The organism is Chitinophaga sp. CC14 (genome assembly GCF_048957795.1).
In the GTDB taxonomy this organism is placed as follows: domain Bacteria; phylum Bacteroidota; class Bacteroidia; order Chitinophagales; family Chitinophagaceae; genus Chitinophaga; species Chitinophaga ginsengisegetis.
In genome coordinates this window covers 922,743-980,413 of record NZ_JARBFY010000003.1, presented here as the reverse complement: position 1 = coordinate 980,413, position 57,671 = coordinate 922,743, and the positions used below count along the sequence as shown (strand labels likewise).

The window sequence follows — 57,671 nt, the reverse complement described above, 5'->3', positions numbered from 1 at the left end:
TGTCTCTCAGATTACTTAAATAGGCGGTGCTTAACTAATGCATAACAATTGTGCAGGTTCTATTTTGGGTAGTATAGAATAGCTAAGATCCTAAAAATGAAAAGCCCACTTTAGCTGGCTTACTCCTGAGAAAACCGGGGATCAGGCCCGATAGGCAGCGGCGCTATTTTTTCTACGGTGATAGAAGGAAAATCAAAGGTAGCGGTCACCACTCCCATTATCAGGTAGATACCCGAGCGATAAAACGGGTAACGCTTGTATACGTCCGGGAAATGTACCGTGTCAAAATAATCACCATTCAGATCCAGAAAGGTACCGAAAGCCATAGGCTGCCCATGTTTTGTCCTGGTAGGTTTGGCTGTAACATATAAGCCCACCATCTTTACTTTCTTCCCTACCTGGCTCATTAGCTCTGCGGCAATGACCTGTCCCCGGTAGCTGGTCTGCAACATATGGAAGGGAGAAAGGGTAACGGAAAAGCCCATCAGCTCCATTTCATCAAAAAAGGTTTCATCCTCGGCCCCGGCAAAGGCAGGTAGTGTGACGGTCCGGGATGGTTCAAGTAATAACAGAGACTGAGCAGGGGAGCTTGCGGACGAATGTGTTCTTTTTGAATGCAGTAGATGGGCAGACCATAATAAAGTTTTTTTATCCAGCCCTGTAAAAGACAGCGCTCCCGCATTGACCAGTAAAAGCAATTGTTCCAGGGGGATAGCCGTCCTGGCGATGAGATCCTCCATACTATGATAATGTCCCCGGCTGCGGCCTATCAATACGGCGGTGATGGTGGCCACCTGCAGCCCCTTGATCATATTAAATCCCAGATAAACGTCCTTACCGGCGATGACCGTTTTCAGATCACTGTGATTTATGCAAGGAAGATGAATAGATCCCCCGGCCTTTCGCGCCTCTGTGACGTATAGCCACCTGGCGTAAAAGCCACCTTCGTTATTGATGACGGCGGTCATAAATTCAAGGGGATAATACGCCTTTAGATACAAGCTTTGATAACTTTCCACCGCGTAACTGGCACTATGGGCCTTGGAAAAGCTATAGCCGGCAAAGGATTCCATCTGGCGCCACACCTCCCTGGCAATGCTCTCATCGTGACCGCTGTTACGGCAGTTAAGAAAAAACTTATCCTTTATTTCTTCCAGGTGGTGACGGCCCCGGTTTTTGCCACTCATCAGCCGCCGTAACACATCGGCATCTGCCATGTCCAGGCCCCCGAAATGATGTCCGATTTTAAGAACGTCTTCCTGAAATATCATCACACCAAACGTCTCCGCCAATTGCTGCTCCATAATAGGATGCAGATAAGTGAAACTTTCCGGATTGCGGTATCTTTTTATATATTCATCCATCATCCCACTGGAACCTACACCCGGCCGGATGATGGAACTGGCGGCTACCAGCGTAAGGTAATTATCGCAGCGTAATTTTTTCAGCACCCCACGCATAGCAGGCGACTCAATGTAAAAACAACCTATACTGTCACCACTCTTTAATTGAGCATTAACCTGGCTATCCTCTTTGATGATGGCAACGTTATGTATATCCACATTTACCCCACGATTTTTCCGGATAATGTCCACCGCTTCTTTAATGTGACCTATCCCCCGCTGGGAAAGAATATCCAACTTTTCAAATCCGATATCTTCTGCCGTATACATATCAAACTGCATAGTAGCAATGCCTTTGGGGGGTAAATCAACCGCGCAATAGGTAGAAATGGGTAATTCTGAGATAATGATCCCACCTGAATGCATGGATCTTAAATTGGGAAAATCCTTTGGTAAAGACTGGTAGGTAGCCAGTACTTTTCCCACAATCTCATTATTGTTTCCCACATAAGACGGATCGTCCATTAGCCGGTCCACCTCAGTTTTTGGCAGCCCATACACTTTGGCGATTTCACGGATAATGCTGCGGTCCTTGAATGTACTCATAGCCCCGATAATGGCCGTATGCCGCTTCCCATACCTGGTGAAAAGATAGTCAAATACATCATCGCGGTCCTTCCAGGAATAGTCTATATCGAAGTCCGGAGGGGATTTTCGTTTTGGATTAAGAAACCGCTCAAAATACAAGTCCAGTTCGAGCGGACACACGTCAGTTATAGAAAGACAATAGGCCACGATGCTATTGGCGCCGGATCCACGGCCAACGTGATAAAATCCTCGGTGCTGGGTATAACGGATCAGGTCCGAAGTAATGAGAAAATAGGCAGAAAAACCCATCCTGTCAATTACTTCCAGTTCCTGACGCACCCTCTCCCTGGCTTTCAGATTACCGCTGCCATAGCGGACCTGCCAGCCCTCCAAAGCAAGTTTTTCCAGCAACACTTTATCGTCGTAGCTGCTGGTAGTATAATGCTGTTTGTTTTTTACAGTAGTAAAATCAAACTCAAAAGTGCAACCTTCCAGCAGCCGGTGCGTATTATAAATGATCTGCGGATAGGCGCTATAGGCGGCAATAAGCTGGGGGGAGGAAATAAGCAGCTCGTCACGGCCGCCCGCCTGCTCGGCTTTCAGCCTGGACAGCAGAATATTGTGGTCAATGGCCCTTAGCTTGCAATGCAGCACAAAGTCAGAAGGGTCTGAAAAGGTTACAGGAGCCCAGATGATAAGCTTTTCCATTGATGATTTGGACCACGCATACAGGCGCGTAAGCTGGGAAGGCTTCACTCCGACGTATTCATTGTCGAGAAGTTTTTCCGGCGCTGCCCCGAAAGGATAAACTATTATCACATCCTCCAACTCGGGCGCCCGGGAGGGCAACGGCCTGTCTTCCAGGTTACAGATACTGAGCATTTCATTGAGACGCTCAAAACCTTTATTATTCTTTGCGATACCGATATAAAGGAGCTTATCCTGCGCACGAAACTCGATGCCTGCCAGCCCATTAAATTTTTTGAGTTGACAATACTTTATAAACTCTAATATACCTGTGCTGTTATTAATATCGGTGAGCACTGCCGTGTCGTAACCTTCCCGTATAAGCAAATCCACCACCTGGTCAATGGGTATTGTGCCATATCTTAATGAATAGTAGCTGTGTACATTGATTAGCATTAATAATTTTTTTCCTGATCATACAATTGTCCGGAAATTCGTAGGATAAGACAAATGACGCTTTTTAAATAATGCAGGTACACACTTATTCGATGGTAATGGCCTTCACCAGGCTATCGTGTCCAAACCGCCGCCGGATACCGTCAATGGCCTGGCAAAGGCTGATAACCTCAGCATTGTCATTAAACAGATCGATCTGATAAGAGCCTGTGACAAAATCAGAGAATTTGACCCCAATGAGCCTGATGAGCATACGTCTGTCGTAGAGTTTTTCAAATAGCTGCAGGGCAGTGCTGCACAAAATGTCGTCAGTGCAGCTATAAGCAATACGAGTTTGGCGGGTATGGGTATCCCAATTGGCATAGCGGATGGTGATGGTAATACAACAGGTGAGCCTTTGCTGACTGCGCAATTCAAATGCCAGTTCATCCACAAAGCTGATAATGGTTTTTCGCAGCAGTTCCATATCAGTGGTGTCCTGTTCAAAGGTTACCGATCTGCTCATGGATTTTTGTTCATGGTAGGGAATTACCAGGGAGTTATCGATGCCATTGGCTTTATGCCATATGGTGACCCCTGGTTTGCCAAAAGCGGCCTCCAGTAACTCAGGCATCAGCAGTTGGATATTGCGGATCATTGGCGCCCCCATTTTACAAAGTTTGGTATAGGTCTCAGGACCTATACCCGGAATCTTTGAACTGGGTAGTGGCGCCAAAAATGGTTTTTCCTCTCCCTGGGCGATGACTAGTTCCCCAGTTTTCTTCTTTGCCTCGTTGGTGGCGATCTTGGAGACCGTTTTGTTAACGGACAGCCCAAATGAAATAGGTAAGCCCGTCTGGTCTGTAATGCGTCGTCTAAGCTCATGGGTCCATTTTACTGAACCAAAGAACTTATCCATACCGGAAACATCCAGATAATGCTCATCGATAGAAGCTTTCTCAAAGAGGGGAGCTGACTCTGAAATAACGTCGGTAACATCACGGGAAAGTTTGGAGTAGTAGTCAATATCACCTTTTCGAACGACGGCCATCGGACAAAGGCGCAGTGCCTCTCTGACAGGCATTGCGCTGCGGACACCGAATTTTCTGGCCTCGTAGCTACAGGAAGCTACTACCGCCCGGCTACTGCCACCACCGATGATGACTGGCTTGCCTTTTAAGGAACTATCTCTCAGGATCTCCGCTGATACAAAAAAAGTATCCAGATCCATATGTACTATCGCTGTGTCCATCTGCTCAAAAACTTTATGCGTTCCGTGGGGAAAGGTCCGCTAACCGCAATAATACTATTATTTTTAGTATTTATTACTAATTTATTTAGTTTTTATACTTGTGCGCCTATACTGCGGTCTTCCGGCACCATGCAAATTCCGCTTGCCCACTGGCAAATCTGATCCTGGTGGAAATGAGCGACTATTATTTTTCTCATGTGGGAATAGCTTACAAATCCCTTTTAGTCCGTTGGCGACTTTTACCTACGAAATAAAATAAGAAGACATGGAAATGAGTGAGCGCACCACACTGGTAATGATTCCTTCTTGCGATCTGGAATTTTTGAAAACAACAATGTCCCAGATTTTAATTTATCTACAGGATAACAAAAAACAAGCGGCTGACGGCACCCCGTCTCCTGAATATATCCTTGCAGCATCCTATATGAAAGCTGTAGGTATCAGACGAACAAAATTCTTTGGGCTGATCTCTGAAGGCAAGATAAAATCGATTAAAAAGTGCCGCAAAATATATGTTCACGCTTCGGAGATTACCCGCTTTTTTAACGATCCAAGCATTGGCTAAAAACAACTGGTGAGAGGTCTTAAATATAGCGCACACATTTGGCTGTCCCCAGTGACTATTAAATACCCACAAATGCAACAGAAAATCCCCGGCCCTCTTGAAGTAATGGCTTACTTCTTTAGAATGGGTCTTGAACACAAACATGCAGACGCCTTCCTTCTTTACTATGGCAAACATAACTGGCAGATAGCAAATGGGAAAAAAGTGAAGAACTGGAAGATCCTCGCATACAACTGGGTACGGTCTTTTTCCAAATCCAAACCGGTCAGAAACATTCCCATGCGCCCGTGTTTCAAGGGCAGGTAGCTCGTCAATCATTATCCATACCTAAATATTCTCTATGATGGATTTAAAGCTAAAACAAATAAAAGTAAATACCGACCTGTCGGCAGACTCTTATTGCTTTACCGCCCTGCTTTATGTAAATGGATATAAAACTGCCCTGGTAACAAATGGGGGCCAGGGTCAGGACACGGAAATAAACCCGTTTAATGCGAAAGCCTTAAAAAAGGTTGAAAGGGTCGAAAAATATTGCAGTACCCTTGATCCCCATATTGACGCCAGCATTAAAGTCAATGGATCTATGCTCATTATACACCGCACACTGGCGAACCTAATTTATGATTTGGTACATACCCATCTTCTGTCAGAAAAGATGAAGGGCTAAAGCTAAAGAACGCAGATACGACTAATGCAGTCTATAATTGCTCACATAAAGTAAACTAAACAATCATGGAAATAAGCTTAAAGAATATTGTAGAATACAAAAAAATGAGCGAGGAAACGGTAGCTTATTCAGCCAGCCTTTATATCCAAGGTAAAAAAGCAGGGCAGGTGTCCAATAACGGTCATGGCGGCATGACCACAATCAGGGCCGATAATGAAACAGGTGCAAAACTGATTGAGCAGGCATCAAACTTTGTTAAAAGCCAGCCCCCCGATATCACCAAAGACGGGGAAAATACGTACAAAATTGCCTGGACCATGGATTCCTATGTTGATGATATCGCAATAAAGTTCTTTGATGACCGCGACTTGAAAAAGCTATTGAAGATAACTGATCATGGTATTGTCTTTAAGATAGAAGAGGGGACTTATCAGGTAATTGAATTCACACAGCCCTTAGATAATCTCCTATCAACACCCGAAGGGAAAGCTCTAGTTACCAGATCACTTACAAAAGCAGTAAACGAGCTGGGGGCTGGGGTTGATCTGCTCAACAAAAACATTCCCGCCCAGTTGCTTCCCCCCGCCCTTCGCAGAGAAGTTTCCCGAAAATCCCAACCTAAACAGAAAGAAAAACAAGTGGAAGAAAAAAAAATAAAACGCAAAAGGTAGCTCCCTGCGTAGCCTCTTCAAAGTTACCAGATCGTAGGAAAAGCGATATCAGAAGCGCACACTATATAAGCCCCCAACCGGGGGAGGTAAAATCATAAATTAACTTCCTCACCACTTCAAGTCCAAAACCCGATGTGAAAATGAAACATGCGAGCCTGTTTACAGGAATTGGGGGGTTCGACCTTGCAGCAGCCTGGGCTGGATGGGAAAACATCTTCCAGGTGGAAATAGATCCTTTTTGCCGAAAGATACTTGCCCGGCATTTTCCAAATGTGAAAAGATACAATGATGTAAAAACCTTTAATGCCGAAAGTTATGCCAACACAATTAACGTTCTTTCCGCAGGATTTCCCTGTCAGCCATTCAGCGTTGCCGGAAAAAGAAAGGGCCAGACAGATGATCGCTTCCTCTGGCCAGCAACAATGCGAATTATTAGCAATATCCTCCCCCAGTGGATTGTTCTTGAAAACGTTACTGGACTACTCAGCATTCTGGAATCCGAGAGCCTTAATGAAATGGAAGTCAAGACGGCTGAGCTTTACAGTCAGGACCCTTCATTCCAGCCGGAAAAAACCGTCCTTCGATTACAACGAAGAATCATTGGACGAATTATTTCAGACATCCGGGCAGCAGGATATTTACTCCCCGTCCTCTCCGATGGCACACCAGTCATTGTGTGTATACCAGCTATTGCCGTTGGCGCCGTCCACAGACGGGATCGGATATGGATTATTGCCCACTCCGACCAGCATAGGAAGGAATGCAATGAGCCAGCCACTGTTTCAGACTTCAACCGGGACGATCAAATCCATGGGGAAAAATGGCCGTGGCAGCCAGGTCAGTCTGGCCAGATTAGCAAAGACAGGCCTTCTGCCCACTCCGACGACCGGTATCTGGAAGGGCAGCCGAAAACCGGAGACACTGATAAAGATGCGTCCAAATCATTTCCCCAGCCTTCTGGAATATTTGAATATGTCGATTGGGAAAACTGGCCTACTCAATCCCCTTTATGTGGGAGAAATGATGGGCTTTCCCTCAAACTGGACAACATCACCTTTTCAAAATGGAGAAATGAAAGCCTAAAGGCCTATGGTAACGCTATCGTTCCACAGGTGGCATTCGAGATTTTCAAGGCAATAGCCAGTTCCAGTACCCCGAAATGAGCGACCGCGATGAAAAAGTTTCTTGACTTGTACCTGGAAAACATCATACTGCTTAAAAGCAGGGGATTTCATGAAAGCAACCTTAATAGTCCTTTTAAAATCGGAGAATTGTTCCGGTCTCTGAAAATAAACCTGGCGCTGGCATACAAAAATGGATTCCGGGAAGGGGAAAACCAAACCTTTAGTCTAAAGGCGGTGGGATTTTTCAACGACTGCAAGGATTTGCTCATATCCACCCTCAATTATGAATTTGATTTCCAAAAGGAGGAGCTGAGGCTAAAATCCGTTTCTTTCTTTGATGGCAAATCTATGGTGACCGTAAATTTAAAGACTCCCCTTGATCCGCCTAAAGCAACTGATGGTTTTGATCTGATCAAAGAATCCAGGTTGCAGATCAAAAAATCGATGAACAGATATATTCCTGTTTACACTACCAATATCTCCAGGAAAAAAAAATAAAAAACCGTTTCATTTAACTTTTAAAAGATCAGTGAACTATGATTAATCCACAACTGGAATGGTCGATTTTTGACAATATCTTTTTCCTGATGGAAACAGGCATCATCACAACAAGAGATCGGGTGATGAAGGAAAAAATGAACGATTTAATGCGCAACAAAGTTCATGAAATATTACTAACAAACTTTAAGGATGAATCCAAAACCAATAAAAAACAGAAATCTATTGACTTCCAGATCACGGTTCCCTCACAATCCAAATTACAGCCTGCCCAGCAGATTACCCTGTTATACGCTTTTGACTATTCCGAGAGCTTAGTGCACCGGATTGGTCTGACGATAAAAAGAGACTATGGTCCCCCCGTCTACATAGACTGGACAGATAACAAGGCTTTGAGAAAATACTTTCCTCAAAAGGAGACCAGAATGGAGAAAAAAATTAAGACGGCTCCGCGTTCAAAAAAGCCTCCTTCAGGGAAGGGACCCTACAGAGGCCTACCACCATGAAGCCAGGTCTGATAGTCCAATAACCAGAACAAAGTTTATTCATTCGTTTTTTAAAATATGAGAAATGGCAAAAATTAAAGCAAACACGTTAATCCTGGCAAGCGGTCGCCAGATTAAACTGCGCGGAGGCACAATCAGTATAGCTTCATCACTGGAACTTGGTGACGGGTATACTAGCGGTGTTTTCAATTTTAATTCCGACAGCAAATACACGCCTGAAATCAACAAAATTTCAAATCCCTATAACCTGACTGCGGAAGAAATACATGAAGTGGCAGATTTGATGATCTCCTTATGGGTTGAACTAAAGAATAACATCAGGATAAAAGGCGTATGCGACCCTGCCATATTTACAAACGTTGTCTCCATATGAAACGGGATTTCTTCTAAAACCCATCTTTCCCTCCCGGGGTAAAAAGTTAGGAAAATGAAAAAAGAACACATACCCATTTCATATAAAGAGCTGTACAATCAGGCTGCCAGACTTAACAAAGGAGATCTTTTTATTCCCTATTTGCTCAAATCCGGCTATAAGGAAGTGCTTCCCAACAATTTCACCAAAGACGATCCCAAACAGGAAATTGAGCTATCGAAGGTAAAAGGACAAATCCACTTTTCAAACAAGCTAATGAAGGAAGATCAGGGTACTTTTATTCAATTTCTTCAAAACCGCCTTATCGACAGCACTGTTGTACCAGATCATCGGCAGGTGGCATTTATGGGGGCTATTTTAATTGCAGTATTTGAGGAACCCAAGTTAAGACCTCACGCCACAGACCTTCGGGTGGTGAAAAAAGCAGGAAAGCAAAAAAAATTGGATGTAGATAAGGACGTAAGTAAAAAGCGGAAATAAGGCCGTCACAATTTCGATTACAGTAATCAACAACTTACCCTAAATCAGGAATTCATGTAATTGCGAAAATAATCTGTATGAAGAACAGCAACTTTAACTGGGACCATTACAAGCTAATAGAAATGCTTACTCAAAACGGATTCCTTGACGGCACCAATACCACCCCAAGTCGCGAATTCAGAGAAAAACTACTGAGCACGATGCAGGATATAATAGCCGCTGACCTCTTGAATAAAGAGAAGAATAAGTCGTCACAGGAAAATGTGGCGTTCCAGGTTAGTTCTGAAAAAGAGTTTGATACCCACAAATTCAATTTCAGTTATAAACTGGTACACCGCCCAAAAGACAATGGTCTTTATATGAATGGTATTGACATAGCAGTTGACGGCAGGTTACCCTATAACCTAAAACTCAGCCCCTTTCAGAAATTACCTCGGGCCGAAACCGTCTGTAATAAAGTCCTCAAGGCAATATCGCAACAGCCAGTTACTAAGCTAAAGAAACAAATAGTGGCAAAGACTAAGAAAACTTCTGAAGCACAGCAGCGTAAGCCGCGTAGATAAACATTGGCTTTTATTAAAAACGAAAGTCCATACCCTGAAACGACCTACAGCGGAAAGGAGGCAGCCACAACAGCAATTTCCCCCAAAAGGCAAGATCCGCGCAAATTTCATCCATTTTCGTATGGAGAAAGTAAGCGTCAACCTAAACTATAATAAGTTTCTCAAACTGCTTACGTAGAACAGATGCTTGGATGGAGAGATATTATTTAAAGCCGTGAGTTCAGGTTACATGCAATTGGATAAAATAACGGATATACACCCAGCTCAATTAAAAGAAGAAAGGGAAAAGCCACACTTCATTTATCATATCCTGGATAAAATCTCAAAAAAAATGAATTTGACATCCAGTGATTCAATTGGATAACCGTAAATAAGCTTGCTGCTGTCTAACTGACCATTCACCCGGAACAGAAATTTCCGCGCTTTTAAGAATCAAACGTCCAGCAGCTTTTTCCAATTAAGAATAGGCAGCAACGACCTTAATTTTACGGCATTCGCATTTTTTGGGGCTTTCCAAAAATTAGCAACCCTTAAAATTTTGAAAGATGGATATAAAGCTAAGAAGACTCATTGAACATTCTGACTTAACTACAAAGACAGTAGCATATTCGGGCATCTTATATATAAATAAAAAAAAGGTAGCTATGGTATTTAATGATGGGAAAGGAGAAAAAACAGACATCACAGCTTACAGCAATGCCGACTTTAGAATGGTTCTGGAAGCGCAAAAGTTCATCGAGAAATCGGCGCCATCCCAAGAAGCTGGCAACAAGCCCTGGACAAACAATCTTTCTCAATATTTGGACAATCTGGCTGCTGACCATTTTAGGAAACTAAACGAGAAATGTGACTACACACCGGACAATCTGCCCCCACCAAGGGCAGCTATTGAAAATGGCAGGTCTCCCTTAGACGACTCAAATAAAATCAGCATTGGACCTAAAATTGAAAACATCCAAAAAAAGGGTAAGCTATCGACAAAAATGAGTCCCCCGGGTCCCTATAAAAGTAGACGGCCCTAGCTCAGTTATATCGGAGGCCAATCCCCCCAGGTTTAGCCTTCCCCCATAAACATTTCATTTGACAGAGCAATGGTTCTAAACACCAACATTAATGGGGGGCGCGGACACGATGGCGGTGTCCAGCAGCAAGATGTATTGTTGTGCACAACAATTTTGTTTGCCTCCAAAGTCGGCAAACCTGGTAAAAGCCTCCGAAGTCGGCTTGTTACACTTAAATCCATCTGAAATGGGAAGGAACAAAAGAGAGCAGCAAAAGGAATTAAGATATGACATTAAAACCCGTGTAACGGAAAAGGACTTTAACCGGTTAAAGGAACTACTTGCCAAATCCAGGCACAGGACCATGAGTGAAATGCTTAGGTATATTATCTGTGGAAAGGCAATTACCATCTATAACAAAGATGAGAGCCTGGATATAATAATGGAGGAACTCACAAGGCTACGAAGAGAACTTAACAGTATAGGAAATAATTTCAACCAGGTTACCAGGCAGATTAACAGTTTGCCATCAAATGAGGGAAAATCATTTCTCATTCTGCAGGCCTCCCAATCATTTGCTGAGACCCAGGCCCAGATATCCCGGCTTTATCCGCTTATCTCAAATCTGGCCAAAAAGTGGTTGCAAGAATAACATTTGGCACATCGGTACGGGGCATTATCAGTTACAACGAAAACAAAGTAAAAAAGAAAAATGCTACCTGCATCAGGGCCGAGGGTTTTGGTTGCCTTCCATCTGAACTAACCTTCCAGGAAAAGTTCAACAGGTTTTACAAGCTTTTTTCCCGCAACACAATAACTGAAAAGAACGCAATGCATATCTCGTTAAACTTTGATCCCAGCGAAAAATTCACCCACCACCAGTATGCCCAGATCACGCAGGCATACATGGACCGGATTGGATTTGGAGACCAGCCTTACCTTTTATACGAGCATACCGACGCGGCCCATCCCCATGTTCATATTGTGACAACGGTAATTGATAAAGAGGGAGACCATTTAGAAACTCATATGATCGGTAAGCTAAAGTCCTCCCCTGCCAGAAGAGAGGTTGAAAAATTGTTTGGCTTGGTTCCGGCCGAGAGTAAGAGTCAAAAAAACTTCTTCTTAACAAAGGCCGCCGACCTGGAAGCTGTGCAATACGGGAAAAATGAAACAAAAGCTGAAATATCAAAAATCGTAAGGACGGTCATCGACCAATATCGCTTTACCTCTTTTTCTGAATACAAAGCAGTACTTGAATCCTTTAATGTCACAGCAGACCGTGGCAGACCTGGTTCAACACAATTCACTAAAAACGGTCTTTCCTACAGCATAATAAACAAGGAAAGGGAAAAAGTCGGCGTCGCTATAAAAGCCAGCTCCATATATGATAACCCTATCTTTAAAAAGGTAGAAAGTCATTTTGAGGAAAATGAGAGGAAGCGCCAGCAATACAAAGCCGTCCTATCAGATAAAATTGAACAATTGCTTTCAATCGGAGTAGACAAATCTGAATTTATAGGTGAGCTGGCCAAAATAAACATCAGTGCAGTTTTTTACGAAAACGAAAACGGCCTTATCACCGGGATAACTTTTATTGATCACAATACACGTTGCGTATTTAAAGGAAGCGATCTAAACAAAAGATATGGCGCCCGGGCAATTTTGGCAAGACTCAACTCAGGTAATCCGGGTGACATCGGATTTAACCGAAAATTTGTCAAAGCCGTCCAATCTAATACTGTTTATACCGGGGGAATCAGTAAGGTCTGGGCAGATTGGGCAGCATGCGGGCTTACTATTTCCGGGACCACAGACCAGACAGGTACTACCCACTACCAGTTAGGCCACATTGCTACCCAACCACCCACATTCGCACCTGCCGGCAGGCTTATCAGCTCCTACCTGGCCGCAAATGGAATAAATACGGTTGTAATGGCTTACATCAACGAACAACTGGCTATGCTGGGCAGGCCGAAGAAAGAAAAACAAATCCCCTCTGATCAGGATATGCTAAATATTATCGCCTCCGAATCATCCATATATTTTAGCACCATCTTTTCCATTCTGACCGAATATACCTACTCAGCAAGCCACACTCCTATTGAGCTTTTAAGGGAAGCCAGAAAAAGAAGAAAACGCCGCAGCTAGTCAATAGCCGGATTATTATTTAGAAAAAAATCATGCCACATGGACACCGGAGAAAATCAACAAAGCCTAAGGGCTATTATCGACTTTGTGAGGATGGGTAGTATTATACTGCTTTGCCTACATTTTTATGTTTACTGTTACAATGCCTTTGAGATTTGGGGACTCACTGCAGATCTGCCCAAAAGAATCATCACAGGTTTTGCAGATACAGGGCTTTTCAGCAATTTTTATAACACCAAACTTTTCGCCCTCGGCTTACTCTTCGTTTCGTTGGTGGGCTCACGAGGTAAGAAAGAGGAAAGCATAAAGCCGGCATCAATAATAGTATTTTTACTTACTGGCACCGCGCTCTATTTTTCTTCTGCCCTACTTTTTTACCTTCACCTGTCTACCTCTATCACAGCCATGCTCTATATCCTTGCAACCACCGCAGGTTATATCCTGCTACTTACGGGCGGGGGCAGGCTTTCCAGAACCATTCAACTTAATCTTCAAAAGGACATCTTCAATGAAGACAACGAAAGCTTTCCACAAGAGGAACGTCTGCTTGTCAATGAATATAGTATTAACCTGGAAGGGGCCTATAGATTTAAAGGAAAAACCCGCAAAATGTTTGTCAATCTAATTAATCCGTTTAGAGCAACGATGATAGTCGGGGGGCCTGGATAGGAGCAGGCAAGAGCGTGGGGATCATCAGACCGGCTATCATTTCCTGTATAAAAAAGGGCTATTGCGTATTTCTATATGATTTCAAGTTTGATGATCTGACCAAGATTGCCTATAACACACTGTTAAAGTATCAAGGCAATTTTGCAATCCCACCCAAATTCTATGTAATCAATTTCGATGATCTGTCCATAACCAACAGATGCAATCCCTTAGAACCCCAGACGATGTATGACATTACAGATGCTTCGGAGGCTGCCAGGACAATACTTTTGGGGCTTAACCGCGAGTGGATAAAAAAGACCGGGGATTTCTGGGTGGAATCGAGCATTAACTTTATGACAGCGATCATCTGGTTTTTGAGAAAATATAAAAACGGAAAATACTGCACACTCCCCCATGTCATTGAACTGATGCAGGTTGACTACGATGACCTCTGGCCTGTGCTGGGCACTGAAACTGAAATTGAGGTCCTCATAAATCCATTTTTGTCCGCTTATTTGAATCAGGCCCGTGAACAACTGGAAGGACAGATAGGAAGCGCGAAAATCAGTATCGCCAGGTTGTCGAGTCCCTCCCTGTATTATGTTCTCAGCGGAGATGAGTTCAGTCTGGATATTAATAATCCGAAGGAACCCAAACTGGTGGCAGTGGGCAACAACCCTGGAAAGGTACAAATTTATGGAGCAGTATTAAGCTTATATATTAGCCGTGTAGGTCGATTGGTAGCGAGGAAGGGTATGCATAAGTGCGCCATCATCGCAGATGAGTTTTCGAGCATTTTCTGGAATGGTATCGAAAGCCTGATTGCCATCGCCCGCGGCTACCGGGTTGCCATTATACTCGCAATCCAGGACTATGCGCAGCTTAAAAAGGATTATTCCCGCGAGCAGGCAGAAGTCATTATGAACATCTGCTCCAACTTAATCTGTGGTCAGGCAGTCGGAGATACGGCCAAACTGGTTTCGGACAGAATAGGAAAAATCGTACAACAGCGCGAAAGTGTATCGATCAACAGGACCGATACCAGCATCAGCAGAAACACCCAGTTGGATCTGGCAGTCCCGCCATCGAGGATTTCCAATCTTTCTAGCGGGGAAATTGTAGGAGTTGTGGCTGACAATCCGGACATGCCTATTAAACACAAGGCATTTCATACAAAGTTAAAAATTGACTTTGATGCCATAAATGCAGAGGAAAAGGAATATAAGCCGCTTAAAAAAGTCAGAAATATCACGCCCATAGAAGTCCAAAATGTCTACATCACTATTAAAAATGATATTTTCGACTTAATAGAGTCGGAGTTAAAAAGGATAAAAAGTGATCCCAACCTCTCCCACCTGATTATAAAAAATCCAGCTAAGGAGCCAAAGGAACAAAAGCCCCAAGATGGCCACGATTAAAGATCAAAGCGGGTCGGGACAGGTCTATTTATTAAATGCTATATCTTCACCCATCATGAACAAAGAACAATATAAGGCACTACTGGTTACCGGTGAAATTTCGGTAATGCATATGCTGCATACAGCAATTAAAGATTTACTTTGGGATGCTGGTACCGACTATGTAAAATTACTATCTCCCTTAGTACCGGCCGTGACAGGAAGACTTGCCAGCCTGATAATGGCAACAGATGGTTTTTCAAGCCAGGACCCGGAACATAAATTGGTAGAAGAACTCCGGGACCGGGTAATGGCGGTAGTGAAGGAAACAGCCTGCTCATTTGTACAGGTACAATACGGCAAGCCGGGACAACTATAACCTTGAAAGGGTCGGAAAAAACCTTTCAAATTTTTTTCTACATATTATTAAAAAGGGGTATATTCATTACGGTAATTACCCCCTTTTTTTAATTTGAAAGAATTCCAACCATATCAGGATGGTCCTATGCCGGCGCTAGGGCCAACGCTTGACGCTTCCACCTTCAAAGAGATCTTTTTTGAATATTATAATTCCTTGTATGCAGCAGCTTTTGCCTATACCAAGAGTCATGAAGAATCTGAGGATATTGTTCAACAGGCATTTCTTAAATTATGGGTGAAGCGAGATACCGTGAAGCCAACAGATCTGAAAGGATATTTGTTTATAACCGCTAAAAATATCATTTTAAACCGTTTCCATCACCTAATAGTTTCAAGAAAACATCTTAAAATTATTAAGGCTAGTTTTGAGGTGGATACTTTTACGCCGGAAAACTACTCCATTAATCGGCAGCGTGGCCAATTTCTTGAAAACGCAATAAAAAACCTTTCCCCCAGACAAGAGCAGGCATATCGGTTAAGCCGGCAGCAAGGTCTTACCCATGAGCAAATTGCTACCTGCATGGGAATTTCTAAACTTACCGTGAAAAACCATATTGCAAAATCAATTGCCCATATTACAACCTATATGAAAAATACATACCTGTCCCTGCTGCCCCTGGCGCTGGTTCTCTTATCCTGAATTATCAATTTGCTCGCAGATCACCAATGAGTGCAACAGCATATTTTTCTACTTTATCTTTTTTTCACAAATCAATCATCTTGAAAATAACACCCATTCAGTTTCAGATCCTTTTGGACAAATATTTATCCAACAAAATGTCAGATGATGAGCTGAAAAGCTTTATTAAAGCGGTCCAGGACCCGGAAAATGAAGCAATACTTAGTGCGGACCTGGTAAAGGGTATTCGTGAAAAGATTTATTCGGCAAATAAGGCCCCTGAACAGATAGAGCAAGCCTACTTGAGGATAGTAAAAGCTAGTCTGAATGAGTCAGCAGGGATAACCCACCAGAAAAAGCATAAAAGGTATAGAAACATCCTATTAGCGATAGGCTGTATTGTAATAATCCTACTGATTCTGGCGTTGATCTGGGTAATTTCGGCCAAAGCGCCTGTTAGTCAAAGCCGGTAATCAGGGCAGGTAAATAGTCCATATCATTGGGTAGCTTAAATAAATCAGGGGCTGCTTTTACAGACAATAAGTTGTCCACCGCAAAATCATTATAGGTGGTACGTGACAAAGGTTTATACCATTGGATGGCAAAATTTCCATCTCACGCAAAACCTGGCCCCCTCCCATAATGCCAATGCAGCAGAGAGAATGAATATTTTAGTAAGAATAACAAGTGAAATTTGGAGACGAAACTTCTTACAGTTCCTGTGGATAGATTAAAAACAGAAGCGGACGTGCTTTTTACTTAAATAACCCAGGGCGCCACCGGGCTTTTTTGAACCCCCTATTGTCCAAAGATTTTCAAGGCGAAAGGATAATTCGTTTTCTTTGGGACTTATTTACTTTTTTAGAAAGTATCTATTTTATTAAATGCGGTTTTCCTTTAAATTAAAGTTACAACACCAAAGGAACAATAACTTTTGAGACTTCGCTTATTACTTTCGACGCATATCAGAAAAACTTTCTACACACGGCAAAGCTTGATAAGCAAAAATTACAATACCCCTTTTCGGATTTGTCTGGGGCTTTTATCGAACCGTTTTTTTACCGCCGCTGAAAAGCTGGAATAATTCTCGTAACCAAAATCCTCCGATATTTCAAGTAGGTAATAAATGGGCTGGGCCAGTCTTCTGTAGATTGCTTCAAAACGGGCCGTTTGGAAAAAATCAAACATAGTACAACCATAGGCCAGCTTGAAAATCTCTTCCAGTTTCTTCTCATTCATGCCCGCTTTTTGAGACAGTTGCTGCAGGGCAGGTAGGTACAGGTCCTGAATATGGGCCAGCAGATACGCCCTGATCTCGATAACGGCAGCTTTCTCTGCCGGCAGCAAACCCGCAAAACTATTGACATGATTTGAAAAAAGGTCGAGCCCCGAAACAATTACATCATCCAGCATTTGGCGCAATGCTTCCGGCTTAATTACCTTGCGCGGCCGTCCTAGCAAAGAGGAAAGGATCTTAAGCAGCCTGCCCTCATCCCGGATGTCGTGGTCAAGGACGGTAGGCGGCAGAGGATCGGATACAAGTCCGAGCAATCTGCCAGCAGCAGGAAAGGCTTGAAGATACAGCGCCAGCTTTGTGGGTGGGATGAACAGATGAAAAACCTGGCAATCCCCAGCGGGGAATATCAGGTCGTGATTGAGCATGGGAGCAGGAATTAAGTATACATTACCCTCATAAGCCCTGTTATGCTGAAGTTTGTCCCTGTAATCGACGAATCCTTGAATAACAAAATAAAGCATAATGCCTTCTCCCATAGATTGAAGATGAATGCTCGTGGGCTCACTGATGGAGTAACGGTTTAACCAGGCCTGGTAGGGCTGTTGGGCTACCCGGTAGAAAAGAATGTTTCCTTTTTCTGCAAGGTCATAATAATAAAGTCTGGATCCTTCCATAAAGTGGTTGTCGGCACCGTCAGGAAGCGTCGATCGCCAGCTAATAGCTTGGCCATCAGAAGTAGTAAGCAAAAATTGTTGTTGGTCGGACATTGGTGACAGTTTAGAGGTGACAAAAAAATAATATAAATATTGCAAAATTCATGTGCCTGTTATTTATTGTTAAAGCAATCTCCGGCAATATATTTTTTGACGCCGAGTAAAAAAATTGTCGGGGCTTGTAGACCTTTTGAGCTTCAGCATCATCTTTTATACTGGGAAGGAAAATCTCAGTCAAAGGGAAAAACTCCTGTGGTGTCAAAATACATAACCGGCCGTTATAGATCGCAGTCCCTTTTGCTTTCCATGAGCTTACCACTCGACAGGATGGTAATGCTGATGCGAAGGCAAATTGAAGATATGATGGCCGGTTTTTCAACCATTTGTTAAAAAAGATCCTTAACCTGTTGTATAAAACCAAAGGTTAAGATACCGAACCAAAGCATTATTTAATAAATTATTGGCTGCATTTTTACCGCAGTAAAAAGAAAGCCATTCCAAACCGACGTTTCATGCAAAGCTTTTTTGTCGAAAGCTCTATACAGCAATACGTCACATTAGCTAACCAACCATTCATCAAAATCAGAAGACACAAGTTCAATCCTTTGAATTCCATTAGTTCATAACCCCCAAAAGGTGGAGAATACCGTAGGGATTTTAAGTGGATTATCATTACGGCTCAAACATATGGTCGGTAATTTCACCGGCCATATGTTCCCACCTTCCTGCCGAAAGATTTTTTCATATATCATTCAGACTCTTACTTTTGGCCCCCCGAATAAAGTCTCCTGTTTTACTATTCGCCCTCAACCGGTAAAAAATTGCTTCTCCACTGCAAAAATATTGCGCCAAGAGGGGTCCGGTCAATTCTACCTGGGCGCCTGGCACAACCTTTAAGGAACAGGAGAAAAAATTTCCTAATTTTAAAAGTGATGAGCGCGTTCAATCCACCATATCATTCCAGCTCAATTTCATTCAGACAAGTATATATTACCCATTACGACAGCGTTTATTCCTGCGCCTATTTCTACCTTAAACAACATGAAAAATCCGAAGACCTTACCCAAAGCATTTTCCTGCATCTTTGGGAAAATTGGGAAACTTTTAAAATTGAAAACCTGAAAAGCTACCTTTTCATTACCACCAGAAATGCCGTATTCAACGAGTTAAGGAAACTCTCTGTACAGGAAAAATACCGCACCTATATAAAAGAACGCTTTAATGAATCATCAGGTAATATTGAAGAAATGGCTATTATGCGCCAGCAAAGCCAGCTTCTCGAAAAAGCCGTGCAACGCCTTCCTGCAAGACAGCAACAAGCCTGGCGACTTAGCAAAGACAAAGGATTGACATACAATGAAGTGGCTACCAGGATGGGGATATCCAAACCAACAGTGAAAGAACTGATCGCCAAATCAATTCGTTCCATTAAATCCTTCCTGGAAACTTTTAAGCTGTTTTAATCCCCTTTTTAAAATTATTTTAGCTCCCCACCCTCCCTTTCATTGTTTACAGGTGTCTTTAAATAAGGACACTAGAGAAAAAGGTAAGAAAATTCAAAAATGAGTACCAAGGACTTTAGGGACCAGTTGGAAAGATATTTAAATGGTCAGCTCTCGGATGTGGAGTTGGAAGACTTTTTACATGCCCTCTCCGCTCCTGATAGCAGGGATCAGATCTTTGAAAACATGAGCAACGGCTTTGGAAAGGCGCAGTCAGGGGCCACCAGCAAAAAGCAGGCGCAATCCAGTTTTATACGTTTTTCCAAAATGTATCTGTCCAGGGGAAAGGAAAGGACCGCCAAAACAACAATAAAATATCTCTGGTCCAGGATAACAACCAAATCCTTTCTGGCCGCTGTCGCCGTTATCATTATGATACTGGCCACTGTCTGGCTCAATAGGCCCCGCCCTGTTGTCCCCAAAGCCGCATCAATGCAGCAAATATCGATGGTAGCGCCGGCAAATAAAACAACAATCACCCTGCAGTCGGGAAAAACTTTCGTTTTGGACAGTAACGCCATAGGCATTTTAAAAAATGAGGGCCTTGCCGTAAACCTGGATGTCTCTCTTGGCGCCATTACCTATCGGCTTCAAAGCACCGCATCCACAAAACAGGAGCAGTATCATACCCTGATAACCGGTAAGGGCGCCCAATACCTGGTAGTACTTGCCGGTGGCACCAAAATCTGGTTAAGCACCAATACGGTCCTTCAATACCCGATAGGTTTTACCCATCAGACCAGCATCCTCCAACTAAATGGAGAGGCATATTTTGAGGTGGCCGCCGCCGCAAGCATCCCCTTTAAAGTGCAGACGCCAAAGGCCCTGATTACTGTTATTGGCACAAGATTTAACCTATCGGCCTATGGGTCTGAGCCATCTTTAAAAACTACGTTGCTGCAAGGAAAAATTCAGGTGTCTGACAGTAATCACTTGGCCATATTAAAGGCAGGTCAGCAGCTTTACATCCATCCTTCCGGCACCTGGCAGGTACACGCAGGCGCCGACACTGCCGCGGCCATCGCCTGGAAGGATAGTATTTTTGATTTTCGTAATACTGAACTTACCTCGCTGATGAGACAGGTAGAAAAATGGTATGACCTTCAGGCTGTATTTACAGACGGGGTGGACAAACACACATTTACGGGCCGCATTTCCAGAAAAGAAGGACTAACAGGATTACTTCAGGTATTAAAAGAAAGTAATCTGCATTTTAGAAAGGAAGGAAACAAAATTGTATTTTTCAGATGACAGATACCCTTAAAAGTCCAGTATCCCACATTCTAGCTTTATGCCGTCCCATGAAACGGGCTCTCTTTTACTAGCACATCAGATCATAGCCCACAGTATAAATAGATAAGCGGACCCTGCTTTCATCAGAATCCGCTTTAACGAAAGGCTAAACCTCATATCACGACCTTGAAGTGAATTTCTGTGGTGTAGCGCTACTCAAAGCTATGCATCCTATTTCTACCTTCAAAGTAATATTTTACTTTGGCCCCCAAAGGTTATCCAGCCGCTGGAAGCTGGCCTTCCTAAAAGTTCTGGGCGCCGTCCTGCTACCGTTTACACTGCTGTTTTCCGGCAGTGTAAACGGGCAGGTAAGGGTTTCCTTATATGGTCACCAGCAAGATCTGCAAACGCTTTTAAAAAGTATTGAAGCGCAGACAGGATACCACCCATGGTATGAGTCAAACACCTTGTCAAAAGCAAAAAAGATCGACATACAGGTTACTAAAGCGACCTTACAGCAGGCACTCACCATTTGCTTTCAGGGACAGCCGCTTTCCTATAAAATCGTTCACCACACCATCGTTATTACCTGCGACCAGACACAGAAATTGCAACGCCTTAATGGTAGGGTTCTATCCGACAATATCCCCGTAGAATCGGCATCAGTGATTTTAAAGACTGGTAAAAAAGGAACCTCTACAAATGCTGCCGGAGAATTTAATCTACTAAATGTTGCGGCAAAGGATACTTTGCTGGTCACCTCTGTTGGCTATGAGCCCGCCGAAATAGCTGTGGAAGGTCAGGCTGCAATTACCATTTCTCTTATTCCTGCCATAGCTACATTGGACCAGCCGGTAGTGATAGGTTATGGAAAAACCACCACCCGTTTGAATCCTGGTTCAGTGAGCAGAATAGATGAAAGACAGATCAGCCAGCAGCCATCTGGAAATATCCTTTCCATCCTGGAGGGAAGAATACCAGGTCTTTTTATCCAACAGAAAACCGGTCTGACAGACGGAGGCTTTAACCTGGAACTGAGAGGACAAAACAGTATTAATGCAGGCAACAACCCTTACTTTGTTATAGATCAGGTACCCATCCCTACAGAATCCTTTATTCAAACAGGTAACGCCATCCTTGGAACCGGTAACCCCCTGGCTTTTGTCAATCCTGACGATATTGAAAGCGTAGAAATACTCAAAGACGCAGATGCCACCGCTATTTATGGATCCCAGGGGGGCGCCGGCGTAATCCTGATCACAACAAAAAAGCCTAAAGCCGGAAAGCCTAAAATTTGTTATTCATCAGATGTGGGGTTTGAAAGGGCTATCTCAAAAATGAAACTGCTTTCCACCGCCCAATACCTTTTAATGAGAAGAGAAGCCTTCCAAAATGATCAATTGCTGCCTGATAGCAATACCGATTACGACCTGATTACCTGGGATAGCACCAGGTATACCGACTGGCAGAAAAAACTCTTTGGTAGCACCGCCGTGCGTTCTAACAATTACGTTTCGGTAACCGGGGGAGGAAAAGATATCACCTACCTGGTATCAGGTGGATACAGGCATCAATCTACTGTTTTTGGTAATAATTTCTCCAACAGGAAGGCTTCCATAATGGCGTCCATGAATGCCAAAACTCCCAATAGCAGGTTTACAGTATCACTAACCTCCATATTAAACCTGGATAAAAACATATTGCCTTCAATCGATCCGACTCAACTTGCCTTATTCCTTCCACCCAATGCGCCGCAGCCAACTAACCCGGATGGCTCCTTAAACTGGGCGAAAGGGTATACTAATCCTTACGTCAATTTTTGGCAGCAATATAAAACTACCGGTACCAATTATATAACCAATGCTCAGTTGGGATATACTATTGTAAAAGGGCTAAAGCTTAAAATCAGTGCCGCCATGACCACAACCAGGTTTAACGAAATATCTACTCAGCCAGTGGCCTCGGTTAACCCAGCCTATGGAATAACTACAGGGCAAAGCACCTTCTCTGGCAAAAATGTTAGCACCTGGATTGTCGAACCACAGGCAGAATACAAGATTTCCACTTCTCGCGCCAGACTCACCTTTCTTCTGGGAAGTACATTAGAGCAAAGCGCCAGTTGTTCCAATGTTATCCTTGCCTCCGGCTATGATCCGGAAAGTTCTCTGCAAACCCTGCGTGGCGCAGCCCAGATCACAAACCTTAACACCAATAAGAGCCTATACCGGTATAGTGCAGCATTTGCAAGAGTCAGATATGATCTACTGGGAAAATACACCCTGGATCTGACAGGAAGAAGGGATGGCAGCAGTCGATTTGCTGCCGGCAGGCAATTTGCCACCTTCGGCGCCATTGGTATGGCCTGGCTGATCTCAGAAGAAAACTTCTTAAAACATGCCCGAAAGACGCTCGCCTTTGCAAAGATCCGGGCAAGCTATGGCTACACGGGCAGCGACCAGATTGGAGACAACCAATTCCTTACCACCTGGTCTTCCGTACCATTTCCCTATAATAACATCACCGGCCTGGCCCCCACTCGACTTAGTAATCCCGTATATGAATGGGAAACTACCCGGAAAATGGAAACAGGCATAAATCTGGGATTTCTACAGGACCGCTTGCAATTAGCCTTTAGTTTTTACCATAGCAAATCCTATAATCAACTCATTAAATACCCCGTATCCGCGGTGACAGGATTTTCCTCCATCGAGGGCAACTACCCCATTACCGTAATCAACAGATCATTTGAGGTTGAATTTACCGGAACCATTCTCAAAACCAAGAATTTGGGATGGACGGTGGGACTCAATTTTACCATTCCAACCAACCGGCTCGCCAGTTTTCCAAATCTAAATACCACTATTTACCAGGATAGGTACAAAGTCGGAAAACCGTTATCCGTAGTTGCAGGATATCAATTTACAGGAGTGGACAAGGCATCAGGAACCTATACTTTCTTAGATATCAACGGTGACGGAAAAATAAATTATCCTGATGATCTAACGTGGCATAAATCCATTACTCGAAACCTGTATGGTGGAATCTTAAATAGTATACATTTCAGGAAGTGGAAACTGGATGTTTTCATTCAGTTTGTAAGGCAAAACGGATATAGCTATTTGTATAACAACCATATATATGGTAGGTTATACTCTCCGGGCATGGCCTCAAACCAACCCAACGTAGTAATGTCGCGTTGGACAACGGCGGCATCAGCCACCGATATTGAAAAATTTACGCAAACAACCAGCTCACAGGCCTATGACGCCTATTTAAATCTCGCCGGCAGTGATCACATTATTTGCGACGCCTCCTACCTCCGGCTTAAAAACGTATCCCTTTCCTATACTACCACTGGAAAGAAATTAAAGGACGTGGGCATAAATATTTTGTCTGTTCATTTAAGCGGCCAGAATATAGCCAAAATTTCAAAATATGTGGGCATCGATCCGGAAAACCAAAACGCCAATAACAGTATCCCCCCACTGGCCGCATTCAACTTAGGAATAGATTTAACCTTTCAAAAATGATATACCTCAAACTACCGACGATCACTTACTTTTTATCCTCTTTAGTCATCTGCTATATATCTTTGCTATGCGGGTGCAGGAAATTTGTAACTGCAGGGCAACCTCCGGATCTGGTTACCACTGTCCAGGTTTTTTCCAGTGATTCATCCGCAATAAAAGCTATTGCTGCCATATATGAAGATATGACAGCAACAAAAAATGGGTATACTTCGGGGGGATCAAGCATTACCCTATTAAATGGCCTGATCTCTGATGAATTTATTAACTATTCATCCGATGTAGACCAAACAGAATACTACAAAGGCAATATTAGGCCAGAAAACGCAATCAATAGCCGTATCTGGGCAAGCTTGTATAAGACAATTTACTACACCAACAGCGTCATTGACGGAATTGGAAAATCCCCGATAAATCCCGCGCTGGCAAACCAGTTATCCGCAGAGGCAAAATTCCTGCGTGCATTCTGCTATTTCCTGCTGGTAAATTTATATGGAGATGTCCCTGTGGCCCTGACTCCTGATTTTCTGCAAAACAATGTCCTTTACAGATCACCTACAGAAGCAGTTTACGCTCAAATTACCGAGGACTTACTTTATGCCCGAAAATATCTTCCAGGCAATTATACCAATAATGGCAATGAAAGGATCAGAGCCATATCATATGCCGCAGTCGCATTGTTAGCCAGGGTATATTTATACCGTCATGACTGGGACCGCGCTACCCAATTATCTTCTGAAATTATTAACAATACTTCTTTATTTACCCTATCACAAGACCTGCAGAAAACGTTTCTAAAAAATAGTAACGAAGCCATTTGGCAGTTGCAGTCTGCATTACCAGGATACAATACTTTTGACGCTGCCCTATTTATATTGTCCTCGGCGCCGCGGAATGTGTCTTTAAGTCCAGACCTAATACAGCTTTTTGAAAACGGGGACAAACGACTAAAATATTGGATTGGAAGATTTCAAAGTAACACGGTAACATATTACTATGCTTTTAAGTACAAATCGGTCCCAAACTCCCCAGTCACAGAATACCTGATGATACTCAGGCTTTCAGAACAATATCTTATCCGATCAGAGGCTTACGCAAGACTGGGCATGCTCGTAGAAGCGACAGCCGACATAAATGCCATCCGGTCAAGGAGCGGGCTACCCGTTTTGGAAGTTCAATCGCAGCAGACAATACTTTCTGAAATTTCTAGGGAAAGGAGAATTGAATTTTTTGCAGAATGGGGACATAGATGGTTTGATCTGAAAAGAGCGGATAATGCAGCTATGGTGATCAGCCAGATAAAAGGAGATGGGTGGAATAGATATGATACCCTCTACCCTATTCCAAAGTCCGAGATAAACATCAATCCACATTTGACTCAAAATCCGGGATACTAGTAAAAAACACATTAGCAATCAATGCTACCGATGCTAATCCTTACCCTATTGTAGCGTCTTTACCCTAGCAGACAAGGCTATATTGGACTCCTTTATTGAATTACTGCCCATCGAATAAACGGAGATATGAGATCCCTTTAAAACCACAAGTTTATCTTTCCAGATTGCCATATCGTGAAGCCCACTATGATCGTAGTCAGGTATATAAAAGCTGTAAAGATATTTAAAACTTTGTACTGAATAAACATCAATCGGGCAAGCCATATAAGAAAGCTTCCCCTTTTCATTATCGGCTCTCAGACCGCTATACACAAAAAGCCTTCCATCACTTACACAGGCAAACTTATTTACGCTTTTGGGGGGAGAGGAGAATGTTCTTTTGTGTTCTGATTTGATTTTAGAAATTTCAATCTTGGCTATTGTATTAGTATCAATGGTGAAGCCTGTCCTTACGTGTTCAAAGCCTGCGTCAAATGAAACCAGATCATTACGATAATAATACACGTATAAAAATCTGCCCACCGTACTATCATGTAGCAACATGCCATCAGTGGAAAATATTCCACCTGGCTGCTGCTTCAAAATATCGACACTGCTGTTTTCCGAGGTATTGACCTGTTGAGAGGTGATTGCGTTTTTATGATGAAAAGTGTCTAATGTGCGGCAAACAAATAAACTATCTGAAGGGACAACTAAATCAAATTGTTTCCAATTTGGCGTATTTGTCCTTGTGGCTTTACCAGTCAGTCCAAATGAGAATATTAGCGGGGTTATCCCTTCAGCAAGAATAAACTTCTTTCGTAAATAGTAAATCCTTGCGGCTCCCCAGGCAAAACGAATTGCTGGCGGAACATCCAAAACTCTTGACCAAGACCTATCCAAATTGTAGGAAAACGATCTTATGAGCCCGGAAGTATCCTGGTTGCCAAGATAAATTTCATCCGCTGATAAACCAGCGATATAATAGTGCCCAGACGCTAATTTGGCACTTATCGCCATATTCAATGTCGAATCCGATATTCGCCTGTTAAATCCATTAGCAATATTCAATTTATGCTGAGAATAAATCTGGAGTATTGCAACAATTAATACGGCTGGAAAACTGCTCCACAAAACCCGTTTTATCACCTGCATAGGTTTGCCCATAGTTAAACATTTTTTAGGGCCAGCCAAAACCAGCCCCGGGGAAAATTAAACAATGCAAGAACTGTAATTTCACGGAAAACGGTACCTAACACCCACGGTTTCATCTATGCAACCGCCAACGATATAGTAAATACCGTCATCGGAAGTATCCGCGCACAACAAGTTAACAGTGGGCGTACAAAGTGGCTGACATTGACCGCCAAACTTGCCATAAATAGTTGTTCCTTTGCCGACACCTTTGAACGCGAATGCTGCCGTTGTGGCAGCTAAAAAGGCAGCCATCATAATGACCTTTTGAATTCTCATAAAATTTGGGTTTAAATAAAAGATTAGCCAATAACATGGGGCCTATGGCTTTAGCCCGGAATTACCAAACCTTGGACAGAAGTTCGCTCAGACCGGTATTGATCCCACTCAGCGAGTACTATACCTGTTAAAGCTAAAGCGGTAAATGATATATTGAAGATTAAATGCTGCCGCCACCCCATTTCACCTAAAATCCCCCCACAGGCGCAAGGCACATAAGAGGCAAACCTAGTAATGGCGATAATGTAGGAAGTAAATAAAGTCATCAGGGAGAAACTAAAATATAATCCGAGCTTTCTGGAAGCAGGGAAGTATAACAACACTGAGATAAATAATTCCGCTAATGGAGTAAGGATTGCAACCGGCAGGACAAAATAGGTGAGTAACGGAGACTGTCCAAGTTCTACCGTAAATTTCTGAAAATCCGAAATTTTAGTAACCGCGGCATAGATAAAAAGCAACTGAAAAATAACCGACAAGAAAAACACAACATATTTCAGATTACCCTTGTCAGCGACTATTGTGAGAAAGGAACTCCGTAAAGAGAGCAAAGTTGTTTTCCTACTACTACCCATATAAACTAAAACATTAAGATTACTCCTGCAATGTTTGCAGTTAATCAAAAGTAATACTCACTGCGGTAGCTATTGTTTGGAATGATCATAATAAACTTTGGAGAAATAGTCGCGAAACTTTGGAGCCTTCGACAACAAGTGTATTAGTTACATCCATTGACATAAATTTCGATCCAGCTTCCTCCCAACAAAACTAGAAAGCATCCTCCCCAATACAAAAATGCTACTCCATTTCATTTTAACTTCCCCCAGCGAGCAATTCAGTACGTAGAATCTGGCGGGGATTTCTACCCAGTTTTTTCTTTACTGCCGCCGAAAAGCTGGAATAATCCTGGTAGTTAAACTCCCAGCAGATCTGACTTAAAGTTCTTTCACCGCGGCAGATGGCCCTGTAGATAGCTTCCATCCTTGCAGCTTGAAAGAAATCAAACATAGTCATTTGAAAATAGGACTTAAAACAGTCTTCCAGTCTTTTTTCACTCATGTTTGCTAATCTGGAAAGCTGTTCAAGGGCTGGTGGTCGGGTCAGTTCTGTTCTACTTAATAGCGCAGATCTCACAAGCCTAAGGGCAATCAACTCTTCATTGCTTATATAGATTGGATGTTTTATTTCAATTTTACTAACGCTTAAAAGATCCAAGGCAGTGATAATCAATTTTTCTATAAATCCAACGATCTTCAAATTTGCGTCCGCTCCCGAATAGTCCATCCCCAGAGCTGGCTCAATAACAGAAAGCATCTGCCCTGTATCCTTTGTCTGATATTCAAGCAACTGACCTGCCCCCCCAAGCCCAAGATTGTCAAGAAGCTTTTTTACTATTGGGAAGGTCACCTGAAACTTCTCTAATAACCCCGGAGGAATAAATAAATAGAAGATCTTACATTTTTCTCTTAAAACCACCTGCTGTTCGAATGCCTGGCAAGATACCAGGTTAAAATGACCGGCCTGCCCGCTGGCATGCTGGCTGCCAAAACTATATTCCAGCAAACCATCCAGAATACAATAAAGAATAAACCCCTCTTTGCTGGCCTTCAAATTAAAATGTACCGGCTTCCGCGCTAAATAGTGCGTCACCCAGGCCATACTGCTCTGTGGAAATAATCCTTGGGCGATAAACTGTGTAGATCCCTTGTATTGATGATAAAAAGTAGCAGCCGCAGGTATTCTTATACATTCCAGTTTTGGGGGCAAGGCTGCGGACCAGCAGGCACAGGCTTTTTTAGAAATGCGGATTTCAAATGGTATCGTGACAGGCATAGTCGTTGTGAATTTTCCGATAAAAACAAATGATCCAAATATTGAATATTTTTAATTATTCATTTGGTCAATTCTCTCAAAAGGACTTACCTGAAATATTACCGACAGCTATATCAAAGTAACAAAATTGTTTTGAAAAAAGTTACCTTTATCATGCTGCGAATTTTCTCCTTTGTTATTTTTTCCATGAATGCCCCCTACTTAATTATCCTTTTTTAGTCCAGTGAACATTTTGCATATCCGTTACTACAATAGGGTCAAACTGTTTTTTCTATGCTAGTAAACCAGGCAGCTAATAATCGAAAAACTTGGGAAAACGAATTTTCAGAAACTTTCACCAAATACTATTCCCGCCTTTGCTTTTTTGCCAGCGGCATCCTTTTAGACAAAGCAAGTGCAGAGGATACTGTAGCCGAAGTTTTTGAAAAAATATGGCTAAAGGGAAGTTGGGGAGACGTCGAATTTTGTGGTCCTTATCTATATAAGGCAGTGCTCAACGGTTGCATGAATAAAAAGAAGAGAACCAGCATTTACGACCAGCATACCTACCAGGCCGGAAAGTCCGCACCCAAAGATGAAAATGCAATACTTGAGCACATCTATCAGGCCGAGGCGTTCCATGAACTCTATAACGCCATCGAAAAACTCCCACCACAATGTAAAACTGTGATTAATTTGTCCTACCGGCAAGGTTTGAAAATCAATGAAATTGCTGAACTTCTCAACGTTTCGCCCAGCACCATTAAAACACAGCGGTCAAGAGGAATAATTATGTTGCGAAAGCTACTTTCTACCCGCGCTTTCCTCCTGGCAATGATAATTGCCAAAATTCCGCATTGATAATTTCATTTCTTTTTTAAAACCCTGTAGACTTTTATTGAGCGGCAATTGTCTTCAATCTAAAGGCACTCATTACCGGCAGCAAATATAGTGATGCCTTGCGTTTTTGGTTGATAAATGGCGCATATCGGCCTGAAAGTAAAACCACATATCTGTTATGGAAGAAAAAGTCAACATAATGGTCCGTATGGGCAAACTAACAGGCCGATTTATTAGCGGTAACCTCACCGACGCCGAAGAGCGGCTATTAAATGACTGGGTGGAAGAAAGCGAAGAAAACAAAAGTTTTTTCCTAAATTTTATTAACCGCAACCTGGACTCAGAAAATACCCTCATTTTTAATACCGATCCTGAAGTGAAGCTGGCCGAATTAAAAGCAGTCTGGCGGCGCAGAAAGATTAAAACAGAAATCTTTCGCGCCCTTCGCTGGGCGGCGGTCATTGCCATGCTCACCTGGGCAGGATTCCACCTTGTTGAGAGAACCATGAAACAATACCTCCACATTACGCAAAATATCCAGGAAATACAACCCGGTACCCAGATGGCAACCCTAATTTTAGGCAACGGCGATCAGGTTAAGTTCAAACGTGGGACAGATACCACCATTATGAAAAACAAGACCCTTTTGCTTCGTCAGCATAATGGGCTGCTAAGTTATAGGCCACTGAACCAAACCGAAAACACAGAATTTAACACCCTTATCGTCCCACGAGGTGGCGAATACCATTTACAGCTATCAGATGGCACAATGGTCTGGCTAAATGCAGCGTCCTCGATCCGTTTCCCCACCACATTCTCCAAACAGACAAGGGAGGTAGAAGTAAGCGGAGAAGCTTATTTTGATGTTGCAAAAGAGGAGGCAAGCCCTTTTATTATCTCAACAGCAAATGCTAAAGTCCTGGTCCTGGGTACAAAGCTTAATATCAACACCTACACAAATAATACCACTTCGACCACCCTAGTTTCGGGGTCTGTAAGGATAATTAATGCAGGCCATTCCATTATACTAAAGCCGCAACAATGCGCAGTGGCAAACGCGGAAGGCCTCAGCATCCACCAGGTGGATGTCAGCCCTATAATTGCCTGGAAAGATGGTCTTTTCATTTTTGACCAGGTAGAAATACCACAGCTAATGAACGAAATTGAAAAATGGTATGACCTACAGATCGAATACGCTCCGGACTTTAAGCCTGGTAGACATTTTAGCGGAAAAGTGAGCAGATATGTTCCAATTAGTAACCTTCTTAACATGATCGCCCAAACAGGGGTAGCAAGATTCGAAATAAAAGGTCAAAAAGTAATTGTCATGCAAGGACCGGGAGAATAAGCAGTTTATCATTTCCGGATCCATTCCACCAACCAATTAATCTTTAGTTTATGTCTTTACCATTATCCTGCCTATGGAAGATTAGGCGATTTGTTGTCATGTCCTTATTATCCGTACTTGTACTCTCTATTACCTATCAGAATTTACAGGCGAAAGCATTCGGACACCAGGTCCTGATTACACTCAATTTAAAGGATGCCTCTCTGATAACGGTCTTTAAGAAAATTGAACAGTGCACCAATTATGGTTTTTTGTACAATAGTGATGTTGTCCTTAAATCCGGCAAAGCCGTTACCATCATCGTTAAAAATGAAAAGATCCAAACCGTTTTAGATTTGGCACTCAGAGATCAACCATTTAACTACAAGATAGACGGCAATTCCGTCATCATTTCCTCTAAACCCAAAGAAAAAGAACTTAGCATATCCAATAAAAACCCGTCAACAGACACGACAACAGTCACCGGTTACATCAGGTCCGCTGAGACAGGCCAGGGGGTAGCCGGTGCTACTGTTTTACTGAAAGGAACCTCAAACGGAGCCATTACTGATGAACAGGGCAAATTCCTTCTCAGGAACATAGCTTCCTTTCACGGTTTCTTGATCGTCCATTGTATTGGATATGAATCACAGCAAATCCAGTTTAATGGGCAGTCTAACTTTACAATAGAATTAAAACGGGCGACCAATGTCCTTGACGAGTCAGTAGTCCTTGGTTATGGGTCTACAACAAATCGCTTTAACACCGGAAGCGTGAATAGAATCAGTGGACAGCAAATAAATACTCAACCTGTCAGCAACCCCCTGGCTGCGCTGGAAGGCAGAATACCAGGTGTCTATATCAATCAGCTCACAGGGGTAGCCGGTGGCGCAATCAATATACAGGTTAGAGGCAAAAGCAGTATCTATAGTGGAGCGGCTCCGTTATACCTGGTAGATGGAATACCTTTTACCACAAGTTCAGTAGGATCATCCTCCTTCGCATCTTCGATCACCTTCGGAGGAAATCCCCTTAATAGCCTTAACCCCGCTGACATCGAAAGCATAGAGGTATTAAAAGATGCCGACGCCACCGCCATTTACGGATCACGGGGCGCCAATGGAGTGGTGCTTATAACTACGAAAAAAGGAAAGGCCGGAGCAACAAAGGTTAATCTTGGAGCCTATTCCGGTTTTGGTAAGGTAACAAATAAGCTTGCACTTTTATCGACGCCACAATACATTCAGATGCGACATGAAGCATTTGCAAATGATAATACCACCCCTAACCCTGGCAATGCCCCAGATCTGCTTTTATGGGATACCACAAAATATACAGACTGGCAAAGCCGCCTTATTGGAGGCTCCGCAAAAATCTCCGACTTCCAGGCATCACTGTCAGGGGGAAATAACAACACTCAATTCCTGCTGGGAGGAAGCTATCACAAGGAAACAACAGTTTTTCCGGGCAATTTTGGAGACAGCCGCGGCTCTGCTTATTTTAACCTCAATCACCTTTCTGCGAGCAAAAAATTCAAAGCCGCCATTACCGCTTCGTACTCTGCTGATATTAATGATCTGTTCTACAATGATCTTACCAGTATGGCCGTATATCTGCCACCAAATACGCCGGACCTGGCAGACAAAAGTGGAAATGTCCTTTGGCCGGTAGGTTCGCCCAGCATAATAGGAAGCAGCAACCCATACGCCTACCTTAATCAACGCTATCATTCTTCTACTTATAATTTGATAACTGCCCTGCAGACCAGCTACCAACTTTTACCCTTCCTTCAGGTCAAAGTCAATGGAGGATACACCAGAATGCAGGTAGACCAGGACCACATCGTCCCGCTCAGTACCTTCAACCCAGCCTCAAATCCCACCGCTTCAAATGCCTATTCTCAATTTGGAAATAGCAGCATCGAGACCTGGATTCTGGAACCACAATTAAACTATAACAAAATACTTGGGCACCTGGTAATCGACGCAATTGTGGGTACCTCTTTTCAGCAGAATGTGCTAAAAAGCAGGACCTTGCAGGGGACTGGATATGGTAACGAAACTCTAATGGAAAATCTATCGGCAGCCAATTCTACCTCGGTAGTGTCAGATAACTACTCTCTTTACCATTATAATGGTTTATTTGCCAGGGTAAATTTAAACCTGAACTCAAAATATATACTCAACCTTACCGGCAGAAGAGACGGGTCCAGTCGTTTTGGTCCAGGAAAGCAATTCGGAAACTTTGGCGCTGCTGGTGCAGCCTGGATATTCTCAGAGGAAAGTGCCATTAAAAATCTGCTACCCTTCTTAACTTTCGGCAAACTCAGAGCCAGCTATGGAACAACCGGAAATGACAACATCGGAGATTATCAATACCTGAGTACATGGTATCCTACTTCCTTCCCATACGATAATGTGGGCGGGCTGGCGCCCTCCAGGATCGCAGTACCCGATTACTCCTGGGAGGTGACCAAGAAACTGGAAGCAGGTATAAGCTTGGGATTTCTCAAAAACAGAATTCTGGTAAACGGCGCCTACTATCAAAACCGTTCTTCCAACCAGTTACTACCATTCTCAATTCCACCAAGCGCAGGATTTATCAATATTTTCGCCAATTTCCCAGCAGTGATACAAAACTCAGGGTTTGAATTTGACATAAACTCTGAAAACATAAAAGCACGAAATTTTACCTGGTCTACCTTTTTTAATCTGACTCTGCCCAAGAATAAACTTGTTGCCTTTCCTGGCATTGAAAACACATCCTACGCTAACCAATACATAGTAGGAAAACCAATTACTATTGTTAAAAGAATGGAAGTTATCGGCGTAGATCCAGCGACAGGGCTTTATCAATTTAAATCAGCAAAAGACGGTACTTCCACCTCCTTCCCCTCCTATCCTGACGATCTGACAACTTACAAAAACGTAACACAGACTTTTTATGGAGGAATTGGCAATAATCTGAGATTTAAAAACCTGACACTTGATTTTCTTTTTCAGTTTGTCAAACAACAAGGTTATGACTACAGAGGAACAAACATGCCGGGAATAGCACAAAACCAGCCCATATCAGTTTTGACCAGATGGCAGAAACCTGGTGACGTAACCAATGTTCAAAAATACTCCAACGGTGATTTTAACGCCCTTATTCCTTACATCTACTATGGGCTATTTGCTGACAAGGCCATTACCGATGCCTCCTTTGTAAGGTTAAAAAATGTTCAGTTATCCTATTCTATTAACGACAAATGGCTCAAATCTTTAAAGATCGACAAAGCAAATGTCTATTTAAGAGGCCAAAACCTATGGACAATTACTGGTTACAAAGGATTAGATCCGGAACTAAGCATCTCATCGTCAGCAATATTAAGGCAGCCTTCTCTTCGGGTAATTGTCGCAGGAATTCAATTAACTCTTTAATAATAATACAATGATCAAAATGAAATCATTATACCTGTCATTCACTATTCTTTTCTTACTTATTGGTGTCTGTCAAATATCCTGTAGGAAGTTCGTAGAGATACCACCTCCTAAAACCGGACTTGTAGACGCCAGCGTTTTCAACAATGAGGGCTCCGTTAGAGCAGCACTATCAGGAATATACAGTGACATGCAAAGTGGTGGCGGTTTTGCTTCAGGCAGCTTCACCAGCCTTACATTCTTTGGAGGACTGTCCACAGACGAATTAATATCCTATAATGCCGGTTTAGATATTAAAGCTCTCTATCAAAACACTATTCTGCCATCAAATGGAACCGTGGCAATTACGGTATGGACAAATCCATATCACTATATCTACATTTGCAATTCTTTGATCACCGGAATCAATGCGACCTTAAATATTCCGGCAGCAGATAAGTCGGCCCTCGTTGCAGAAGCAAAATTCATCCGGGCATTTTGCTACTTTTATTTAACCAACCTTTATGGGGATGTGCCTCTTTACCTTTCTGCTGACTATTCAGAGAATATAATAGCTACAAGAGCAACTCAGGCAAAGGTCTATGACCAGATCACTTCCGACCTGCTAGACGCCCAAAAAGACATGGCCAAACCTGGCGCTGGAGACTTTCGCGTACTACCTAACAACGACGCGGCAACCGCCCTGCTTGCAAGAGTATATCTGTACACAGGAAAATACCAGCAAGCTATTGACCAGGCAAATAGCCTAATAGGTAATTCGGCACGATACACCCTACTAACGGATTTGAATGCGGTATTCCTGAAAAACAGTAAAGAAGCGATCTGGCAAATGCAACCGGTGATACCTGGACTAAATACCAACGAAGGAAGCTTCTTTATCCTGACAGCAGCCCCCACCTATGTATCATTGGCCCCTATGCTTGTAAATGCCTTCGAATCCGGGGACAAAAGAAGACAGCTCTGGGTAGACAGTATTCAGGCATCCGGGGCGACCTACTATTTCCCTTTCAAATACAAAATCCAATCCGGGACAGACTTAAAGGAGTATTCAATGGTATTCCGGTTAGCGGAGCAATACCTGATCCGGGCCGAGGCTAAGACCTACTTGGGCGATTACACCGGAGCAAGGTCCGACCTGAACGCGGTCAGGACCCGTGCGGGCCTTCCTGAAAGCTCCGCAGCGGATAAAGCCGGCTTATTAAGTAGCCTTGAACATGAAAGACAAGTGGAACTTTTCACCGAATGGGGGCACCGATGGCTGGATCTTAAACGCACCGGCAGAGCCACCGCTGTTCTCGGGCTTATAAAACCTGGATGGAAAGCGACAGCCGTACTATATCCAATTCCGGCACAGGAAATCTCGGCAAATAAAAACATTACTCAAAATCCCGGCTATTAAAAATCAACAGTCATGTCGAAAACAAAAATGAGGATATTATTTTCCGCATTATTTATTATTATTTTCCTTTCCGCTCCAATTGTAGTTGGGAAAGCACGCATAAGCATTAAGCAGAAGAGCTTTCAACAGGCAAAATTCAAAGGGGTAGTTAAAAACTTCCGAGGTCCGGCAGACAGCATCATTGTTAACATGGAAAGTTATGTTATCGCAGACCTAGGAGGTCCAAATGCGTCAAAATCAGCGTACTTCACTATTCACCCGGAGAATAACGGTACATTCAATTTTGAATTAGCAACTTCAAAAGAGCCCGTAAGAGTAATGTTCTTTATGAAGGTGCCCAATGATGCAAAAGGACGGGTAACAGGTGTGGCAAGTGACAGCTATGGGTATCTTGTCGAGTCAGGAGATAACATAAACATGGAGGTTACCTATGTTGATTCCATTGGCAATGTAGAGTTAAAATTTTCCGGTAAAGGGGCAGAGAAGTACAGTTGCATGGCAGAGATGAAAGCGGAGATGAACAAAGAAGAACAAAAGATTCAAAAAATAACATCGTCCTCTTTTCAAAGAAAAAACTACGATTATCTTTTTTCAAGCGATTTTATCAATACCAGCATCCAAGGCTACCAGGCAGGGCTAAAAGTTTTAAACGCCTACAAAAAAAGTATTTCAACCACATCTTATGACATCATGAATGCTGATATTTATGGTGCAGCCTTTGGGAGTCTCATACTTTGCTATCAGGGCCCTTTGGGAGATACCAGGTATCCGGTGGAAATACGAAGCAAAATACCCGATTTTTATTCCACCATTATCATACCTCCACTCAATCCGCAGCACGTAGTTGACAGGGATAACAACTACGCTCTATCTATCCAATATAAATACTGGTACCTGATTAATGACCGTATAACAAGGCTTTTGCCTTCTACAGGAACGATTAGCTACTCATTCCCTGACCTGTTCAATAGTATACTCCAGGATAAAGGTTTCAGCACCCTATTAAAAGATAAGCTTTTGGCAGAATGCCTGCTATTACCCAACGTGATGAGACTTGCCAAACTAGATCAACAGGGCTATGATAGTTGCCTCGAAAAAGCCATCACCGTAGTAAAGACCCCTTTTATAAAAGATTATCTACTGACAAGTAACCGAACAAAACGAGGGGCGTCCGCATTTAATTTCGCGCTTTCTGATCCGAAGGGAAGGACCGTTCATCTTTCTGACTTTGCGGGAAAAGTCGTCCTACAGGATACCTGGTTTACTGGGTGCGGGGGGTGTATCGGTTTTCATCATTTATTTGAGACCGAGGTCTATCCCCAATTTAAAGACAATCCGGACTTTGTGGTAGTATCTGTCAATTCTGATAAGAAAAAGGAAACGTGGCTCAACAGCATGTCCACAAACCAATACACCAATCCATCCTACGTAAACCTATATACCAATGGGTTGGGGGATGATGCGCCAATATACACCTATTACAATTCAAATATGGCTCCCTTTCTGCTCCTTATCGACAGGCAAGGTAAAATATACACCAGGTTGTATGACAATGATCCCAAAGAGATTATTCAGAACATAGAAGAAGCATTGAAAAAGAAGTAGAAAAAATGTGGACAAAACCTAGCTGACAATTATATTAAACAGGAGGCGAGATCTTCTTAAAAAAGTTCTCACCTCCATCCTTTGTTTATTTTAATAGCCATTCCAATGATCCTTACCCAATATAGCCAAAACAGCCGCATAATATTGGCAGCCCTTAGCCGCCACCCTACCATGCTTTTTTATTACTTAAAACCAACACTGTAAACAACTTGTAAATCCATATTTATGTCTAGTAGAAATTCGATAATTCCAGGAGCACTTTTATTCCTAATTCTCTTTTCTCCCATTGTAATGGGTAAAGCCAGGGTACTGCCGGGCAAAGAAACATACGCTCCTGCAAGATTTAAGGGCATAATACGAAATTTTCGCGGCAGCGCAGATAGCATTGGCATCGAACTTGCCAGAAACGTGATAGCGGATTTTTCCGGATCCGGCAACCTGTCGAAATTTGTATTAATGAATGTCCATCCTGCCAAAGATGGGACGTTTAGTTTTGAACTCCCCACCTCCACAGAGCCAGGAAGGCTAACGCTCAGTATGGTTCAATTTAACCCGGATAAGAAAAGGATGGAACCTTTTTTAAGCGATAGTTATGGATATATTGTGGAGACAGGAGATAACCTTTTCCTGGATTTAAAATATGACCCATCCCTTGAAAATGTGGTGATAAAATTTTCTGGAAAAGGATCCGAGAGATACAACTGCATGGCACAAATCAAAGCGGAAATGAATCACCAGAACAATATTATTGGAGAAAAATGGGTATCAGCACTAGTAAATAAAAATTATGATTATATTCTAGGAAAAGAGTTTTTAGATGTTAATACCCATGGATATTTGGAAGCCCTTAAAGTGCTAGATTCATACAGGAATAAAATCTCTCGGACCGCCTATGATGTTATGAATGCTGATATCTTTGGAGCCACATATGGATGGCTATTGGGAAACTATAAGGCTCAAATGTCAGATAAGAGAAACACAATAGAAGTAAGAAAAAAGTTTTATGATCACGCAATTTCTGTAAACATCCCATCATTAAACCCAACACATGAAATAAAAAAGGATAATAACTATGCCTTTTCAGATCAATATAAATATTGGTATTTTATCAATAGCCGGATCATAAGACTGCTCCATGTCGGTGAAAATATTTCCTTTTCCTTTCCTGACCTGTTCGATAATATTTACAACGACAAAACTATACAGGGTTTTCTAAAGGAAAAACTACTAGCCGAGTGCCTGATCATGCCTAATGTGATGCTGTATGCAGATCTGAATCAGCCAGGATATGATAGTTGTTACCAGAAAGCACTACTTTTTATTAAAACACCCTACATTAAAAATTATCTTTTAGCTAATATGCAGACAAAAAGAGGTGCCGTCCCTTATAATTTCGCATTTACAGACCAATCAGGAAAAATTGTTCACTTATCTGATTTTGCTGGCAAAGTCGTCTTCCAGGACACCTGGTTTACGGGATGTGGGGGATGTGCAATTTTTCATCAGCTTTTTGAAAGTGAAATATATCCAAAATTTAAGGATAACCCAGACTTTGTAATGGTTTCCATAAATTCGGATAAAACAAAAGAAATGTGGATCAAAAGTATGCAGACTGACAAATACACCAGCCAGGAGTATATCAATTTAAACACCAACAGGCAAGGTTCTGATGATGATCCAATTAGTGAATATTATAATTCAAATTTAGCACCATTCCTTTTGATCATAGACAAGAAGGGGAAAATTTATTCCCGTCTTTACCCCACCGCGCCAGAGGATATAATCCGGGATATTAATGAGGCGTTATCCCAAAAATGAAAAGCGCCTAAAGACGCAAATTAAACGATAAAAGATAATGGTCGTATAACGCCAGGAGCTTATTTTTTCGAACTGTAAATTCCCTACAGGTGCATCGTTATTAGCAACAGTTTGATTTATTCTTCTTAAAATTGGTTCAATCGCAATACGCATCATCTGGTCTGAAAACCGCTGCAATAAAAACAGCTTGCAAAATCAATAAGTATGTTAAAAAGAAAATCTTTAATCCTCGCCCTATTTATTTGCTTAATTCACTTTGCCCCCATAATAATGGTCAAAGCTAGGGCTGTGCCAGGCAAAAAAACAAATGCTCCTGCAAGATTTAAGGGCATAATACGAAATTTTCGCGGCAGCGCAGATAGCATTGGCATCGAACTTGCCAGAAACGTGGTAGTGGAAGCTTCCGGATCAGCCAACCTGTCAAAATTTGTATTGATGAATGTCCATCCTGCTAAAGACGGAACGTTTAGTTTTGAACTCCCCACCTCTTCTGAACCAGGGAAATTAACGCTGTCTATGGTTCAGTATAACCCGGATAAGGATAGAATGGAACCTTTTATAAGCGATAGCTATGGATATATCGTTGAACCAGGAGACAACCTTTTCCTGGATATAACCTATGAGCCATCCCAGAATAATGTCCTGATAAAATTTTCTGGAAAAGGGTCAGAGAAATACAACTGCATGGCAGAAATCAAAGCGGAAATGAATCGCCAGAACAAAATTGTTGGAGAAAAATGGGGATCGGCACTTGCAAATAAAAATTATGATTATATTCTAGGAAAAGAGTTTTTAGATGTTAATACCCATTGCTATCAGGCAGCCCTTAAAGTGTTAGATTCCTATAGGAACAAAATCTCCCCCACCGCCTACGATGTGATGAATGCTGATATCTATGGGACCACATATGGCGGGCTAATTTCAGACTATCAATCCCAGATGTCAGATACCAGAAATCCAATTGAAGTAAGGAAAAAGGTTTACGATTATGCTTCTTCTATAGACCTTCCACCATTAAACCCTGAACATGATATAAAAAAGGATAATAATTATGCATTTTCACTCCAATACAAATATTGGTATTTTATCAATAGCAGGATCATAAGACTGCTCAAATTCGGTGAAAAGGTAACCTTCTCCTTTCCTGACCTTTTCGATAATATTTATAAGGACAAAACTATATCTGGCTTTCTAAAGGAAAAACTACTGGCAGAGTGCCTGATCTTACCATACGTGATGTTGTATGCTGTCCAGGATCAGCTAGGATATGAAAGCTGTTACCAAAAGGCATTATTGTTCATCAAAACGTCTTACATCAAAAATTATCTTTTAGCAAATAATCGGACAAAAAGGGGGGGTATTCCTTATAATTTCGCGTTTAATGATCAGTCAGGAAAAGTCGTTCATCTGTCCGATTTTGCTGGCAAAGTTATTTTTCAGGATACATGGTCCACCGGATGTACGGGATGCGCTGTTTTTCATCAGCTTTTTGAAAAGGAAATATATCCCAAATTTAAGGATAACCCCGACTTTGTAATGATTTCCATAAATTCGGATAGAACAAAAGAAATGTGGCTCAAAAGTATGCAAACTGATAAATATACTAGTCCACAATACATTAATCTGCACGCAAACAGACAAGGATCGGAAGACGATCCTATGAGTGTATACTACAGATCCAATTTAGCCCCTTTCCTTTTGATCGTAGACAAGCAGGGGAAAATTTTTTCCCGTCTTTACCCCACCGCACCAGAGGATATAATCCGCAATATAAATGAGGCGCTATCACAAAAAAAGAAAGGGCCTAGCCTACAGACGCAAATGGAACGATAAAAGATAATGGTCATATAGTGCCAGGAGCTTATTTTTTCTAACTGTAAATTCCCTGCAGGTGCTTCCCTTAAATTTTGGAAGATAAAAGCTATATAAATAAGCACCTGTATTTGTATTATAGATATCAATAGGTTCATTATTTTTAAAACTAGACCTGTTTTCGTTAGACGAAAGCAGGGGCGACTTAATAAAAAGCAGCCCATTCCATAATGCGCTGGATGCATTAACAACGACCGGAGGCTTTGACATGGTCATTTTGTTCTGGGAGGCAATGTATACTCTTTGAACCTTAGCAAAAGTATTCGTGTCAAGCGTCCTGTTGGCTTTTATAAGCTGTAAATTGGTATCTATTACCAGGAACTGATTTTTATACCTGAAAACATAAACTAATTGTTTTTTTACCGCATCATAAATAAGGTTACCATCCGGGCTAAACAGCCCTTCAGACTGTTTTGGTAGTTCAAGGGTGGAAGCGGGTTCATTTTGGGTAATTGCATACTTTTTTAGATATGCCCTATCTGCCTTAACGTCGTATGTCCTGCAAACAATATCAGCCTGATTTAAAAGCACCGTCTGGGCGATGAGTAATTGAGGTAGGGCAACAGGATATAACTTGTCATTTGGGTTCGAAGTCATCAGCATTTTCCTGGAAACCAGATCCACCAGATTAATATATGGCGAATCGATACTGTATTGGCCTTTATCATATAGTATTTTAGTATCGGGTGCTATCATTACCCGGAAGCGGGAGGTATCAATCCGGTCTATATTACTCCTGGTTATATAGGCAGGCGTAGTAGTATTTCCTAGAAATATATTTTGATCAGTTGTCCCGGCAATATAGAAGGAGTTTACTCCCAGGTCCAGTTCATCCTGAAGCCAGGCAATATGAGGTGGAAAAAGCCTGACAAAATTATTTCGCCGGTCATTATAATTTTGAGTGATAAAAAATAAAACCAGGATAGATGCTATGGCGCCTGCTCCAAGCAGAAAAAGCCTGAATAACTTTTGTTTTGGTCCCATAAAACGAACAATTTATAATTATAAGAAACAGGATTTTATTCCTGTTTCTTATTTGATTACTATTAAAATTTTTTAATGAACACTTTTTCCAGCATCGTACATACGTTATCCTGGTATACTCCGTTGAGACCGCAAAAATTCGGTGCTGTCGCGACACAATCGGTAATGATACATTTTTGGGGATTGGAATTATCCAGGGTCCATCTGGTTACAAATGCCCCTTTTTGAGAGGGAGAAGATTTAAATGAAAACACAGAGACAATGCCTACTAAAAAGGCTACTGATGTTAACAAACCTTTGAGGATTTTCATGACTGATAGTTTTAATGTTGAAAAAATAGTGATACATGCCGGAGGATAACCAGGTCGATTAGGGTCTCCTCTTAAATACCGTTTCAATGAGAACACAGGTTGATTCCTGGTATAACTCATTTATGCCACACACATTTCCTCCAGTAAGATCACAAACCGTAAGTATGCATTTTTTAGGAGTGGAGTTGTCCCAGGTAAACTTCACTGCATAAAAGCCATCCTTTGAAAGGGAAGACCTAAAGGCAAATATGGAGACAATTCCCGCCATAAAAGCGAAGGTGGTTAGCAAACACCTTAGAAATTTCATCGTTACTAGTTTAATTGTTTACTTACTGTGAAAATTGCCTTTCTGTGAACAATATTTACAAAGGCCTTAGGGTAAAGACCGTTTCCTGCAAGGTACATGTTGGCTCCTGAAATACCCCATTGATACCACACGGGACGCTTCCGATAGCACTGCAAAGCGTCGCGATACATTTCTTGGGAGTGGAATTATCCAGAGTATACCTGGTTACTGGCGGCATTTTTTTTGACGGCAGGGATTTAAATGAAAATACAGATGTAATGCCGATCAAAAAAGCGGCAACGGTTAAAAGACCTTTGAAGAGTTTCATAATTGCTGATTTAAATGTTTAAGAAATAATTAAAAAAAATTTAAGTAGCCTCGCGTTACCCTGGCTAAGGAGGATGGCCGTAAAGCAGATAAAGGGTGATCATAATATGCTCTGTTTTTGATTACTCGCAACGGTAAAGGAATATCGTTTCTACCCCAGTACATTGAGCCGTTGTGAATACCCCGTTTATGCCACAAACAGCAGTATTTAGAATGTCACTACATTGTACTGAGATACACCTTTTTGGATTACTGTTATCCAGCGTCCACCTAGTGATACAGGTGTCATGAGACGCTACCTTTTTTCCTTTGAAGGCGAAAGCGCAAACGCCTAGCGCGACCACCGAAATGGCCAGTATTAAATTCTTGTTTTTCATCGTAAGGTTGTTTAGGTGAATTGTGTAATAGATTTTTTGTTTGGTTGCTGTTCTTCTTTTTGCAGCATTATAGCGAGGGCAGAGACAACTACAAATGCCAGGTTAAAAACAAGATGCTGGTTCCAATTCATTTCACTCAACACACCTCCACACGAACAGGGAACGTAGGAGGAAAACCAGTTGATGGCAACGATGTAAGCGGAAAACATTACCATAAGCGTAAAAAAGGCGTAAAGCCCTACAAGGCGCCATCGGGCAATTGCCAACAGCAGACAAATACCAAATTCCAACAGCGGGATAAGCCAGATCACCACCCCTCCCCAGGAGGTTAACAGCGGGGACTGTCCTATCTGGGCCCTGAATTGATCGAACTCGGTTAACTTACTTCCTGCCGCATAGACAAACAGGATAATAAACAGCATGCTAAGGATCGTGACGGTCATATCGGCGATGGCTGCCTTTTTCATACAGGTTCTGTTTTAATTATTGACTTAAAATCCGGGTAAGGACAGTTTTTCAGGATATAGGTATCGGAGTAAAAAGTGAATAGGACCGCAGCTACCTTCCATGAGGCCACCAGAAGGCAGAAAGGTTCTATCCGTAAGCCAATACCCTTTTTCCTTTTCAGGACGATAAAAGGTGGCGGCCAAAACCTGCGCAATCCAGGTAGCCCGATCCCGCCAACGGTCCTTTCCCGTAAGCTGCCATGCAGAAAGGTAAATTTCTCCCAGCCCGGAAATGCCCTCACCCAGCGCCAGGCAGTTACTGGTTATCTTGTCCGGATAGCTGGTCAGGATCTTTTCGGCGGCCACCTGGTATCTGTTTTCTCCAAAGACACGGGCCGCTTTTAGAAGGGTAAGGCATAACCCTGCCTGTCCCCAAAGCCAGGGATTGCGCTCCTTAGCTCTTTGCTTGCCGCAAAGCCGGGATAACCCTTTAATGGCTGACAAGCCAGTGCGCTCATCAGGATAATGTACCAGGTAGGAAAGTAGCGCCCACAGGATGCCAGCATCACCTTTGAAAAATCCTCCTTCCCTGCCCGCCTGCCAGTTCCCCCCTGCCCGCTGGCGGCAGCAAATCACTTCTATACATCCGCAAAGCAGTCCGGCCGCCGGCAAACCATCCCGGCAAATACTGAGCTGGCCCAAAGCAATGCCGGCGATGCCATCAGAAAGGCTCAGGTTGGCATTCTGCCAGTCATCCAGTAACCCATCCTGATAGGTAAGCGGTGACTTAACCATGTTTTCAGCCACGCCAAATGCTCCTGAAAGGACGGCCTGATTTAGCATTAAAGCTATGCCGCAAACCCCTTCTGCAAGCCCTGGTGACAGTTGGGGACCTTTACCTGTCACATGATCCAGGACAAAGCTGAAGTTGCGTCTCAGAGCCATTTCATCATAGGTCCAACTTACACCCAACCGCATGGCACTAAAAACAGTAAACAGCACGCCACTGACCCCATTAAACAGCCCTGGTAACGTCACCTCCCATTTGCCTTGTCCGGAAAAAACCGCCGATGGGTCATCTCTCCGGCCTTTCCAATAACCCTGCCCGTCAAACATACCAGGAAAATGCAGCCCCGCAAGACCCTGGCAGACCACCTCCAAAAGGTCAGCATCCGAATACTTTGGCCTCTCAGGCCCTATCGATTCGGGCTTTTCCCTGAACTGCCTTATCCGGTAGGCCAGCTCCCCGATTTCTGGACGGCGATCAGGACGGGAATCCAGGCAGCAAGCCACCAGGTGGCAAAGAGCGTCATCGGCGAGAAAGAAATTCAGTCCTTCCTTTATGTCACCACCAGGACCGGTAAAATGATTAGGATACAGCCCAGTGAGAACGAAAATAATCAGAGCCCCAAGCGCGTATATATCCTCTGCAGGTGTAGGGGTTGCAGCCATTTGCTGCTCGGTAGACATATAACCAGGAGTGCCCTTTAATAATGGCGGGTATGGGGCCCCCTTCAGGTCATAACAAAGTTCCAGGTCCAGGGCATACAGGCGCCCCGAGGAGTCCACCACAAAATTAAACGGGGTAATATCTCTATGGACAAAACCTTCCTTATGCATAGCGGCCACCATCTCAAAAATGGAAAGCAATAGACCGGTAAGGTGTAATTTATCATCCTTGCTTAAATTCTCGTAAACACCTGCCAGTAGAAGCCTTTCAACACGCCTTTCCAAAGACTCAGACCTGATAAACTTTGTGACCAGGAAGGCTTTACCATCAGAATGGAAATAATCCAGGTGCGCCGGCATGCAAACCAGATCTTTTAGTCTTTGATAAACCTGCCACTGCCAGGTGATACGGCTGGCAGCATCGCGGCCCTGCAAGTCCTCATTTATACAGCCCTTCCCTTCCTTTATCACGCAGTATGCAGGCCATCCTTTACTGAAATAAAATGCCTTTAGTACGTTACCCTTTACATCACTTTTGAGAATGGTGGTTACCAGGTACTTTCCTTTTACCAATCCTCCCCGGGCTGCCAGCCTGTATTTTCGGATAGTATCAAAAGGCCATGGCACATTTGGGGGAAGACGAAAAGTCAGACTGTCAAAATACTTTAGCAACCGCTTACCATCCATTTGCTGTTCTGGCCAGGCACATGGCATTGTACCGGGACCGTGGTAGGTGGTATAAACCGTACCTGCCAGGAAATATGCTCCGGTAACAGCCGGGCCTCGCAGATCCTCCGTTGAAAGGATAAGCCTACCCGCAATATCACATGCCGTCCTCCCGTCACCAGCAAATACCGTCACCATTTTACCCATCCTCTCATGCCCATAGCCCGCGATTAAGATCTGTTCTGCGCAAAGCCTATCTCTTACCATGCGAAAGCCCAAACCACCTTTTACCAGCAGCGGGATTACCCTGCTTAACATCTGTTCTACCTGGCAGGCCACCACAGAAATATGAATTTGCCAGGCTGCCGGACCCTGATCTCCCACTAACAAGTACGGCCCCTTCTGTAGGCAGGTGATTGCCTTTTGGTCCAGAAACCTCTCATAGCCGATATTTTCACCTGCTGGCGCCACCCGGGTACATTCCTCAATAGATTCAGATAAATAAGCGGCCATGACGGAAAACAATTAGCGTGAACGATAACGTTTGGGCTTTATTTAAGCCCACCTTTTAAGGAACAGTCCAATGCAGTAAAGAAAAATTTCCGTGAAAACAAAAAATAACTAATTCCGGTATAAAGGTAGAAGGCAATTTCTCCATCCAGCGTGAGCCTACTCACAATCGCCTGTGAACTTGCTCACATTTTACCTATTGCTTTTCTGCCCTGAGACGAGAGAGTTCTTCCCTGGAAATATTTAAGTAGGAGGCAATGTCTTTTTGGTTTATCATCTGGAAGACTTCCGGGTGAGAGCAAAGCAGCTTCCTGTACCTTTCCCTGGCAGACAAAGTAACCAGGTCATTATGTAGCATATCAAAATCGCGGATATATACCTCTATCATCGAGGCAGTGATCATCTGCCATTCCCTGGGGTATTGCAGTCGGGTGGCTACCAGGTCGTCAAAAGAAAAGGATAAAACATTGGAGTCTTCAATAGCTTCGATAACCCTATCGCTCTTTGCTGCGCTGAAAAGATGGGAAAAGACCCCTGCCCAGTTCCCCGGAAACCAAAACCACTGGGTAACATAGTCGGTTTTCTTCTCGTTGAAATAACAGGTGCGAAGGCATCCGTCCACCACAAACCATACATTTTTTACCGTATGGCCCCGCATCTGCAGGAACTGATTTTTGGGCCAGTGCTCTACAAAGGCAATACTGTTTAAATGATCACGGCAAGCGCAGGACAGAAAATGAGCGCTGTTATTAATCCTGGAAAAAAGAAATTCCAAATAAGTGTGTTTTTGACTATCCATACCACAGGTGTTTTAGAAGCGACTAATAGTAATAGGTACGGACACACTTATTTTTCAGGAAAAGTAGATGACAGACCCCTGTGGAGAAAATTTTTCAGATTGATGCTCTTAAAATTACTTTAAATAAGTCTGAGGAAAATATTTTTCAAGCACGCCTAAAGGTTTTCATCTACGAAGGCTAAATAGGTTCCTTTAAATTACACATATACTGCCTTCTCCCTCGATCTACCTACCCTGCTCTTGTATCCTTGCGGAAGGCAGGTAATTGATTATTTCACCTCTCACCTCATGAGCAGTTAATCATCACCGCCAGACATTTGTCACGCTCTCCGTACAATCTTATTGTTAAATTATTGTATATTAGAGAAATAAGTATAGTCACGAGCGTACCCGAAAGACCAACAGACTATGAAAATAACCACGACAACATAAGTTTCGCTTCAACGCAAAGGCAAGATCAGCAGCACCAGGTAACAGAAGAAAATCAGATAAAACCTTTATCCAATGGAGGAATACTTTCTGCCCATCAATTTGCTTTTAAAAGAAATCACCATTGAAAAATTATCTGAGGTAGCCGCCAGCACTACAGCCACGGATAGCCATCTGCCCAGCCTTAACCAGGTGATAGACAAACTATATCAGGAAATCTTAAACCAACTCTCCCGCATACACAACAATGAACTGGCCCGTAATTACGTCCATGACGTCCAGTGGGAGCTTAACAACACTATTGAGACCTTCCTGAATAAACCAGGCAAGGAAAGTTTGGGAGCAAACGAGCAAGATACCTTTAACAGCATCTGCCTTCGCCTAACGGACCTGATTGACCTTATTACCAGAAGATTTGTTGACTTCTTAAATCCGGCTACCCCCCTTCCATATACCTATAGCCTTATGGCTGGGAAAAAACTGGAAAACTCCGTTAGGCAGATCCGGCAGGAACTAACTTCTTCCAGGATAAACAAACAACTGCTGGAAATTACTATAAGGCCCATCAGCGAAAGAGCTAAAGATCCTGCAGGCATCACCTACCGGGAACTAATCTACTTTAGCACCCTTTGCGAAAATCTATTGCTCTTAAAAAAGGATCCACCCCTTAACACCTACACCGTTTATGATTATCAGGTTATCTCCACCCAGCTAAAGGAAATGAGCATGAACGAACAAAAGATAAACGTCATGCTGCACATTCTCTTACTCCATTTTAACTTCAATTCACCCGAGTATATCACCTTTTGTATTGCCAATTTGCAGGACAAATTAAACCTGCTGCCCACAGAAAATGACCGCACAAAAGTGCTCAGACTTTACCTAAAACTTATGAACCAGGTAATACTGCGTCCTGGTTTTTCCCTTAACGCCGCATCGCAGATCTCTGCCAGCAAGCAAATCAGAAAATGGGTGGAGCAGGAAATAAATTATCTGCCTGCCCCGCCAACCACAGCAGGGGGCACCGCGGAGCGCGAAAAAATTGACACCTCCCTATCCTCAGCAGAACTGGCCGTATTTATCGACGTTTTCATAGAAGGTAAAATCATTACCAATACCAATAAATCCAAAGTCTTCCGCATCATCGCATCCCTGTTTAACACCCTGGGCTCAGATAACATCTCACCAAACACCCTTAGAAGCAAATCCGTCAATAAGAAGGATGGCACCATAGAAAAAGTACGGCAACGATTTTGGAATTGCTATAATATCCTACGGGCGATGTAATAAATTCCCGCCTGCCATCTTTTTTCACTGTATCTCCGCCATCCGGTGCTATCACCCTGCGGTAAGACCGTTTTTTTAAATTATTTCCCCTTTTTCTCTCCCTTTTGGGTGGGCTCAGAACCCACCCCCGGTAAAAATCCCCCTGCTTTCTACTTTTTTTGCAGTTACCCTCTGTCTTCAATAACCAATTTTTACCCCCCTCAGCCCAAACCCTTTAAAACAGTTGTGCTTTACCATCATTTAACCAACATGATATGGAAAACGCTTATGCATCCATGCTAGGGGCTTTGCAGGAAAAAACAACCACCATTTTCACAAATGAAAGTGACGCAATCAAAGCCATCACTGATTGCATCCACGAAGTTAACCTGTCGCTAACCAGGTTACACGCCTGGCTGGACAGCCATCCCTTCCAGTCGCCAGAGGAGGAAATACATTTCTTTAAACACATAAGGCCACACATGGATGGTATGCGCCTGTATTACCTCCAACTGCTCCAACTGGAAATACGCTGTAAAGCCGCCGGGCAGACCGAAAAAATTGCCATCTACAAAAGACACCAGCAAAGAATTTCCAATTACTTTGACAGAAACAGTGAGATCTACCGCTATCATTTACTCTCCCTTACTTACCTGGATGGCTATTATTACCGCAGGCCGGATAACAGCCAGCCCGAAAGTATCGACGATGAGGCGCCGCTGCTGCCAGATCACCGCTACTATGCCACAATAAGCTATAAGGCGGCAAAGCTTGTCTGCTGCCAGCTTCTTTACCGCTACCTGGAAAGAGCCCTGCTCCCGCTTCGTCCCGGGCCAGGGATACCAGGACGCCCCGCTGGCGAAGGGCTACAATGGACCGCATCAAAAGCAGCCCTAGGCGAACTGCTGTATGCCCTACAGGAATACGGCGTGTTTAACAACACCAAAGTTGAAGTAAAGAAAATTGCCGACTACCTGGAAAAAGTTTTTGATACCGACTTAAAAAATATCTACAAGATCTATGAGGACATCCGGCTGCGGAAAAAGAGCCGTACCCCTTTCCTGGACGCCCTTCGCAATTCCCTTTTAAGAAGACTTGACCAGGATGATGAAAGCGCCCTTTAGAAAAAAATTTCCCAGATGGGAAAACCTTCTACAACTCCCCTTCTCCAAATCCCACTTTTGTGTTGTCAACAATCAAGATCACCAAAAATAACAGGACAATGATAGCTGAAAATATTACCTGGGGTCAATTCGCGGGAGCCGTTTCTCTCTCCGCCGCCGCATACTACCTGTACCTGGTAGTATCGGGTAAAATCAGATTGTTTAATCCAACCGCCTCGTCTGGGGCAAAGGAAGGCTCCCCGGTTTCCCAGGGTAAAAAAAGAATTTGGCAGCCTCAGGACGTGCCGGCAGAACAGGTAGCAGCGGGCTCTTATGCGGGTAATCCTGCCGGGCAGGAACCATCACAGGATATGGAGCAGGAAGAAGAAGACAACAGTTTCCAGTTGCTTGAAACCCTTGCAATCGAGGTGCAGGAAATTATTTCCGGCCAAGGTGAGATGGGCACCAAGGAGGAACTGCTGGAAGCCTTGTCTGTGCAGATCGTCACCTACCCGACCTTAAATCAGCCCGCGTTCAGGGCTGCCATTTCAAATATCATTATAAAAGCGGCCAAAAGTGATTGTCTCATCGACATCACCCGCGCCGAAGCAGAGGCCCTGTTCGGGCAACCTTGAGACAAGGAAAAAAGGCGTCAGGCGACCTGCATAGGTAACGGGATGATTAGTGGGGGCATGCACAGTCGTCTGGCCCTTTTTATAACCTGGATTAAAAGACCAAAAAAGATCTCCCTGCCAGCCAGGGAATCCACATACCAATTATTCACCAATAAAACTTCAAACATCTCTAGTTTATGAAAAAATGCGAAGTAAGAAACCGTGCAGCATGTCTGCTGACAGGCTCCAAAAGAAAAGGACAGGCCCTGTTACTATCTGTGGCCTGCCTGACACTTTCTAAAGTTGCTAAATGCCAGGAAGGAGCCGCTGGTATTACCAACGCCACCAACGAAGTAAAAAAATATTTCGGCATCGGCACCGATCTGATGTATGCAGTAGGCGCAATTCTGGGCCTGATAGGAGCAGTAAAGGTTTAGTGTGCCAGGAAAAAGGACATACTAGTGTCCTAAAGCATCGTAAATGATGGCGGCAGGCCCGCCGCAACCAACTTTCAGGAGAGGGTTGCAAACCAGCGTATGCGGCAGCGGTCAAATACCGTTGTCGTGAGCGATACGTGAAAAGTCAATATAAAATTGGCAGGTGACTTTAGTCAAAGGTGACCGCAAGGGAACCACCAGTGAGGTATCGATAACTAAAAGAAAAAGATGTTAAAACCAAACCCCTGAACCTGGTTTGGGAATAAAAGCCGGAGAGAAACCTGATTACTGCTCCGGCAACATCCGGTATAGAGGTGGCACCAGTGACTATAAGAGGCATTTACGCATGAACCTGGGAACCTGGTAGTGGTGGCATTGATGCCACCACTACCAGGGGCAGATCAGCCCGTAGTAGCGAGGAAGTTTTTGTAATGAAAACGGAGCAAAGGGGCTGACTTATTCTTTGGCTATGTACAAATTAAACAACTAAGCAAATCCATTAGGAGGATTTAATGAGACAGCCATGTTCATTTAGGATTTCAAAAAACGATGTGCGCAGAGCCTACCGGCAGATAAAACCGCTACTGGCAATGACAGCGGAGGAAAGGCGGCAGGTAGCAATCTTTGAAGAAAGACCCGGAGCAAATATCCATGCGCTTTGGATCCGATTAAGGTCCGGAAGCTACCACCCACCTGCAGAAACCAAAACCCTAAAAACCAACAAAGGCAGGCAAACCTGCCAGATAACAGACCTGGTTGCCCAGAAAGTGATGGCAACAGCATTGGCAGGACAGATAGCATTTTCCACCACTCACCCAAGCGCAAATCCGGCTGAAAATATTGCCCTGGCAAAGCTTCACAGTGCTACCTGGCCCTGGGCAGTAACGATAAAAAGTTTTGCGCAAGCACTGGATATTGAGGTGGGTAACCTGCTTTCCCTGCTGTCAAAAGGACCAGCAGCGCCCTGGGTGCTATTGTACCTGCGCAGGTGGTTAAGTATTGAAGGGGTGCAATGCTACCCAATGCTTGCTACCCCCATTACCAGTGTTATCATTTATCACGCCTTTGACAGGTGGATCGATGAAAACCATCCATCAGTGAAATTTGAAAAAAGCCAGCAAGCCATTATCTGCCACCTGGCCTCGTACAGCATGGCAGCAGCACTAAAGACGCAGGTAGACGACAGGTTAATCAGGCTAGGGGTAAAAGGCGGCATCCAGGTAAAAATAGTTCATTGTAAAAAGGGTATCTGGCAAGATGGAAAAATCGCCACCAGGTTTGAATTTCTCGGATATACATTCCGGCCAAGGCAAATAGCAGCAGGGGATGCCACCAACACTATATTTTCTCCTGCCATCAGTGCGGGGGCAAAAATTGCCATCTGGCGACAGGTAAGAAAATGGAATCACCACTATTGGGTGCAATTAGAAATAGAACAGATCGCAGCCAGCATTAATCCACAAATTAATCAGTGGATATATGCTTATGGTCTTTATGGCGCCAGGGAGCTGAAAAGAACCCTCGACGCCATCAACAGAAAACTGGTTGCCTGGATACGCTGCAAGCATAAGGATATGCGAAGAGGTAAAAGAAAGGCAGCTATATATCTTGAAAGCATCGCCACCAGACTGCCGCAGCTATTTGCACACTGGAAATATGGAGCCCTTCCCCGCAAAGCGTCAAAGATGAAATCTTAATGCAACATTAACAGAATAAGAAGAGCCGTATGAGCTGAGAGGCTCACGTACGGTTCCGTGAGAGGGTTGGGCTGAAATGCCCTACCCTACTCGATCAACAAATGGAATTCAGGAGACCAGGACACCGGAAAAAGTGCCGCGTCGTGGTTTGGTAGCTGCATATTCCTTCTGGTTGTAGCCACCATTTTAAAAGGATTTTTTAAAGTTTAATCCCTGCAATGGAAAACATACTTGAAAATAAGCTCCATAGCTACCTGGTTGAAAACAATCCGGATATGCTCCTTTCACTGGAGCAGGAAACCAAGGTGACAGCATACATCAAGGGAAAAGTATCGGCCGTTAGAAAAATGATGGCAGACATGCAACAAGAAGGGACACCTTCTTATATTATTGAAGAAATCCTGATGGAAGAACTCACATCAGACCTGCGCCCTTCCCGTTATAACCTGTTGCTGTCAATCCTTCAAACAGAATTTGGCCCCACCTATGAAAGCTACCGGGAAATGGGCATTCTAACCTATGAACTCTCGGCAATGATTAATTCCTGTAAGCACATCTTTGAACAGATGCCTTTTACCCGGGAGGAGGAAGAAAACAATAGGCGCTATTATGCCATTACCGGGGCAATAGCGGACTATCTGGAAAACAAAAAGTAGAGCAGCAAAAAATGGAGGTTCGCTGCCGAAGACAATACAGTGACGACATAAAGCAAGTGATAAAAAGAAAAATTTGTGGCGTATGGCTTACAACACACTGGAAAAACTAAACGATAATATCGCCGCTATCCGCTTGGCTCTCGACAGCGAAAAATGGCCGCACTTCACCGACAGTGACATAGAAGCACTCTCCCGATATAGTGGATTTGGCGGTATTAAGGTCATCTACTATGGAGATGGTGATAAGGATAGCTGGTTACAAAGGGGGGCAACACCTAAAGATTTGACTCTCTATGAGAGCACCATGGAGCTCTATGCCCTGCTTAAGGGATACTATAAGGAGGACCAGTACAGAGAGGTGATCGAATCATTGCGCAGAAGCCAGCTAACGGCGTTTTATACTCCCTCCGTGGTCCCGAAAGCGCTTTATGAGGCCATGTATGAGCATGACCTTGTACCAACCACCATCTTTGAGCCCAGCGCCGGCGCCGGCGTTTTTGTCGAGCAGGCAATAAAAGTCTTCGGCAGCAATCTCCAAAAAATCGCAGCAACAGAAAAAGATACACTCACCGCCCGCGTGCTGAAAGCAAGGGTCAGCAAACTACCCGAATCCATCCAGGCGTATAACCTACCACTGGAAATGTTCGGCAGGACAAACAGCAATTGGGATCTAGTGGTGTCAAATATTCCTTTCGGCAACTTTAAAGTCTTCGATCCTTCCTACGACAACAAATTAATTACCAGTAAAATCCATAACTACTTTTTTGCACAAGCACTAAAGTCAGTAAAAAACGGCGGTCTGATCGCTTTTATTACGACCACAGGGGTTTTAAATAGTCCTTCCAACCGCTCGGTACGCAAACACATCCTCGACCAGGCAGATCTTATCTCCGTGGCGGTGATGCCCGATAACCTGATGAAGGAAACAGGCAATGCAGAATCGCCAAGCCACCTGATTATCCTTCAAAAAAATGAAGGAAAAAAACACCTGAATGAAGACGACAAAATTTTGTTAGAGACCCAGGTGATGACCAACGAATTCGGTAAATATAATATCAACTCCTATCTGGCCAACAATCCTCACCTGTGTATGGGCGACGATATAAGAGCCGGTAAAAATCAATACGGCACTCCCCAGCAGCAAGTTTGGCAGAATGGACCTATTGATAACCTTTATACCCCGTTAAAGGAACTGCTATCAAAAGACCTGGCAGAACGAGTGAACCTGCACGAATTTTTTTCCCGGGTGCCGAAAAATGCTGCAGAAGAAAACCTGGCCGCCGAGATAAGTGAAGAAAGGAAAATAGAGTACCATTTTTCCTTCCAGCCACCGCCACAGGTTAAACAATCTGCCGCCATCGTTCAGATGGGTATTTTTGATCAGGAACCGGCAGCAGCAATTAACCAGGCTTCTGCCTACATAACGGAGAAAGATAAAGAAAAAATCGATCCCCGGTCGGCAAAGGTAATTGCCACCATTCGCACGGAAAACAGACCCGATCACGACAGCATTGTGCTCATAACGGCAAAAACAGGCACCAAAAAATACCTTTACAAGTTATATTCTAATGTTACCGAAGTAAACGTAGCCCATCCCTGGTTAGATGGTTCCCTTCTGCGGCCACACCTGGAAGAGCTCTCGAAAAAACTGGCACGTTATCAATACCGGTATAGCTATTCAGGAGACCCCAGCCTGGAAGATATTTTTCACTTCCAGGACAAACCACCGGCAATAATTACCCGTCTAAAGCCATTCTACCAGCAGGGAACACTGGTTGTCCACGGAAAACATACCGGTATCCTGCAACGCATCGACAAAAACAACGACAGGGCAGCATTTGAGCCATTGTTTACCAAACCATCTGATCACCTTTTCTTTTCGCGTTACACAAGACTGAGGGATCAATATTATGTTCTCTTTGAAGAGGAATCTACCACTAATCAGGCAAATGATGGGCTCAGAGAAAAACTAAACGAGTACTATAAGGAGTTTACAACTGCCTACGGCCAGCTTAACAACAAAAATAATCTTTCCCTGCTCCTCCAGGACAAGGCCCATGGCAGCCTGATGCTATCCAGCCTTGAAAGGAGACAGGAGGATAAATTTGTCCCATCCGATATTCTCGCTGCCAGTATCCACGAAGTAAAAAAAACATTTATCACCACAGATGCCGCCGAAGCGCTGGCCTATACCTTGAACGAAATCGGCCGGCTGGACATAGCAGAAATTGGCAACGCTTGCAGCAAGAACCCAGAGCAGACCATTGAAGCACTCGGCGACCTCATTTACCTAAATCCGGTATCAAATAAATGGGAGACAGCAGATAATTATCTGTCGGGCAATGTGGTGGAGAAAATGGAAGCGGCCCGACTGGCTGCACAGGCCCATCCTGACAACACTCAATATGACCGCAGCCGGAAAGCCATTGAGAAAGTACAACCAACAAAAATACCCTTTGACGGCCTGACGATAAATTTTGGTACCAGATGGTTTCCTAAAGAACTTTATGACCGCTTTGCCACTGAATTCTTTGATGAAAAAGCCTCCATAATTTACCTACCCAGTGTAGACTCCTTCAACGTAGATGTGAGCAGAGATAGTGGGAAAGTATCAAAGGAATATATGGTCAACCCCAAACAAGGCCATAAAGTATATGGAGACCAGCTTATGCTTCATGGTCTTCAAAACACGACTCCAAATTTTACTTACGAGGTTCCAGGTCCAAATAATACCAAACAGCGCCGGCCGGATAACGAGGCCATACAACTGGCCGCCCAAAAGATAGAATCCATCAGAGCAGCATTCACAGATTGGCTTATACTGCTCGGAGAAGAGGACAAAAAGGCTATTGCTGAAACCTATAACAGACGCCACAACTGCTATGTCCTTCGCAAATACGATGGATCACACTTAAAATTTCCTGGTTTGAATTTTGAAAACCTGGGAATTACGGATCTATATAGCTCCCAAAAAGAAGGCGTGTGGATGGTGCTGGAAAATAGAGGCGGTAATATAGACCATGAGACGGGACTGGGAAAAACCCTCACTTTAATAGTAGCTGCCCATGAATTAAAACGACTACAGGTTGTTCGAAAGCCGTGTATTGTTGCCAAGAATAGCAACATCTCTCAAATCATTGACACCTACAGAAAGGCATATCCAAACGACAGGATTCTGGCGCCATCCCAAACAGACTTCTCCGTAAAAAAAAGAGAACGCCTATTCCAGGAAATAAAAAACAATGATTGGGACTGCATCATCCTCACACAAGAACAGTTCCTTGCCATTCCACAAGATCCTGAAATGGAAAGGGCTATTCTGCAAGACCAACTTGATTGTGTTTGCGCCGACATGGCCGTGCTCTTAGTAGAAACCAAAAGCAGGATGACCAAACAACTACAAAAAGGGCTCTCCATACGTCAGTCTAACCTTGAGGCCAATATACTCTCAACCATCCACAGGTTGAAGCAAAGAAAAGATTCGGACATCACCTATCTAAATAGTGGCATTGACCACCTGCTTATTGATGAGTCGCACGGATACAAAAATCTGGGATATACCACCAGGCATGACCGGGTCGCCGGTCTTGGAAACGTAGAAGGAAGCCAGAAAGCACTCAATATGCTCATCGCCATCCGTACCAACCAAAAAAGATACGACAGTGACTACAATGCCACATTCCTATCTGGTACTCCTCTTTCTAATTCGATAGTAGAAGCCTTCAATATTTTAACCTATCTGACGCCCAGAGAATTGGAGAAACTGGGTATGAAAAATTTTGATGCCTGGGCAGCAGTATTTGCCCAAAAAACAGTTGACTATGAGTTTTCCGTCGCCGGCTCAATAATCGCAAAAGAGAGGTTTCGCCATTTTGTCAATATTCCGGAATTAGGAATGATTTATAACCGGTTTACAAGCTATAAAACGGCTGAACACATCGGCCTCGATAAACCCAAACTTGTAACCGAACTGGTGGCCCTGCCGCCGACTCCCGAGCAGGAAATATACATTCCCCTGCTTATGAAATTTGCCGAAACCGGCAACGGGAAAATTATCGGCAGACGCCCCCTTACCCAGAAAGAACAAAAAGGAAAGATGCTCATTGTCACCAACCTGGCAAAAAAAATGGCGGTAGATATGCGCCTTATTGACCCAGCATACAGTGA

The 57,671-nt window shown here is 43.3% G+C and carries 48 protein-coding genes and 1 pseudogene (1 of these 49 only partly in view); 37 read left to right on the top strand and 12 right to left on the bottom strand.

Annotated features, from left to right (window positions below):
• Positions 1 to 119: 119 nt before the first annotated feature.
• Entirely contained in the window at positions 120 to 3,074 is a 2,955-nt protein-coding gene (locus PV783_RS14100) for a DNA polymerase III subunit alpha (RefSeq protein WP_420988463.1), read from the bottom strand.
• An 85-nt stretch (positions 3,075 to 3,159) separates the two neighbouring features.
• Positions 3,160 to 4,305 carry a DNA polymerase Y family protein gene (locus PV783_RS14095; protein ID WP_420988462.1) on the bottom strand — a complete coding sequence of 382 codons (1,146 nt, stop codon included), beginning with the start codon at positions 4,303 to 4,305 and terminating at the stop codon, positions 3,160 to 3,162.
• 265 nt (positions 4,306 to 4,570) lie between these two features.
• Between PV783_RS14095 and PV783_RS14090 the strand changes: the two genes are divergently transcribed.
• The 18 genes from PV783_RS14090 (at position 4,571) to PV783_RS14005 (ending at position 16,464) form a co-directional block, all read left to right on the top strand.
• Positions 4,571 to 4,870, top strand: coding sequence for a hypothetical protein (locus PV783_RS14090; protein ID WP_420988461.1), 300 nt, complete (start codon positions 4,571 to 4,573; stop codon positions 4,868 to 4,870).
• A gap of 72 nt (positions 4,871 to 4,942) precedes the next feature.
• Positions 4,943 to 5,176 (top strand): hypothetical protein, encoded by a 234-nt coding sequence (locus PV783_RS14085; RefSeq protein WP_420988460.1) that lies wholly within the window; start codon positions 4,943 to 4,945, stop codon positions 5,174 to 5,176.
• A 34-nt stretch (positions 5,177 to 5,210) separates the two neighbouring features.
• Positions 5,211 to 5,537 carry a hypothetical protein gene (locus tag PV783_RS14080; protein WP_420988459.1) on the top strand — a complete coding sequence of 109 codons (327 nt, stop codon included), beginning with the start codon at positions 5,211 to 5,213 and terminating at the stop codon, positions 5,535 to 5,537.
• Between the two features lie 65 nt (positions 5,538 to 5,602).
• Positions 5,603 to 6,208 carry a hypothetical protein gene (locus tag PV783_RS14075; protein WP_420988458.1) on the top strand — a complete coding sequence of 202 codons (606 nt, stop codon included), beginning with the start codon at positions 5,603 to 5,605 and terminating at the stop codon, positions 6,206 to 6,208.
• Between the two features lie 140 nt (positions 6,209 to 6,348).
• On the top strand, positions 6,349 to 7,371 hold the full coding sequence (locus PV783_RS14070) for a DNA cytosine methyltransferase (RefSeq protein ID WP_420988457.1): 1,023 nt from the start codon (positions 6,349 to 6,351) through the stop codon (positions 7,369 to 7,371).
• Positions 7,372 to 7,380: 9 nt separating this feature from the next.
• Positions 7,381 to 7,830, top strand: a complete 450-nt coding sequence (locus tag PV783_RS14065; RefSeq protein ID WP_420988456.1) for a hypothetical protein — start codon at positions 7,381 to 7,383, stop codon at positions 7,828 to 7,830.
• A gap of 38 nt (positions 7,831 to 7,868) precedes the next feature.
• On the top strand, positions 7,869 to 8,336 hold the full coding sequence (locus PV783_RS14060) for a hypothetical protein (RefSeq protein WP_420988455.1): 468 nt from the start codon (positions 7,869 to 7,871) through the stop codon (positions 8,334 to 8,336).
• Positions 8,337 to 8,400: 64 nt separating this feature from the next.
• Entirely contained in the window at positions 8,401 to 8,709 is a 309-nt protein-coding gene (locus PV783_RS14055; protein ID WP_420988454.1) for a hypothetical protein, read from the top strand.
• A 54-nt stretch (positions 8,710 to 8,763) separates the two neighbouring features.
• Positions 8,764 to 9,189 (top strand): hypothetical protein, encoded by a 426-nt coding sequence (locus PV783_RS14050; RefSeq protein WP_420988453.1) that lies wholly within the window; start codon positions 8,764 to 8,766, stop codon positions 9,187 to 9,189.
• A gap of 77 nt (positions 9,190 to 9,266) precedes the next feature.
• The gene (locus PV783_RS14045) at positions 9,267 to 9,752 is read left to right on the top strand and encodes a hypothetical protein (RefSeq protein ID WP_420988452.1); all 486 of its coding nucleotides are present in this window, start codon (positions 9,267 to 9,269) and stop codon (positions 9,750 to 9,752) included.
• Positions 9,753 to 10,297: 545 nt separating this feature from the next.
• The gene (locus PV783_RS14040; protein WP_420988451.1) at positions 10,298 to 10,774 is read left to right on the top strand and encodes a hypothetical protein; all 477 of its coding nucleotides are present in this window, start codon (positions 10,298 to 10,300) and stop codon (positions 10,772 to 10,774) included.
• Positions 10,775 to 11,000: 226 nt separating this feature from the next.
• Positions 11,001 to 11,405 carry a plasmid mobilization protein gene (locus tag PV783_RS14035; RefSeq protein WP_420988450.1) on the top strand — a complete coding sequence of 135 codons (405 nt, stop codon included), beginning with the start codon at positions 11,001 to 11,003 and terminating at the stop codon, positions 11,403 to 11,405.
• The gene (locus PV783_RS14030; protein ID WP_420988449.1) at positions 11,390 to 12,904 is read left to right on the top strand and encodes a relaxase/mobilization nuclease domain-containing protein; all 1,515 of its coding nucleotides are present in this window, start codon (positions 11,390 to 11,392) and stop codon (positions 12,902 to 12,904) included. Before PV783_RS14035 ends, PV783_RS14030 begins: the two co-directional genes overlap by 16 nt.
• Positions 12,905 to 12,943: 39 nt before the next feature.
• Positions 12,944 to 13,573 (top strand): YWFCY domain-containing protein, encoded by a 630-nt coding sequence (locus PV783_RS14025; protein WP_420988448.1) that lies wholly within the window; start codon positions 12,944 to 12,946, stop codon positions 13,571 to 13,573.
• 14 nt (positions 13,574 to 13,587) lie between these two features.
• A complete protein-coding gene (locus PV783_RS14020) occupies positions 13,588 to 14,973 on the top strand; it encodes a type IV secretory system conjugative DNA transfer family protein (protein WP_420988447.1) in 1,386 nt (461 codons plus the stop codon).
• Between the two features lie 55 nt (positions 14,974 to 15,028).
• The gene (locus PV783_RS14015; RefSeq protein WP_420988446.1) at positions 15,029 to 15,331 is read left to right on the top strand and encodes a hypothetical protein; all 303 of its coding nucleotides are present in this window, start codon (positions 15,029 to 15,031) and stop codon (positions 15,329 to 15,331) included.
• 93 nt (positions 15,332 to 15,424) lie between these two features.
• Entirely contained in the window at positions 15,425 to 16,012 is a 588-nt protein-coding gene (locus PV783_RS14010) for an RNA polymerase sigma factor (protein ID WP_420988445.1), read from the top strand.
• A 26-nt stretch (positions 16,013 to 16,038) separates the two neighbouring features.
• Complete coding sequence (locus PV783_RS14005) at positions 16,039 to 16,464, top strand: hypothetical protein (RefSeq protein ID WP_420988444.1); 426 nt, start codon at positions 16,039 to 16,041, stop codon at positions 16,462 to 16,464.
• A 535-nt stretch (positions 16,465 to 16,999) separates the two neighbouring features.
• On the opposite strand, the gene PV783_RS14000 is transcribed toward PV783_RS14005, so the two are convergent.
• Positions 17,000 to 17,995, bottom strand: a complete 996-nt coding sequence (locus PV783_RS14000; protein WP_420988443.1) for a helix-turn-helix domain-containing protein — start codon at positions 17,993 to 17,995, stop codon at positions 17,000 to 17,002.
• An 878-nt stretch (positions 17,996 to 18,873) separates the two neighbouring features.
• Here PV783_RS14000 and PV783_RS13995 point away from each other — a divergent pair.
• The 4 genes from PV783_RS13995 (at position 18,874) to PV783_RS13980 (ending at position 25,600) form a co-directional block, all read left to right on the top strand.
• Positions 18,874 to 19,404, top strand: a complete 531-nt coding sequence (locus PV783_RS13995) for an RNA polymerase sigma factor (RefSeq protein ID WP_420988442.1) — start codon at positions 18,874 to 18,876, stop codon at positions 19,402 to 19,404.
• A gap of 99 nt (positions 19,405 to 19,503) precedes the next feature.
• The gene (locus tag PV783_RS13990) at positions 19,504 to 20,694 is read left to right on the top strand and encodes a FecR family protein (RefSeq protein WP_420988441.1); all 1,191 of its coding nucleotides are present in this window, start codon (positions 19,504 to 19,506) and stop codon (positions 20,692 to 20,694) included.
• A gap of 206 nt (positions 20,695 to 20,900) precedes the next feature.
• Positions 20,901 to 24,206 carry a SusC/RagA family TonB-linked outer membrane protein gene (locus PV783_RS13985; RefSeq protein WP_420988440.1) on the top strand — a complete coding sequence of 1,102 codons (3,306 nt, stop codon included), beginning with the start codon at positions 20,901 to 20,903 and terminating at the stop codon, positions 24,204 to 24,206.
• Positions 24,203 to 25,600 carry a RagB/SusD family nutrient uptake outer membrane protein gene (locus tag PV783_RS13980; RefSeq protein WP_420988439.1) on the top strand — a complete coding sequence of 466 codons (1,398 nt, stop codon included), beginning with the start codon at positions 24,203 to 24,205 and terminating at the stop codon, positions 25,598 to 25,600. Before PV783_RS13985 ends, PV783_RS13980 begins: the two co-directional genes overlap by 4 nt.
• Before the next feature lie 45 nt (positions 25,601 to 25,645).
• Here PV783_RS13980 and PV783_RS13975 read toward each other — a convergent pair whose 3' ends face one another.
• The 4 genes from PV783_RS13975 to PV783_RS13960 form a co-directional block, all read right to left on the bottom strand.
• On the bottom strand, positions 25,646 to 26,746 hold the full coding sequence (locus tag PV783_RS13975; protein WP_420988438.1) for a hypothetical protein: 1,101 nt from the start codon (positions 26,744 to 26,746) through the stop codon (positions 25,646 to 25,648).
• Positions 26,747 to 26,815: 69 nt separating this feature from the next.
• Positions 26,816 to 27,052, bottom strand: coding sequence for a hypothetical protein (locus tag PV783_RS13970; protein WP_420988437.1), 237 nt, complete (start codon positions 27,050 to 27,052; stop codon positions 26,816 to 26,818).
• A 50-nt stretch (positions 27,053 to 27,102) separates the two neighbouring features.
• A complete protein-coding gene (locus tag PV783_RS13965) occupies positions 27,103 to 27,627 on the bottom strand; it encodes a MauE/DoxX family redox-associated membrane protein (protein WP_420988436.1) in 525 nt (174 codons plus the stop codon).
• A 238-nt stretch (positions 27,628 to 27,865) separates the two neighbouring features.
• On the bottom strand, positions 27,866 to 28,885 hold the full coding sequence (locus tag PV783_RS13960) for a helix-turn-helix domain-containing protein (RefSeq protein ID WP_420988435.1): 1,020 nt from the start codon (positions 28,883 to 28,885) through the stop codon (positions 27,866 to 27,868).
• A 273-nt stretch (positions 28,886 to 29,158) separates the two neighbouring features.
• On the opposite strand from PV783_RS13960, the gene PV783_RS13955 reads away from it, so the two are divergent.
• The 7 genes from PV783_RS13955 (at position 29,159) to PV783_RS13925 (ending at position 41,108) form a co-directional block, all read left to right on the top strand.
• On the top strand, positions 29,159 to 29,725 hold the full coding sequence (locus tag PV783_RS13955; RefSeq protein WP_420988434.1) for an RNA polymerase sigma factor: 567 nt from the start codon (positions 29,159 to 29,161) through the stop codon (positions 29,723 to 29,725).
• Positions 29,726 to 29,882: 157 nt separating this feature from the next.
• A complete protein-coding gene (locus tag PV783_RS13950; RefSeq protein ID WP_420988433.1) occupies positions 29,883 to 31,052 on the top strand; it encodes a FecR family protein in 1,170 nt (389 codons plus the stop codon).
• Positions 31,053 to 31,102: 50 nt separating this feature from the next.
• A complete protein-coding gene (locus PV783_RS13945) occupies positions 31,103 to 34,453 on the top strand; it encodes a SusC/RagA family TonB-linked outer membrane protein (protein ID WP_420988432.1) in 3,351 nt (1,116 codons plus the stop codon).
• Positions 34,454 to 34,463: 10 nt separating this feature from the next.
• Positions 34,464 to 35,852 carry a RagB/SusD family nutrient uptake outer membrane protein gene (locus PV783_RS13940; RefSeq protein WP_420988431.1) on the top strand — a complete coding sequence of 463 codons (1,389 nt, stop codon included), beginning with the start codon at positions 34,464 to 34,466 and terminating at the stop codon, positions 35,850 to 35,852.
• 12 nt (positions 35,853 to 35,864) lie between these two features.
• Entirely contained in the window at positions 35,865 to 37,457 is a 1,593-nt protein-coding gene (locus tag PV783_RS13935; protein ID WP_420988430.1) for a TlpA family protein disulfide reductase, read from the top strand.
• Between the two features lie 225 nt (positions 37,458 to 37,682).
• Positions 37,683 to 39,275 (top strand): TlpA family protein disulfide reductase, encoded by a 1,593-nt coding sequence (locus PV783_RS13930; protein WP_420988429.1) that lies wholly within the window; start codon positions 37,683 to 37,685, stop codon positions 39,273 to 39,275.
• 204 nt (positions 39,276 to 39,479) lie between these two features.
• The gene (locus PV783_RS13925) at positions 39,480 to 41,108 is read left to right on the top strand and encodes a TlpA family protein disulfide reductase (RefSeq protein WP_420988428.1); all 1,629 of its coding nucleotides are present in this window, start codon (positions 39,480 to 39,482) and stop codon (positions 41,106 to 41,108) included.
• Here PV783_RS13925 and PV783_RS13920 read toward each other — a convergent pair.
• The 5 genes from PV783_RS13920 to PV783_RS13900 form a co-directional block, all read right to left on the bottom strand.
• Positions 41,085 to 42,131, bottom strand: coding sequence for a hypothetical protein (locus PV783_RS13920; RefSeq protein WP_420988427.1), 1,047 nt, complete (start codon positions 42,129 to 42,131; stop codon positions 41,085 to 41,087). The genes PV783_RS13925 and PV783_RS13920 overlap by 24 nt on opposite strands.
• A 62-nt stretch (positions 42,132 to 42,193) precedes the next feature.
• The gene (locus PV783_RS13915; protein ID WP_420988426.1) at positions 42,194 to 42,442 is read right to left on the bottom strand and encodes a hypothetical protein; all 249 of its coding nucleotides are present in this window, start codon (positions 42,440 to 42,442) and stop codon (positions 42,194 to 42,196) included.
• A 1,001-nt stretch (positions 42,443 to 43,443) separates the two neighbouring features.
• Entirely contained in the window at positions 43,444 to 43,899 is a 456-nt protein-coding gene (locus PV783_RS13910) for a MauE/DoxX family redox-associated membrane protein (protein WP_420988425.1), read from the bottom strand.
• A 24-nt stretch (positions 43,900 to 43,923) separates the two neighbouring features.
• On the bottom strand, positions 43,924 to 46,506 hold the full coding sequence (locus tag PV783_RS13905; protein WP_420988424.1) for a lanthionine synthetase LanC family protein: 2,583 nt from the start codon (positions 46,504 to 46,506) through the stop codon (positions 43,924 to 43,926).
• A gap of 193 nt (positions 46,507 to 46,699) precedes the next feature.
• Positions 46,700 to 47,302, bottom strand: coding sequence for a Crp/Fnr family transcriptional regulator (locus tag PV783_RS13900; protein WP_420988423.1), 603 nt, complete (start codon positions 47,300 to 47,302; stop codon positions 46,700 to 46,702).
• A 504-nt stretch (positions 47,303 to 47,806) separates the two neighbouring features.
• Between PV783_RS13900 and PV783_RS13895 the strand changes: the two genes are divergently transcribed.
• The 8 genes and pseudogenes from PV783_RS13895 to PV783_RS13860 form a co-directional block, all read left to right on the top strand.
• The gene (locus PV783_RS13895; protein ID WP_420988422.1) at positions 47,807 to 49,018 is read left to right on the top strand and encodes a hypothetical protein; all 1,212 of its coding nucleotides are present in this window, start codon (positions 47,807 to 47,809) and stop codon (positions 49,016 to 49,018) included.
• Positions 49,019 to 49,272: 254 nt separating this feature from the next.
• The gene (locus tag PV783_RS13890) at positions 49,273 to 50,121 is read left to right on the top strand and encodes an RteC domain-containing protein (protein WP_420988421.1); all 849 of its coding nucleotides are present in this window, start codon (positions 49,273 to 49,275) and stop codon (positions 50,119 to 50,121) included.
• A gap of 98 nt (positions 50,122 to 50,219) precedes the next feature.
• On the top strand, positions 50,220 to 50,735 hold the full coding sequence (locus PV783_RS13885) for a hypothetical protein (RefSeq protein WP_420988420.1): 516 nt from the start codon (positions 50,220 to 50,222) through the stop codon (positions 50,733 to 50,735).
• A 176-nt stretch (positions 50,736 to 50,911) separates the two neighbouring features.
• Complete coding sequence (locus PV783_RS13880; protein WP_420988419.1) at positions 50,912 to 51,151, top strand: DUF4134 family protein; 240 nt, start codon at positions 50,912 to 50,914, stop codon at positions 51,149 to 51,151.
• A gap of 590 nt (positions 51,152 to 51,741) precedes the next feature.
• Positions 51,742 to 52,848: a group II intron maturase-specific domain-containing protein gene (locus tag PV783_RS13875; RefSeq protein WP_420988418.1), complete on the top strand. Its 1,107-nt coding sequence runs from the start codon at positions 51,742 to 51,744 to the stop codon at positions 52,846 to 52,848.
• 99 nt (positions 52,849 to 52,947) lie between these two features.
• Positions 52,948 to 53,058 (top strand): annotated as a pseudogene (locus tag PV783_RS13870) (DUF4134 family protein); the annotation flags it as partial.
• Positions 53,059 to 53,066: 8 nt separating this feature from the next.
• Entirely contained in the window at positions 53,067 to 53,504 is a 438-nt protein-coding gene (locus PV783_RS13865; protein WP_420988417.1) for a DUF1896 family protein, read from the top strand.
• A gap of 82 nt (positions 53,505 to 53,586) precedes the next feature.
• A protein-coding gene (locus tag PV783_RS13860; RefSeq protein WP_420988416.1) for a DEAD/DEAH box helicase family protein crosses the window boundary here: on the top strand, positions 53,587 to 57,671 show its 5' portion. Its footprint extends 1,441 nt past the window's final position; 4,085 of the gene's 5,526 nt are visible here — the first part of the coding sequence; the start codon lies at positions 53,587 to 53,589; the stop codon falls past the right edge of the window.

What these genes read in the sequence shown, in the direction of transcription:
- PV783_RS14040 (WP_420988451.1), top strand. Translation starts at nt 10,298, where the DNA reads ATGGATATAAAGCTAAGAAGACTCATTGAACATTCTGACTTAACTACA.
- PV783_RS13990 (WP_420988441.1), top strand. Translation starts at nt 19,504, where the DNA reads ATGAGTACCAAGGACTTTAGGGACCAGTTGGAAAGATATTTAAATGGT.
- PV783_RS13965 (WP_420988436.1), bottom strand. Translation starts at nt 27,627, where the DNA reads ATGGGTAGTAGTAGGAAAACAACTTTGCTCTCTTTACGGAGTTCCTTT.
- PV783_RS13955 (WP_420988434.1), top strand. Translation starts at nt 29,159, where the DNA reads ATGCTAGTAAACCAGGCAGCTAATAATCGAAAAACTTGGGAAAACGAA.
- PV783_RS13890 (WP_420988421.1), top strand. Translation starts at nt 49,273, where the DNA reads ATGGAAAACGCTTATGCATCCATGCTAGGGGCTTTGCAGGAAAAAACA.
- PV783_RS13880 (WP_420988419.1), top strand. Translation starts at nt 50,912, where the DNA reads ATGAAAAAATGCGAAGTAAGAAACCGTGCAGCATGTCTGCTGACAGGC.
- PV783_RS13885 (WP_420988420.1), top strand. Translation starts at nt 50,220, where the DNA reads ATGATAGCTGAAAATATTACCTGGGGTCAATTCGCGGGAGCCGTTTCT.
- PV783_RS13895 (WP_420988422.1), top strand. Translation starts at nt 47,807, where the DNA reads ATGGAGGAATACTTTCTGCCCATCAATTTGCTTTTAAAAGAAATCACC.
- PV783_RS13875 (WP_420988418.1), top strand. Translation starts at nt 51,742, where the DNA reads ATGACAGCGGAGGAAAGGCGGCAGGTAGCAATCTTTGAAGAAAGACCC.
- PV783_RS14095 (WP_420988462.1), bottom strand. Translation starts at nt 4,305, where the DNA reads ATGGACACAGCGATAGTACATATGGATCTGGATACTTTTTTTGTATCA.
- PV783_RS13960 (WP_420988435.1), bottom strand. Translation starts at nt 28,885, where the DNA reads ATGCCTGTCACGATACCATTTGAAATCCGCATTTCTAAAAAAGCCTGT.
- PV783_RS13910 (WP_420988425.1), bottom strand. Translation starts at nt 43,899, where the DNA reads ATGAAAAAGGCAGCCATCGCCGATATGACCGTCACGATCCTTAGCATG.
- PV783_RS14005 (WP_420988444.1), top strand. Translation starts at nt 16,039, where the DNA reads ATGAGTGCAACAGCATATTTTTCTACTTTATCTTTTTTTCACAAATCA.
- PV783_RS14050 (WP_420988453.1), top strand. Translation starts at nt 8,764, where the DNA reads ATGAAAAAAGAACACATACCCATTTCATATAAAGAGCTGTACAATCAG.
- PV783_RS13950 (WP_420988433.1), top strand. Translation starts at nt 29,883, where the DNA reads ATGGAAGAAAAAGTCAACATAATGGTCCGTATGGGCAAACTAACAGGC.
- PV783_RS13920 (WP_420988427.1), bottom strand. Translation starts at nt 42,131, where the DNA reads ATGGGACCAAAACAAAAGTTATTCAGGCTTTTTCTGCTTGGAGCAGGC.
- PV783_RS14065 (WP_420988456.1), top strand. Translation starts at nt 7,381, where the DNA reads ATGAAAAAGTTTCTTGACTTGTACCTGGAAAACATCATACTGCTTAAA.
- PV783_RS13865 (WP_420988417.1), top strand. Translation starts at nt 53,067, where the DNA reads ATGGAAAACATACTTGAAAATAAGCTCCATAGCTACCTGGTTGAAAAC.
- PV783_RS14000 (WP_420988443.1), bottom strand. Translation starts at nt 17,995, where the DNA reads ATGTCCGACCAACAACAATTTTTGCTTACTACTTCTGATGGCCAAGCT.
- PV783_RS13995 (WP_420988442.1), top strand. Translation starts at nt 18,874, where the DNA reads ATGAGCGCGTTCAATCCACCATATCATTCCAGCTCAATTTCATTCAGA.
- PV783_RS14045 (WP_420988452.1), top strand. Translation starts at nt 9,267, where the DNA reads ATGAAGAACAGCAACTTTAACTGGGACCATTACAAGCTAATAGAAATG.
- PV783_RS13945 (WP_420988432.1), top strand. Translation starts at nt 31,103, where the DNA reads ATGTCTTTACCATTATCCTGCCTATGGAAGATTAGGCGATTTGTTGTC.
- PV783_RS14080 (WP_420988459.1), top strand. Translation starts at nt 5,211, where the DNA reads ATGATGGATTTAAAGCTAAAACAAATAAAAGTAAATACCGACCTGTCG.
- PV783_RS13940 (WP_420988431.1), top strand. Translation starts at nt 34,464, where the DNA reads ATGATCAAAATGAAATCATTATACCTGTCATTCACTATTCTTTTCTTA.
- PV783_RS13980 (WP_420988439.1), top strand. Translation starts at nt 24,203, where the DNA reads ATGATATACCTCAAACTACCGACGATCACTTACTTTTTATCCTCTTTA.
- PV783_RS13925 (WP_420988428.1), top strand. Translation starts at nt 39,480, where the DNA reads ATGTTAAAAAGAAAATCTTTAATCCTCGCCCTATTTATTTGCTTAATT.
- PV783_RS14025 (WP_420988448.1), top strand. Translation starts at nt 12,944, where the DNA reads ATGGACACCGGAGAAAATCAACAAAGCCTAAGGGCTATTATCGACTTT.
- PV783_RS14060 (WP_420988455.1), top strand. Translation starts at nt 7,869, where the DNA reads ATGATTAATCCACAACTGGAATGGTCGATTTTTGACAATATCTTTTTC.
- PV783_RS13975 (WP_420988438.1), bottom strand. Translation starts at nt 26,746, where the DNA reads ATGGGCAAACCTATGCAGGTGATAAAACGGGTTTTGTGGAGCAGTTTT.
- PV783_RS13905 (WP_420988424.1), bottom strand. Translation starts at nt 46,506, where the DNA reads ATGGCCGCTTATTTATCTGAATCTATTGAGGAATGTACCCGGGTGGCG.
- PV783_RS14075 (WP_420988458.1), top strand. Translation starts at nt 5,603, where the DNA reads ATGGAAATAAGCTTAAAGAATATTGTAGAATACAAAAAAATGAGCGAG.
- PV783_RS13970 (WP_420988437.1), bottom strand. Translation starts at nt 27,052, where the DNA reads ATGAGAATTCAAAAGGTCATTATGATGGCTGCCTTTTTAGCTGCCACA.
- PV783_RS13930 (WP_420988429.1), top strand. Translation starts at nt 37,683, where the DNA reads ATGTCTAGTAGAAATTCGATAATTCCAGGAGCACTTTTATTCCTAATT.
- PV783_RS14100 (WP_420988463.1), bottom strand. Translation starts at nt 3,074, where the DNA reads ATGCTAATCAATGTACACAGCTACTATTCATTAAGATATGGCACAATA.
- PV783_RS13935 (WP_420988430.1), top strand. Translation starts at nt 35,865, where the DNA reads ATGTCGAAAACAAAAATGAGGATATTATTTTCCGCATTATTTATTATT.
- PV783_RS13900 (WP_420988423.1), bottom strand. Translation starts at nt 47,302, where the DNA reads ATGGATAGTCAAAAACACACTTATTTGGAATTTCTTTTTTCCAGGATT.
- PV783_RS13985 (WP_420988440.1), top strand. Translation starts at nt 20,901, where the DNA reads ATGCATCCTATTTCTACCTTCAAAGTAATATTTTACTTTGGCCCCCAA.
- PV783_RS14070 (WP_420988457.1), top strand. Translation starts at nt 6,349, where the DNA reads ATGAAACATGCGAGCCTGTTTACAGGAATTGGGGGGTTCGACCTTGCA.
- PV783_RS14015 (WP_420988446.1), top strand. Translation starts at nt 15,029, where the DNA reads ATGAACAAAGAACAATATAAGGCACTACTGGTTACCGGTGAAATTTCG.
- PV783_RS14055 (WP_420988454.1), top strand. Translation starts at nt 8,401, where the DNA reads ATGGCAAAAATTAAAGCAAACACGTTAATCCTGGCAAGCGGTCGCCAG.
- PV783_RS14035 (WP_420988450.1), top strand. Translation starts at nt 11,001, where the DNA reads ATGGGAAGGAACAAAAGAGAGCAGCAAAAGGAATTAAGATATGACATT.
- PV783_RS14090 (WP_420988461.1), top strand. Translation starts at nt 4,571, where the DNA reads ATGGAAATGAGTGAGCGCACCACACTGGTAATGATTCCTTCTTGCGAT.
- PV783_RS14085 (WP_420988460.1), top strand. Translation starts at nt 4,943, where the DNA reads ATGCAACAGAAAATCCCCGGCCCTCTTGAAGTAATGGCTTACTTCTTT.
- PV783_RS13915 (WP_420988426.1), bottom strand. Translation starts at nt 42,442, where the DNA reads ATGAAAATCCTCAAAGGTTTGTTAACATCAGTAGCCTTTTTAGTAGGC.